Source organism: Marinobacter salsuginis (genome assembly GCF_009617755.1).
GTDB lineage: Bacteria > Pseudomonadota > Gammaproteobacteria > Pseudomonadales > Oleiphilaceae > Marinobacter > Marinobacter salsuginis.
In genome coordinates this window covers 345,246-401,391 of the sequence record NZ_BGZH01000002.1, presented here as the reverse complement: position 1 = coordinate 401,391, position 56,146 = coordinate 345,246, and the positions used below count along the sequence as shown (strand labels likewise).

Annotated in this window: 55 protein-coding genes (2 of these 55 only partly in view); 34 read left to right on the top strand and 21 right to left on the bottom strand. The window is 57.3% G+C overall.

What is annotated here, in order from left to right; genetic code table 11:
- Both GJU83_RS13140 and GJU83_RS13135 read left to right on the top strand, forming a co-directional pair.
- Nucleotides 1–229 carry the 3' portion of a UDP pyrophosphate phosphatase gene (locus tag GJU83_RS13140; protein WP_069184134.1) on the top strand. 134 nt of this gene lie to the left of the window's left edge, so only the last 229 of its 363 coding nucleotides appear in the window; the start codon falls outside the window, past its left edge; its stop codon occupies nt 227–229.
- Nucleotides 229–1,056: a class I SAM-dependent methyltransferase gene (locus GJU83_RS13135; RefSeq protein ID WP_069184135.1), complete on the top strand. Its 828-nt coding sequence runs from the start codon at nt 229–231 to the stop codon at nt 1,054–1,056. Before GJU83_RS13140 ends, GJU83_RS13135 begins: the two co-directional genes overlap by 1 nt.
- 6 nt (nt 1,057–1,062) lie before the next feature.
- Here the strand turns inward: GJU83_RS13135 and plsB are convergent, their stop codons facing one another.
- On the bottom strand, nt 1,063–3,531 hold the full coding sequence (gene plsB / locus GJU83_RS13130) for a glycerol-3-phosphate 1-O-acyltransferase PlsB (RefSeq protein WP_069184136.1): 2,469 nt from the start codon (nt 3,529–3,531) through the stop codon (nt 1,063–1,065).
- A gap of 152 nt (nt 3,532–3,683) precedes the next feature.
- Here plsB and nudC point away from each other — a divergent pair, with 152 nt between their 5' ends.
- Nucleotides 3,684–4,499: an NAD(+) diphosphatase gene (gene nudC, locus GJU83_RS13125; RefSeq protein ID WP_069184137.1), complete on the top strand. Its 816-nt coding sequence runs from the start codon at nt 3,684–3,686 to the stop codon at nt 4,497–4,499.
- On the top strand, nt 4,496–5,359 hold the full coding sequence (gene murI, locus GJU83_RS13120; protein ID WP_069184138.1) for a glutamate racemase: 864 nt from the start codon (nt 4,496–4,498) through the stop codon (nt 5,357–5,359). The genes nudC and murI overlap by 4 nt, the downstream gene beginning before the upstream one ends.
- On the opposite strand, the gene GJU83_RS13115 is transcribed toward murI, so the two are convergent.
- The 4 genes from GJU83_RS13115 to GJU83_RS13100 form a co-directional block, all read right to left on the bottom strand.
- Entirely contained in the window at nt 5,337–6,344 is a 1,008-nt protein-coding gene (locus GJU83_RS13115) for a DUF2156 domain-containing protein (protein WP_069184139.1), read from the bottom strand. The two genes, murI and GJU83_RS13115, sit on opposite strands and share 23 nt — an antisense overlap.
- Before the next feature lie 49 nt (nt 6,345–6,393).
- A complete protein-coding gene (locus GJU83_RS13110; protein WP_069184140.1) occupies nt 6,394–7,047 on the bottom strand; it encodes a class I SAM-dependent methyltransferase in 654 nt (217 codons plus the stop codon).
- A gap of 233 nt (nt 7,048–7,280) precedes the next feature.
- Complete coding sequence (locus tag GJU83_RS13105) at nt 7,281–9,455, bottom strand: putative bifunctional diguanylate cyclase/phosphodiesterase (protein WP_069184141.1); 2,175 nt, start codon at nt 9,453–9,455, stop codon at nt 7,281–7,283.
- A gap of 24 nt (nt 9,456–9,479) precedes the next feature.
- A complete protein-coding gene (locus GJU83_RS13100; RefSeq protein ID WP_069184142.1) occupies nt 9,480–11,465 on the bottom strand; it encodes an HDOD domain-containing protein in 1,986 nt (661 codons plus the stop codon).
- A gap of 206 nt (nt 11,466–11,671) precedes the next feature.
- On the opposite strand from GJU83_RS13100, the gene GJU83_RS13095 reads away from it, so the two are divergent.
- The 5 genes from GJU83_RS13095 to GJU83_RS13075 all read left to right on the top strand — a co-directional run bounded on the left by GJU83_RS13095 (nt 11,672) and on the right by GJU83_RS13075 (nt 19,270).
- Nucleotides 11,672–12,994, top strand: coding sequence for a MinD/ParA family protein (locus tag GJU83_RS13095; protein ID WP_069184143.1), 1,323 nt, complete (start codon nt 11,672–11,674; stop codon nt 12,992–12,994).
- Nucleotides 12,995–13,216: 222 nt separating this feature from the next.
- Nucleotides 13,217–14,752 carry a fatty acyl-CoA reductase gene (locus tag GJU83_RS13090; protein ID WP_069184144.1) on the top strand — a complete coding sequence of 512 codons (1,536 nt, stop codon included), beginning with the start codon at nt 13,217–13,219 and terminating at the stop codon, nt 14,750–14,752.
- Between the two features lie 303 nt (nt 14,753–15,055).
- Nucleotides 15,056–17,005, top strand: a complete 1,950-nt coding sequence (gene acs / locus GJU83_RS13085; protein ID WP_069184145.1) for an acetate--CoA ligase — start codon at nt 15,056–15,058, stop codon at nt 17,003–17,005.
- Nucleotides 17,006–17,049: 44 nt separating this feature from the next.
- On the top strand, nt 17,050–17,715 hold the full coding sequence (locus GJU83_RS13080) for a LuxR C-terminal-related transcriptional regulator (protein WP_069184146.1): 666 nt from the start codon (nt 17,050–17,052) through the stop codon (nt 17,713–17,715).
- Nucleotides 17,716–18,181: 466 nt separating this feature from the next.
- Nucleotides 18,182–19,270 (top strand): fatty acid desaturase family protein, encoded by a 1,089-nt coding sequence (locus GJU83_RS13075; protein ID WP_069184148.1) that lies wholly within the window; start codon nt 18,182–18,184, stop codon nt 19,268–19,270.
- A 71-nt stretch (nt 19,271–19,341) separates the two neighbouring features.
- Here the strand turns inward: GJU83_RS13075 and GJU83_RS13070 are convergent, their stop codons facing one another.
- Complete coding sequence (locus GJU83_RS13070; protein ID WP_174805047.1) at nt 19,342–20,325, bottom strand: D-2-hydroxyacid dehydrogenase; 984 nt, start codon at nt 20,323–20,325, stop codon at nt 19,342–19,344.
- A gap of 239 nt (nt 20,326–20,564) precedes the next feature.
- Between GJU83_RS13070 and GJU83_RS13065 the strand changes: the two genes are divergently transcribed.
- Genes GJU83_RS13065 through GJU83_RS13055 form a run of 3 tightly spaced genes read left to right on the top strand, consistent with a single transcriptional unit; the run spans nt 20,565 to nt 22,557 of the window.
- On the top strand, nt 20,565–21,791 hold the full coding sequence (locus tag GJU83_RS13065) for a pyridoxal phosphate-dependent aminotransferase (protein WP_069184150.1): 1,227 nt from the start codon (nt 20,565–20,567) through the stop codon (nt 21,789–21,791).
- A gap of 9 nt (nt 21,792–21,800) precedes the next feature.
- Nucleotides 21,801–21,992 carry a CPXCG motif-containing cysteine-rich protein gene (locus GJU83_RS13060; RefSeq protein WP_069184151.1) on the top strand — a complete coding sequence of 64 codons (192 nt, stop codon included), beginning with the start codon at nt 21,801–21,803 and terminating at the stop codon, nt 21,990–21,992.
- Entirely contained in the window at nt 21,985–22,557 is a 573-nt protein-coding gene (locus tag GJU83_RS13055) for a YceB family lipoprotein (RefSeq protein WP_069184152.1), read from the top strand. The genes GJU83_RS13060 and GJU83_RS13055 overlap by 8 nt, the downstream gene beginning before the upstream one ends.
- A gap of 7 nt (nt 22,558–22,564) precedes the next feature.
- Here GJU83_RS13055 and GJU83_RS13050 read toward each other — a convergent pair whose 3' ends face one another.
- The gene (locus GJU83_RS13050; protein WP_153634523.1) at nt 22,565–23,719 is read right to left on the bottom strand and encodes an isocitrate/isopropylmalate dehydrogenase family protein; all 1,155 of its coding nucleotides are present in this window, start codon (nt 23,717–23,719) and stop codon (nt 22,565–22,567) included.
- 189 nt (nt 23,720–23,908) lie between these two features.
- Between GJU83_RS13050 and GJU83_RS13045 the strand changes: the two genes are divergently transcribed.
- Both GJU83_RS13045 and GJU83_RS13040 read left to right on the top strand, forming a co-directional pair.
- Nucleotides 23,909–24,679: an EAL domain-containing protein gene (locus GJU83_RS13045; RefSeq protein WP_174805046.1), complete on the top strand. Its 771-nt coding sequence runs from the start codon at nt 23,909–23,911 to the stop codon at nt 24,677–24,679.
- A 29-nt stretch (nt 24,680–24,708) separates the two neighbouring features.
- Nucleotides 24,709–25,065 (top strand): hypothetical protein, encoded by a 357-nt coding sequence (locus GJU83_RS13040; protein WP_227514557.1) that lies wholly within the window; start codon nt 24,709–24,711, stop codon nt 25,063–25,065.
- A 3-nt stretch (nt 25,066–25,068) separates the two neighbouring features.
- On the opposite strand, the gene GJU83_RS13035 is transcribed toward GJU83_RS13040, so the two are convergent.
- Nucleotides 25,069–25,962, bottom strand: a complete 894-nt coding sequence (locus GJU83_RS13035; RefSeq protein ID WP_069184155.1) for a LysR family transcriptional regulator — start codon at nt 25,960–25,962, stop codon at nt 25,069–25,071.
- A 154-nt stretch (nt 25,963–26,116) separates the two neighbouring features.
- On the opposite strand from GJU83_RS13035, the gene GJU83_RS13030 reads away from it, so the two are divergent.
- The 5 genes from GJU83_RS13030 to GJU83_RS13010 all read left to right on the top strand — a co-directional run bounded on the left by GJU83_RS13030 (nt 26,117) and on the right by GJU83_RS13010 (nt 30,998).
- Complete coding sequence (locus GJU83_RS13030) at nt 26,117–27,328, top strand: acyl-CoA dehydrogenase family protein (RefSeq protein WP_069184156.1); 1,212 nt, start codon at nt 26,117–26,119, stop codon at nt 27,326–27,328.
- Between the two features lie 258 nt (nt 27,329–27,586).
- Nucleotides 27,587–28,405: an SDR family oxidoreductase gene (locus GJU83_RS13025; RefSeq protein ID WP_069184157.1), complete on the top strand. Its 819-nt coding sequence runs from the start codon at nt 27,587–27,589 to the stop codon at nt 28,403–28,405.
- A gap of 51 nt (nt 28,406–28,456) precedes the next feature.
- A complete protein-coding gene (locus GJU83_RS13020; protein WP_069184158.1) occupies nt 28,457–29,521 on the top strand; it encodes a phosphotransferase family protein in 1,065 nt (354 codons plus the stop codon).
- Nucleotides 29,521–30,210, top strand: a complete 690-nt coding sequence (locus GJU83_RS13015) for a histidine phosphatase family protein (RefSeq protein ID WP_069184159.1) — start codon at nt 29,521–29,523, stop codon at nt 30,208–30,210. The genes GJU83_RS13020 and GJU83_RS13015 overlap by 1 nt, the downstream gene beginning before the upstream one ends.
- A 17-nt stretch (nt 30,211–30,227) precedes the next feature.
- Complete coding sequence (locus GJU83_RS13010; RefSeq protein WP_069184160.1) at nt 30,228–30,998, top strand: SDR family oxidoreductase; 771 nt, start codon at nt 30,228–30,230, stop codon at nt 30,996–30,998.
- A gap of 70 nt (nt 30,999–31,068) precedes the next feature.
- On the opposite strand, the gene GJU83_RS13005 is transcribed toward GJU83_RS13010, so the two are convergent.
- Nucleotides 31,069–31,947 (bottom strand): DUF6279 family lipoprotein, encoded by an 879-nt coding sequence (locus GJU83_RS13005; RefSeq protein WP_069184161.1) that lies wholly within the window; start codon nt 31,945–31,947, stop codon nt 31,069–31,071.
- Nucleotides 31,948–32,091: 144 nt separating this feature from the next.
- Between GJU83_RS13005 and GJU83_RS13000 the strand changes: the two genes are divergently transcribed.
- Nucleotides 32,092–32,331 (top strand): DUF2798 domain-containing protein, encoded by a 240-nt coding sequence (locus tag GJU83_RS13000; protein WP_069184162.1) that lies wholly within the window; start codon nt 32,092–32,094, stop codon nt 32,329–32,331.
- A gap of 154 nt (nt 32,332–32,485) precedes the next feature.
- On the top strand, nt 32,486–33,901 hold the full coding sequence (locus GJU83_RS12995; protein WP_069184163.1) for a DUF4397 domain-containing protein: 1,416 nt from the start codon (nt 32,486–32,488) through the stop codon (nt 33,899–33,901).
- A gap of 48 nt (nt 33,902–33,949) precedes the next feature.
- Here the strand turns inward: GJU83_RS12995 and dacB are convergent, their stop codons facing one another.
- Nucleotides 33,950–35,455: a D-alanyl-D-alanine carboxypeptidase/D-alanyl-D-alanine endopeptidase gene (dacB, locus tag GJU83_RS12990; RefSeq protein ID WP_153634522.1), complete on the bottom strand. Its 1,506-nt coding sequence runs from the start codon at nt 35,453–35,455 to the stop codon at nt 33,950–33,952.
- Nucleotides 35,456–35,841: 386 nt separating this feature from the next.
- Between dacB and GJU83_RS12985 the strand changes: the two genes are divergently transcribed.
- The 4 genes from GJU83_RS12985 to GJU83_RS12970 all read left to right on the top strand — a co-directional run bounded on the left by GJU83_RS12985 (nt 35,842) and on the right by GJU83_RS12970 (nt 38,923).
- On the top strand, nt 35,842–36,315 hold the full coding sequence (locus GJU83_RS12985) for a sterol desaturase family protein (protein WP_153634521.1): 474 nt from the start codon (nt 35,842–35,844) through the stop codon (nt 36,313–36,315).
- 32 nt (nt 36,316–36,347) lie between these two features.
- Nucleotides 36,348–37,118, top strand: coding sequence for a glutathione S-transferase N-terminal domain-containing protein (locus tag GJU83_RS12980; RefSeq protein ID WP_153634520.1), 771 nt, complete (start codon nt 36,348–36,350; stop codon nt 37,116–37,118).
- Between the two features lie 195 nt (nt 37,119–37,313).
- A complete protein-coding gene (locus GJU83_RS12975; protein ID WP_153634519.1) occupies nt 37,314–38,249 on the top strand; it encodes an aldo/keto reductase in 936 nt (311 codons plus the stop codon).
- A 41-nt stretch (nt 38,250–38,290) separates the two neighbouring features.
- On the top strand, nt 38,291–38,923 hold the full coding sequence (locus tag GJU83_RS12970) for a DUF6064 family protein (protein ID WP_217352250.1): 633 nt from the start codon (nt 38,291–38,293) through the stop codon (nt 38,921–38,923).
- On the opposite strand, the gene dkgB is transcribed toward GJU83_RS12970, so the two are convergent.
- On the bottom strand, nt 38,892–39,701 hold the full coding sequence (dkgB, locus tag GJU83_RS12965; protein ID WP_153634517.1) for a 2,5-didehydrogluconate reductase DkgB: 810 nt from the start codon (nt 39,699–39,701) through the stop codon (nt 38,892–38,894). The genes GJU83_RS12970 and dkgB overlap by 32 nt on opposite strands.
- 121 nt (nt 39,702–39,822) lie before the next feature.
- Here dkgB and GJU83_RS12960 point away from each other — a divergent pair, with 121 nt between their 5' ends.
- Nucleotides 39,823–40,236: a GFA family protein gene (locus tag GJU83_RS12960; protein WP_069184169.1), complete on the top strand. Its 414-nt coding sequence runs from the start codon at nt 39,823–39,825 to the stop codon at nt 40,234–40,236.
- On the opposite strand, the gene GJU83_RS12955 is transcribed toward GJU83_RS12960, so the two are convergent.
- The 7 genes from GJU83_RS12955 to GJU83_RS12925 form a co-directional block, all read right to left on the bottom strand.
- Entirely contained in the window at nt 40,230–41,351 is a 1,122-nt protein-coding gene (locus tag GJU83_RS12955) for a PQQ-dependent sugar dehydrogenase (RefSeq protein WP_153634516.1), read from the bottom strand. The two genes, GJU83_RS12960 and GJU83_RS12955, sit on opposite strands and share 7 nt — an antisense overlap.
- A gap of 253 nt (nt 41,352–41,604) precedes the next feature.
- Nucleotides 41,605–42,426: a (2Fe-2S)-binding protein gene (locus GJU83_RS12950; RefSeq protein WP_153634515.1), complete on the bottom strand. Its 822-nt coding sequence runs from the start codon at nt 42,424–42,426 to the stop codon at nt 41,605–41,607.
- Entirely contained in the window at nt 42,413–44,443 is a 2,031-nt protein-coding gene (gene fhuB, locus GJU83_RS12945; protein ID WP_153634514.1) for a Fe(3+)-hydroxamate ABC transporter permease FhuB, read from the bottom strand. Before fhuB ends, GJU83_RS12950 begins: the two co-directional genes overlap by 14 nt.
- On the bottom strand, nt 44,433–45,368 hold the full coding sequence (locus GJU83_RS12940) for an ABC transporter substrate-binding protein (RefSeq protein ID WP_153634513.1): 936 nt from the start codon (nt 45,366–45,368) through the stop codon (nt 44,433–44,435). Before GJU83_RS12940 ends, fhuB begins: the two co-directional genes overlap by 11 nt.
- Nucleotides 45,358–46,131, bottom strand: a complete 774-nt coding sequence (locus GJU83_RS12935) for an ABC transporter ATP-binding protein (protein ID WP_153634512.1) — start codon at nt 46,129–46,131, stop codon at nt 45,358–45,360. Before GJU83_RS12935 ends, GJU83_RS12940 begins: the two co-directional genes overlap by 11 nt.
- A 68-nt stretch (nt 46,132–46,199) precedes the next feature.
- Entirely contained in the window at nt 46,200–48,002 is a 1,803-nt protein-coding gene (locus GJU83_RS12930; protein ID WP_153634511.1) for an ABC transporter ATP-binding protein, read from the bottom strand.
- Between the two features lie 102 nt (nt 48,003–48,104).
- A complete protein-coding gene (locus GJU83_RS12925) occupies nt 48,105–48,557 on the bottom strand; it encodes a YaiI/YqxD family protein (RefSeq protein WP_069184176.1) in 453 nt (150 codons plus the stop codon).
- A 271-nt stretch (nt 48,558–48,828) separates the two neighbouring features.
- Here GJU83_RS12925 and GJU83_RS12920 point away from each other — a divergent pair, with 271 nt between their 5' ends.
- The 3 genes from GJU83_RS12920 (at nt 48,829) to GJU83_RS12910 (ending at nt 50,436) form a co-directional block, all read left to right on the top strand.
- Nucleotides 48,829–49,401, top strand: coding sequence for a histidine phosphatase family protein (locus GJU83_RS12920; RefSeq protein WP_069184278.1), 573 nt, complete (start codon nt 48,829–48,831; stop codon nt 49,399–49,401).
- Nucleotides 49,402–49,441: 40 nt separating this feature from the next.
- Nucleotides 49,442–49,780, top strand: a complete 339-nt coding sequence (locus GJU83_RS12915) for a zinc ribbon domain-containing protein YjdM (protein WP_069184177.1) — start codon at nt 49,442–49,444, stop codon at nt 49,778–49,780.
- A gap of 146 nt (nt 49,781–49,926) precedes the next feature.
- On the top strand, nt 49,927–50,436 hold the full coding sequence (locus GJU83_RS12910; protein ID WP_069184178.1) for a copper chaperone PCu(A)C: 510 nt from the start codon (nt 49,927–49,929) through the stop codon (nt 50,434–50,436).
- Between the two features lie 36 nt (nt 50,437–50,472).
- Here GJU83_RS12910 and GJU83_RS12905 read toward each other — a convergent pair whose 3' ends face one another.
- The gene (locus GJU83_RS12905; protein ID WP_069184179.1) at nt 50,473–50,649 is read right to left on the bottom strand and encodes a DUF2897 family protein; all 177 of its coding nucleotides are present in this window, start codon (nt 50,647–50,649) and stop codon (nt 50,473–50,475) included.
- A gap of 64 nt (nt 50,650–50,713) precedes the next feature.
- Nucleotides 50,714–51,544, bottom strand: coding sequence for a M90 family metallopeptidase (locus GJU83_RS12900; protein ID WP_069184180.1), 831 nt, complete (start codon nt 51,542–51,544; stop codon nt 50,714–50,716).
- 144 nt (nt 51,545–51,688) lie between these two features.
- On the opposite strand from GJU83_RS12900, the gene GJU83_RS12895 reads away from it, so the two are divergent.
- From GJU83_RS12895 to GJU83_RS12880, 4 genes are all read left to right on the top strand, one after another.
- The gene (locus GJU83_RS12895; RefSeq protein WP_069184181.1) at nt 51,689–52,360 is read left to right on the top strand and encodes an SDR family oxidoreductase; all 672 of its coding nucleotides are present in this window, start codon (nt 51,689–51,691) and stop codon (nt 52,358–52,360) included.
- 93 nt (nt 52,361–52,453) lie between these two features.
- Complete coding sequence (locus tag GJU83_RS12890) at nt 52,454–53,515, top strand: GGDEF domain-containing protein (protein WP_069184182.1); 1,062 nt, start codon at nt 52,454–52,456, stop codon at nt 53,513–53,515.
- A gap of 21 nt (nt 53,516–53,536) precedes the next feature.
- Complete coding sequence (locus GJU83_RS12885; protein ID WP_069184183.1) at nt 53,537–53,992, top strand: CopD family protein; 456 nt, start codon at nt 53,537–53,539, stop codon at nt 53,990–53,992.
- Nucleotides 53,993–54,019: 27 nt separating this feature from the next.
- Complete coding sequence (locus tag GJU83_RS12880) at nt 54,020–54,490, top strand: MaoC family dehydratase (protein ID WP_069184184.1); 471 nt, start codon at nt 54,020–54,022, stop codon at nt 54,488–54,490.
- Between the two features lie 18 nt (nt 54,491–54,508).
- On the opposite strand, the gene GJU83_RS12875 is transcribed toward GJU83_RS12880, so the two are convergent.
- Entirely contained in the window at nt 54,509–55,363 is an 855-nt protein-coding gene (locus GJU83_RS12875; protein ID WP_069184185.1) for a PA4780 family RIO1-like protein kinase, read from the bottom strand.
- A 106-nt stretch (nt 55,364–55,469) separates the two neighbouring features.
- Between GJU83_RS12875 and GJU83_RS12870 the strand changes: the two genes are divergently transcribed.
- Nucleotides 55,470–56,146: the 5' portion of a DUF6544 family protein gene (locus GJU83_RS12870; protein ID WP_069184186.1), read on the top strand. 184 nt of this gene lie beyond the right edge of the window; the window shows 677 of its 861 coding nt (coding positions 1–677); the start codon lies at nt 55,470–55,472; its stop codon lies beyond the right edge, outside the window.

Sequence of the window (56,146 nt, the reverse complement as noted above, 5' to 3'; positions counted from 1 at the left end):
CCTCGCCGATGGTCGCCAGGGCATTGTCAGCGAACGCAATGCGACCGAAAGCCTCGAGCGCCGTGTTGAGGCCCGTCGTGCCGCCGAAGACGCCCGTCTGGAGCGTTTCCGTGCCGACGAGGTCTCGCTGCCAGCCGCCAGGGCTCTCTCCACATTTGCCTCTGTAGCCGCTGCCGGTCAGGAAGCTGGCGGCGATGGTAGTCTGGCCGGGATTGATATTCTGGTCTGATGCCTGAGTCCTCCTCGCCCGAACCCTCTGCCCTTTGCAGCACCATCGCTGTTGCCCACAGTGCACTTGGCGACCGAGTCCAGGCCGAAAGTCTGGCCCAATCGCTTGAGCTGGCTAACCTGGGTGTTGTTCGCCCAAGAGATGTCACGGACTTCCCGGTTTTACTATTTCTTGACGAGCTGGGCCTTGGCCTGCAGGTCACCGGCAAAGGTGCGCCAGGGCCAGTTCGTGCAGAGTTCGTTACCGGAAAAATGGGGTACCGGCGTGAGCATGGTGGTGGCGCGGGCCAACTGGTGGCCAAGGCGGTTGGTCTGCAGAAAACCCGAGCCACCCTGGATGTGGTTGATGCAACGGCGGGACTGGGCCAGGATGCCTTTGTTCTCGCCAGCCTTGGCTGCAGGGTCACATTGTTCGAACGCAATCCGGTTATTCATGCGCTGTTGGCTGACGGTTTGGCGCGGGCAGCTATGAACGTGGATTGCGCCGCCATTGTCGAGCGCATGCGGCTGCTGGAAGGCAGCAGTATTGAGTGGCTGGCACAAAGTGAAATCGAAGCCGCGGACGTTGTCTATCTGGATCCGATGTTTCCCCATCGAGACAAGTCGGCCCTGGTAAAAAAAGAAATGCAGGTGTTTCGCACCATCGTGGGTGACGACGAAGATTCCGGACAATTGCTGGCGAGCGCGCTCGAGCATGCTCGTTACCGGGTGGTGGTGAAGCGGCCCCGTAAGGCGTCGGCGATTGAAGGACCGGAGCCGACCACCCGCGTGGAAGGCAAAAGTAGCCGCTACGATGTGTATTCGATTCGGGCGCTGCCGGCCCGGTGAGCGCCGTCAGGCGCCCATCATGGTAACCTGCTGGATTGCCTGTCGCTTCTCGACGCTCAGCACCAGGCGGGCATCATCAGCCACCTCATCCAGCCCTTCCCCGTAGCACAGCAAGCCATTATCGTCGGTGGTGATCACACCATTGTTCTGCATATTGGCAATGAAGTTCCGGAACAGGCTCTTGTCAAAGAATTCCGGTGCATTGAGACCGAACAGGATGGACATGCGTTCGGCGAGCAGGGCGCTCTGCTCTTCCAGTTCGGCGGCGCTGATCTTGCCCGAACCGTACTTGCGCAGAATGCCCAGGGCAATGTGGTAGCGCTCGACCGTCTGGATGATAAAGCGGGACAGCACCCTGAGCCTGAGCATGGCTTCGGTGCCTTCCTCCGGCCGTCCGATCCGGTCATCGTCCAGGGGCTTCAGCAGGCCCTGTTCAATAAGAACATCAATCCACTGATTGATCACGTTTCTGGCTTCATCCGGCTGGTACTTCAGGAAAAGCTCGGATTGCAGGTAGGGGTAGGCCACGCTGGCAAGGAAGACGATCTTGTCGCGCCCCAGTGAATCCTTGTTTTCAAACAGGCTGGCAATCAGTGAGGGCAGTGCGAACAGGTGCTGGATGTTGTTCCTGTAGTAGGTCATCAGGATCGCGTTGCTGCCCTCCAGGGCAATGATATCGCCGAGCTTTTGCGGCTGCCGGCTGATCAGACCCATACCCTCGCAGTATGCGACCCAGTCTTTGCCCGAGCCCTCGGGCAGGGTCACCGTTTCCGCGTAGGGGAAGGCCTTGAGCAGGGCTGCGTATTGATCCATCAGGCGGATCAACTGGCCCTCATCCATCGCCAGTCGTTCGGTACCCAGCAGCACCGTTGCGGTCATGCCGATCGGGTTGACGGCAACAGAGGCGTTAATGCTGGACGCCACCCGGAACGACAGTTCTGAAACCGCGCTGTTGAGCCACTTGGGACGATACTCGGCGTCGTAGGCCTCGTCTCGCCAGCTGCTGCTTACGTCGTCGAGAACCTCGGACAGATGGATGGCCTCGCCGAAGTTTACCGCGACGCGACCAAAGGAGTTGCTGAGTTTGCGGACGGTCTTGGCCAGGCCGAAGACGCTCTCTTTCTCTTTTTTCTTGCCGCGAAGTTCGCCTAGGTAGGAGCGCCCTTCCATAACCTTTTCATAGCCAATGTAAACGGGCACGAACACAATGGGTTTGCGATGGTCGCGCAGGAAGCTGCGAACGGTCATTGCCAGCATGCCTGGCCGGGGTTGAAGCATCCGACCCGTGCGGCTGCGACCACCCTCGACAAAATACTCCACGGAATAGCCCCGGGAGAACATCACATGCATATATTCATTGAAAACGGTAGCGTACAGGGGATTGTCCTTGAAGCTGCGGCGCATGAAGAAGGCCCCGCCGCGGCGCAGGATCGGTCCGACAATGGGCATGTTGAGATTGATACCTGCTGCGATGTGCGGCGGCATCAGGCCATTCTTGTAAAGCACGTAGGACAGCAGCAGGTAGTCGATGTGTGACCGGTGGCAAGGCACGTATACCACCGCGTTGTCCTGGGCGACTTCTTTCACCACCCGGATATTGTTGATGGCAATACCGTTGTAGATCCGGTTCCACAGCCATGACAGCACCACCTCAAGGAAGCGGATGGTGACGATGGACATGCTGGCGGCGATTTCGTCCGCGTATTTGTAAGCCTTGGCACGTACTTTTTCCGGCGGGATGTCGTCTTTGGCTGCGGTCTCCCTGATGGCCTCCTTGACTGCCTGAGTGCGCACCAACCCTGCCACCAGAGTACGGCGATGGGAGAGATCTGGGCCCAGAACGGCCTGGCGAACGCGGCGGAAGTGGGTTCTCAGAATCCGTGCCAGCTTGCGGTTGGCGCGCTCCTCGCTGTGTCGGTATTCATCGATAACCTGCTTTAGCGAAAGCGGCTGGTTGAATTGCACGTAGGTATTGCGGCCGTGAACCATGATGATCAGGAACTTCTGAAGCCGGCCGGCAATGGACCAGGTATCAGACAGCAGTAGTTTGACCAGGGATTTCTCCTTGTCAGGGGAGCGGCCCCAGAACAGGGAGACAGGCACAATCTGGACATCCTGGTCCGGGTGTTCCAGACCATAGCGCACCAGTGCCTGGAATTCGTTCGTAGGTGCCGGCGCCTGGCGACCTCGGAAAAAACCACCAATCCGGCGATAGAGAAAAAAGAAGGAGTGGGATGGGCCATTTTTCACTGGGAGTGCTTCGGAGGCGCCCGGCAGTCCCGCCCGGATGACTTCCTGCTCGAGAACCAGACGGCTGGAAAGGGAGCTGTATTGCAGCACGTAGCAGACCGGTTTGTCGGGATCCAGGGCGAGGGCGTCAACGCTGTTGCCGCTGACATCGGTCCGGACCCAGATGAACAGTATCTTGCGGAAAAGGGTCAGGATCAGGCTGCGAATGCCCTGGTAAAGACGCATAAAGTGCAACTCCGTTGAATAAACAGGTGCCAAGTTTACTTGGTTGAGTTCAGGGCGGAAAGTCGAGCTTTCATTCTTGGCCGGTGCAGCAATGTGGTACATTTCGGACTCATCTTTTTATCACCCAGTTGATTCATCGAATGGTGGTCGCAATGACTCAGTGGATACCCGGCTGGACGACCCGGCGGCCAGAAAAAAGCGATCTGATCCTCGCCTTGTCGGGGTCTGGAGTGGTCAAGGCTGAAAACGGCTGGCTGCATTCCGGCGACAGCGATCTTTTCGAGGGCGGGTTGCCCGAGTCAGTGTCACTGGGCAGCTACGACGGCCGGGACCTGTTTGTTACCGAATTACCGGCGTCTGGCCTTGGTGACCAGGAGGTGATTCCGCTTCGGGATGCTTTGCTGATGCTGAGCGACGCGCCTGCGGATATGCTCAGTACCGGCTTCCAGGTCTGGCAGTGGTGGCGAGACCATCGGTATTGCGGCCGCTGTGGACAGGAAACCGGTTTTCATCCCCGGGAACGGGCCAAATGGTGCGACCCCTGCGGCATTCCCTGGTATCCGAGATTGGCGCCTTGCGTGATCGTGGTCATACGCAGGGAGGATCGGTTTCTGCTCGCAAAGTCCTCAAGGATCAAGCGGCACTTCTACAGCCTGATTGCCGGATTTGTCGAACCGGGGGAAAGCCTTGAGGGCGCTGTGCACCGTGAAGTGAAAGAGGAGACCGGGTTGGATGTCACCAACATCCGCTATCACGCCTCGCAACCCTGGCCATTCCCCCATCAGCTGATGGTCGGCTTCTTTGCCGATTACGCGGGAGGTGAACTGGTACTCCAGGAAGACGAACTCGCCGATGCTGACTGGTTCCTGCCGGGTGATACGCCACCGGTGCCGCCGGAGACCACGATTTCCGGTCGCCTGATCCGGGCCATGGAAAATGAGATTTCCCGGGGAGGCATTCCGGTTTGAACGAGCAGGCGCCTCCAAGGGTACTGGTGTTCGACTCCGGCGTGGGCGGGCTGAGCGTCGCAGCCTGTATTCACCGGCATTTGCCCGGGCTGGAGCTCGTCTACCTGGCGGATAACGCAGGTTTCCCCTACGGCGACAAATCCGAAACGGTCGTGATTGATCGCTGTTGCACGCTGATCAATACAGCCCTGGCGCTTTACCCGTCGGACGTTATTGTGGTGGCCTGTAACACGGCCAGCACGGTGGTTTTACCCCATTTGAGGGCCATGACAAAGGTGCCGGTTGTGGGTGTAGTGCCCGCCATCAAGCCGGCGGCGGCGAAGACGATTAACCGGCGGCTGGGGTTGTTGGCAACACCGGCAACAGTTCGCAGACCATACCTCGACAGGCTGGTCGAGGAATTTGCCGGCGATTGCCGGGTAGAACGTATTGGCCATCCGGGGTTGGTGCGCTGGGCGGAAGACCTGGTTTCTGGTATCGAGGTCCCTCTTGAGGGGCTAAAAGAGGCAATGAAGCCTTTCCGGGAAGCGGATGTGGACACGGTGGTTCTAGGCTGCACTCATTATCCACTGTTGCTGGAGAGCCTGAAGCAGAGTTTGCCATCGGTGCGTTTCTGGGTGGACTCGGGAGAGGCTATTGCACGGCGAGTGGCCTGGCTGCTGGATCAGGCGGGGCAACTTGCGTTGGCTGAAGACCAGATGTGCAGGGAAGGGGAGCGTCCCGTGATCGCAGCTTTGTTTTCAGGGTTGGCGCCTGACGGAATCACAGCCTTCATGACGGGGCTTGGACTGGCGCCCAAAGAGCTCAATGAAGACTGGCCCGGCGGAGCGCCGGGAGCTACAGCAACCGGGTCAGCTTGAACATAGCGAAGAATTCCAGCGCCGGGATCGATCGTTTGTGACAACAGTAGGTTTTGAAATTCTCGCCCCGGAAACGCGACTTGGTGAACTCCAGGCCCTTGAAGTTGTAAAGGAAATTACCCTTCTCATAGACCCCGTGGAGAAGGCGCTTCAGCAGCCGGCTCTCCTGATGTTCCGTCGCCGAATCCAGTGACAGGGGAATCAGACCCAGATCCAGATAGGGCACGCCCTCGGCCCTGAACACTTCCATCGCATGAGCCATAAGGGTATAGAAAATGCCCTGGCGGAAATCGGCATTAGCCCGGGAGATATTGGGCACATAGCTGATGATCTCGTTATTCCGATAGATCGGGTCGAAATAGATGAACCCGACGGCTTTGCCGTCCTGATAGGCGTAGAAATGCCGTTCGTTTTCCCGATAGTCCATTTCCATGGGACGGATCAGAAAACGGATTTCATTGCTTTTGCATTTCCGGGTTCGAATCCAGGCTTCGGAGATCTCACGGGTGTGGTCGTCGCTGAACCTTTCCTTGACGGTGATGCCGTTTTTCTCAGCCTGGTTCAGTGCGGTCCTGAGAATCTGTTTCTTCTTTCCGCTCAGAGACCACTTGCTCAAATCAATGCGGGACTCGCTGCCGAACTGTGTGCCGTAAAGGCCGAAGCGCAGATGGAGAAAATCGACCACAGGCTTGGATACCTGTATGTAGCTGGCATTGGGAAATTTCTGGTGAAAGCTCTCCAGCAGACTGCCAAAGTCTTCCGGGGCACAGACCGGATCAGAGAGCACGAAGGTCGCACCCCATTTGCGCATGTAGGCGATGTAGCCCATGCCCGGTACATCGAAATACTGCATGCCCGGCTGCAGCGTCGAGAACGACTGGGAGTGGGTTCCATACTTCTTCAGGAATCCGACCCGCTCGGTAAACGTGAATGAGCCGCTTTCCAGTGTGCCAACCCTGTCCAGTGCGAGGATCTGATCCGACATGCTGCTGCTCCCTGTTTGTTTTTGTTGGGTGACTCTCTAGCGAAGGTAATCAGGCCTGTTTGCGTCCGAGAATGGACCAGTAGCAGTTCATGTTCAGAAGCTTGAAGTGCTTCTTGTCGGTGACCTGAAGGCCCAGGCGCTGCATGTGCTCGGGATAGTTATAGATTTTGTGGAAGGCGTTGTTGGCGAACAGCCAGAAAATGAAGACTGCCATGTACCAGTAGAGCTTTTTGAACATTCGGGAAAGCAGGTTGCCCATGGGGTAGGAAAAGTCGCCAACAACCACCCGGGCGTCTGCTTTGCCCAGACGTATCAGATGCTCCAGGACCCGGACCATCATGTCTTCGTCGAATACGTTGAGGAAAAAGTTGGCCACCACCATGTCGTACTGTTCGAACTCATCCACCTTCATTATGTCGCTGTGGATGCGACGGATAGTAAGGTGCGGGGCTTCCTTTTTCTGAGCCTCGGCAAACTTTCTCAGCATGGTTTCGGAAAGGTCCACCACGGTTACATCGGCGCCCAGTTCGGCGGCCCGAATGGCATCCCGGCCGTGGCCGACCCCGGCGAACAATATTTTGTCCCCTGGCTGCACGGTTTCAACGTCCAGCATCGCTGTCTTGCAGCGGTGAATGTTTTTACCGCTGTAGAGGTTGCTCAGGAAATCGTAGACGGGACCAATGTACCTGTACTTGTCGCGCATGATGACTGCTGCCTGTTCTTGTTCCTTGGATGCCGTCACCGTTTTTATCGTTATTGGTCCGAGAATGTCGGACATTCCGGTGATCAGCGCCTATGGATTCGAGCTTAGAGAACAGGATGGGAGAAATATGTGCAGTAATGCGCATTTCCGGATACACAAAGTAACGTACTGCAATGCTTTGCAAACCAGATCGCGGTTTTATATCTGAGTGTCAGACAATCAATAATCGTCTATCAGAATGATGCGGCTTTGGCTCGTATGGTGCCCAGGGTTCTGGAAATTTCGACGGCTGGCCTGGCAGGGCCATAGAAAAAGCCCTGAACCTGATGGCAGCCAAGGCCTCGAAGGTATTCCAGTTGCTCGTCGGTTTCCACGCCTTCGGCAACAATCTCCAGCTTCAGTCCGTGAGCCATGGCGACGATGGCATTCACGATACACGCGCCGTCGTCGCCGCTGCGGATGGCCTTTACGAAGGATTGGTCGACCTTCAGGGTATGGATAGGGAGGCGGTGTAGGTAATTCAATGACGAATAGCCGGTGCCAAAATCGTCAATTGCTATGCGGACACCCAGAGCCGCCAGTTCCCGGAGTTTTTGGGAAATCTGCTCAAGGTCGTTCATGATCACGTTTTCGGTGATCTCGATTTCCAGGTTGCCTGCCGGGAAATTGTGGGCTTTTACCTGCTGCATCAGGGTTTCCACAAATCGCGGGTGTTCCACCTGGATAGGGGACAGGTTCACGGCCAGCCTGAGATCGTCGTGGCCGGCCCGGATCCAGCGGCCAACGTCCTGGCAGGCCTGATCCAGAACCCGTTCACTGAGCTGGCCGATCAGTTTGGTCTCCTCCGCCAGGGGCAGAAAATCTCTGGGGTAGAGCAGTCCCCGTTCGGGGTGCTGCCAGCGGACCAAGGCCTCGAGGCCGACGATCCGGTTGGTTTTGGAACACACCTGGGGTTGGTAAAACACCCTCAACTCGTCCCGCTCCAGAGCCAGGCGCAAATCCCGCTCCAGGTTAAGACGGTTGGCCGTATCGATACTCATGCTGTCGGAATAGAATCGGTACCCGTCCTTACCCTTGCCCTTGACGTGATACATGGCGATGTCTGCGTTCTGGATCAACTGATCCATGAATTCGCCGGCTTCCGGGAAGATGGCGATACCGATACTCACACCCACGAACACCTCGTGATCACCCAGTTGAAAAGGCGCCCTGAGGGCATCGATCAGCTTCTTGGCGATCTGTCTGGCATCTTCGTGATTGTGGATCGAGGGCAGTAGCAGGGTGAATTCGTCGCCACCGAAGCGGGACAGGGTATCGCCCTTGCGCAGACATTTTTCAAGACGGTGGGTTACCGCCTGCAGCAATCGATCACCCATGGCGTGGCCGAGGGTATCGTTGATGACCTTGAAACGGTCCAGATCCAGGAACATCACGGCGAGTTTCTGACCGCCACGTTTGGCGTGGGTGATCGCAAGCTCGAGACGGTCCTTGAAAAGGGCCCGGTTTGGCAGGCGCGTCAGCAGGTCGTGATAGGCCTGGAAATTGATGAATGCTTCGGCTTCCTTTCGCTCGGTGACATCACGGGCGGTGCCGTAATAGCGCGCGCCATTGCCATTTCCGCCGCCCTGGGTGGATCCGGAATGGGGCCAGGTCTGCGGATCGATTGGAAAGGCTGTTATCTCGAAGTGTCGGGTTGCCCGGCGGCTGCCCCGGGTCTTCAGGCGAACCTCGAGGGTCCTGGGGTTGTCCGCGGTGATGTTGGGGCCCTTGAGCGCCAGGGTTCCCCGGGTCACGTCACGATCATCAAGGATGTGTCGGAAGTGTTGGCCACAGAGTTCCGCAGGCTGGTATCCGAGCAGGCTCTCGACCTTGCTGTTCACAAAGCAGAAGTGGCCGTCCTGATCGAGCATGAAAACGATGTCGGGGGAGCTGTTTACGATGTAGCGATGCAGGGCCTCGGATTTCTCGAGCCGCATCTGTATGTGCTCGTGGGCCTCGAGCAGAGACTTCTTTCCGATAACGCTCTCAACGGTGGCCAGCAGCTCTTCAGGGTCGAAGGGTTTGCGGATGTAGTCCAGGGCACCCCGGCGAAGGGCTCGGCTTACGGCGCTGAAAGAGCTTTCGCCGCTGACCACAATCACTCCGCAATCCGGTTGCCCATTGGCAAGGTGGGCCATGACATCGAAGCCGTTGACCTCTGGCATCCGGAGGTCCAATAGCGCCAAATCGAATGGTTCCTGATCAATCAGGTCACAGGCTTTTCGACCACCGTGTGCTTCTGCAACCTCGTAGCCCCGGTTGCGCAACAGCGAAGCCAGCGTATGCAGCAGACGAGGTTCATCGTCCGCTACCAGTATCCGTGCCGTTAACCCGTGACTGAAAGGCTGATCAGTTTGTTCAGGTACCATCGGTCTGTATCCGTCGTTTGTGCGTCAGTCTGTCTCGTTCTTTTTATGGCTGGCCGCCGGAAGCAGAATCCTGAAGGTGGTGCCTTCCTGCCCCGTCCGACAAGCTATGATGCCCTCCATGTCATCGACTAGCTGCTTCACAATACTCAGGCCCAAACCGCTGTGGCCTTCTCCCTTTGTGGTTTTTACCGGTGAGAACAGGGTGTCCCGTATTTCACCGGGTATTCCTCTACCTGTATCTTTGATTTCCAGCTCAACCCAGGTGCGATGATTCTGCCACACTGGAGAAGCGGTATGAATTTCAACAGTGCCACTATCCTCGGGTAGGCTTTCCGCAGCGTTACGAACCAGGTTGATCACTACTTGGCGAATTCTGGTGGTGCTGGCCGCAACCCGTGTTGGTTCGCTGCACAGTGATAGCTTCAGATTTCGGTTCCCGGAGCTGAACAGGCTATCTTCAAGGATACGTGCGAGACTTTCCAGCTCAGTATTGAGCTCAACTCCTTCATCACCCGGTCCTACGGCGTCAGTATGACTCATTTGCAGTAAAAGGTTACCGGCCCGGTCCAGCTCATCCCGAATGACGTCCAGTTCCTGCTGGACGCCGGCATCCTCGAGCCTGCCGCGGAGCTGATAAATGTATTGTCTGATGATGGTAAGCGGGTTGCTGACCTCGTGCACCTGTTTGCGCAGCCGTTCGCGGGCTATTTCCTGATCCAGCCCTTCTGATCCGGCCTCTGCGCTGGCGGTCGCAAGATTTCGGTTTGCCAGCACGGAGGACAGCTGGCGGGTAAAGATATCAGCCAGTTCCAGAGTCGTCGGTAGATGGTCGTTGTCGGTTCCCAGGGCGAAGACGCCCGGGCAATCGTCGCCGCCCTTCACCGGCACGGCCAGCAGTGACGGTGTGTGTAATAGCGAGAGTAACTGACGGTCCAGTACCGTGGGTGAACGTTCCCCAAGGCTGACTGGCAGCCCGGAAATAAAAGCTTCCGTGAGAACACTCCCGCCTGGCTTGGCAGTTACCGCAAGTTCGGGGATGTCGCCAATGGTGCCGGACAGGAGCACGAGATTGTCTCCCGTGTGTCCAAAGCACAGTGCCGGAAGGCCTGTGATCAGGGTGAGGCTGTTGACGGTTTCGGCGAGAATATCTTCGGTTTCACCGGTCAGGTCGGCCAGGTTGATGGCCTGGTTCGCCATGGCCTGACGAAGAATGGTCTGTTTCAGCTGCCTAGAGGCACTTTCGCCACAGTAATCCTCGTCCAGCGGGATTCCCATGGAGGCCGCCATGCCGGAGACTTCATGACCGATGCGGCGGTTGATTTCACGGGTCAGTTCTTCGTTGAGCCCGAATACCGTGCCTGCCGCTGCAATGCCGGCGGCATCGGACAGAGCCAGGCGGGTTGCGAGACTGATCAGCTTCACCAGGTGGCCGGCGTCCCTCAGTTCCGAGGGCAGCGCCTGCTGATAGCGCATAGCATCGGCTGCCATGGGGCCCAGGCCCCAGGAAGCCACGAGTTCGGCGGCAATGTCTGACTGGTGATCAAGATAGTGTTGCTTCGCCTCGGTGGCTGGCGTTTTAATAGCGATCAGTTCGCCGATGTTGTGAAGCATGCCCAGCATGAAGGCTTCGTCTGGCTCCGGATACCGGGTAAGCGTTGCCAACGCCCGTGCGGTTAGTGCGGTAGTCAGCGAGTGGCGCCAGAAGTCTCTGAGTTGCTGCCATTCCTCGCCGCCCAGCTCGAACAGCAGCTGTCTCAGGGCTGCGGTCAGAACCAGGGTGTGAAAACGGCGGGTGCCGAGTCTGAGGAGTGCCTGGTCAACCGATCGAATGGGGGTAGAGGGGCCGTAAAGGGCGGAATTGGCCAGTGCCAGTATGCGAGCCACCAGCGCCGTATCGGCAGAGACAATTTCGCTGATTTTTCGGTAGCTCTCGTCCTGATGGCATGCATCGAGCGCCCGCAGGGTCACCTCCGGTAGACTCGGTAGCTGTAGATCAGGCGCGATGTGCATAGGCTTACCTGCCGTGCGACGAAAAAGTCAGTATCTGACGGAGCGTTCATTCTTATTGTCCGAAAAGAGCTTAGACAATAATCCGTCGTTATTAAATACTTATTGCTCTTTTTTTAAGCAATATATTATCTGATTCGTGATATGTGTAGAATTTTTACAGGTTAAAATACTGAAAACCGAAAAATCAGGGACCTAGATTACCGGTGATGAACGCCAGAGAACCTGTCAAGCACAATCCGAACCAACCCCGCACCATCGCAATTGCTGGCGGTAAAGGTGGGGTGGGTAAGACCTCGGTCGCCCTGAATCTTGCGCTCACCCTGGCAAGGCAGGATAACCGGGTTTTGTTGCTGGATGGCGACACCGACCTTGCCAATGTCAGCATCATGGTTGGCCTGTACCCGAGAAAAACCCTTGCCAATGTGATGGCCGGAGAGTGTCGTCTGGAGGACGTCATCCTTGAGACCGATTACGGGCTGCACATTGTACCAGGGGCCTCCGGTGTCCAGGAGTGCATGGACATGGGGCCGACCGAGAGCCTTCGAATCCTGCGGGCACTCTATAACCTGGAAAATCGTTACGATTACGTCATTACCGATACCGCTGCCGGCCTGCAGGCTGCCGGGCTCCATATGATTGCCGCAACAGAACTGGCTTGTATGGTGGTGACCCCGGATCCCGCGTCCCTGACGGACGCCTTCTCGCTGATCAAGGTGCTCAGGCGCAGGGGCTACAATCGGATACCTAGCATTCTTGTGAATATGGCCCAGGGGGCCAGCCAGGCCAGGTCCGTCTTCCAGCGTCTGGATGCCGCTGCCCAGCGCCACCTGGGGATCTCGCTCCACTACATGGGTGGCATCTGGCGCGACGAGACCCTTCGCCAGTCGGTTCTCAACCAGAAGCCTGTCGCGCTTCTGCCTGTGTCGGACCCCTCATGCCGACAGTTCCACACCCTTGCCGACATGCTGGACGTGAGGCTTTCCCAGCTGCCCAGGCGAAAGGCAGGCATTGCGGCTTACTGGCATAAGGTGTCAAAAAGGGAATCGGCAAATCCGAAAGCGTTGGGCAAGCCCGAACCTCAAACCGGGAACGAGACGCCATCGCTGAAGCATCGGTGCCTGAAGGCCGTGGATGAGATTGAGGCGGTGTTCAGTGAAGCACCGATCGACCCACTGCTGCGTTATGAAGCATTCACTCGGCTTTTTGCACTGCTTGGGAGCACGCTGGATAGTGATGTCATCGAGATTATCCAGACCGGACTGGGAGCGTTCCAGTGGGAGAATCTCAGCCCCGAGCGCAAGAGTCATCTGGCGATCCACCTCCGTGACCTGGCGGACCAGATTTCGCCCCCCGCACAGGAACCGCAAAGCCGTGAGTTGATCCACCCGGTACTGCGCGAGCCTTTCTACGACCGAATCAGCTTTGGCGAGCAGGATCGCCTGGTGCGGGTGCTGAAGGAGCAGCCGGCGGATATCTCCCTGGATCAGCTCCTGCGGTCTCTTTCAGGTAATGATCAGGGACGCTCCTGACCGGTAAAAATACCTGCCTCCTTTTCCGTCATTTTATTAGCACTTTTTGTAGCGTAACTTTGCTGTGTGTCACCGCTCTGTAAATAAAGTTGTGCAAGGATTGAGCATAAATCCGAATCGTGGCCCGCAATATGCACTGAGTCTTCCGTACCTGATTCACAAACTTTTCTTTGGTTGGCAGGTGTGCGCCGACAACGAATCGAAATGAGAAGGAGTTCTCCCATGGCAACACAGCAGTTGAATCCCGAAGCGTCGTCCAAAGTACTTGAGCGGCTAAGGGGCAAGCATGTTCTGATTACCGGCACCACCGGTTTTCTCGGCAAGGTGGTACTGGAAAAGCTGATTCGCGCCGTCCCTGACATCGGCGGCATTCACCTGCTGATCCGTGGTAACAAGCGCCATCCCAATGCCCGGGAGCGGTTTTTTGACGAGATCGCGACCTCGTCAGTCTTTGATCGGCTGCGCCAGGATGACAACGAAGCGTTCGAAACCTTTATCGATGAGCGCGTGCACTGCGTGACCGGGGAAGTGACCGAGCCATTGTTTGGCCTGTCCGCAGACCGTTTCCGCAAACTGGCCGGAGGTATTGATGTGGTCATCAATTCCGCCGCCAGTGTGAATTTCCGTGAAGAGCTCGACAAGGCGCTTGCGATCAATACGCAGTGCCTTGAAAACGTCGCCGAACTTGCCCGACAGAACAAGTCCCTGGCGGTTCTTCAGGTTTCCACCTGTTATGTGAACGGCATGAATTCGGGGCAGATCACTGAGACGGTAATCAAGCCGGCCGGTGAGCCTATCCCCCGGAGTACGGAAGGCTATTACGAGATCGAGGAACTGGTTCGGCTGCTGGAAGACAAGATTGCGGACGTTCGTTCTCGCTATTCGGGAAAAATGCTTGAAAAGAAGCTGGTGGACCTTGGCATCCGTGAAGCCAACCATTACGGCTGGAGCGATACCTACACCTTTACCAAGTGGTTGGGTGAGCAGCTTTTGCTCAAGGCCCTGGCAGGGCGTGCCCTGACCATTGTCCGTCCATCGATTATCGAGAGCGCACTCGAGGAGCCCGCGCCGGGCTGGATTGAGGGCGTGAAGGTGGCCGACGCGATCATCCTTGCCTACGCTCGAGAGAAGGTTACGCTATTCCCGGGCAAGCGGTCCGGCATTATCGATGTGATCCCCGTGGATCTGGTGGCCAATGCAATCATCCTGGCCGCTGCCGAAGCCATTGCTGATACTCCCTGTCACCGGATATACCAATGTTGCAGTGGCAGCTCTAACCCGGTTTCCCTGGGGCAATTCATTGATCACCTGATGGCGGAATCCAAAACCAACTTCGCAGAATACGATCAGCTGTTCTATCGCCAGCCGACCAAGCCCTTTATTGCGGTGAACCGCCGGTTGTTCGACGCCGTTGTCGGCGGGGTGCGCATTCCCCTGAGCATTACCGGGAAAGTCTTGCGTATGCTGGGCCAGAACCGCGAGCTGAAAGTGCTTCGCAACCTGGATACCACCCGCTCCCTGGCAACCATCTTTGGTTTCTATACCGCGCCGGACTATATCTTCCGCAATGACGACCTGCTGGCCCTGGCCGCCAGGATGGGGGAGCTGGACAAGGTGCTGTTTCCGGTAGACGCACGTCAGATTGACTGGGCGGTATACCTGCGCAAGATTCACCTTGCGGGTCTTAACCGCTATGCCCTCAAGGAGCGCAAGGTATATAGCCTGCGCTCAGCCAAGGCCCGTAAAAAGGCAGCATGAATCCAAAGCCCGGTCTCGCAGACCGGGCTTTTTTTAGCGGCCGCTATCCTTCCCGGTTTGCCATCGGCTCCAACCGAACTATCCTTTTAAAAGCTTCTCGTTCGGCGCAATTTACCGTTGTTTTCTTGCGGTTTATCGACTGTTTTGGGCTAAAAGTTCAGGCGGATTAGGACGTTAGTCTAATTCATTGTGTAGTGGCTAGCATGGTGAACTACTTCTATCCGTCTAAAGGGCCGGAGAGGCCTTAACGTCTGAATTCCAAAACCGACAATGACAACAGACTCTGACTAAAGGGGGAGCACAATGACTGATAAACAGGTATATCCGGTAAGTCCGGAAGTTGCCAAGCAGGCGCTTCTTAACCGGGAACAGTACGAAAAAATGTATCGCCAGTCAGTCGATGACCCGGATACCTTCTGGGGTGAGCACGGCAAGCGCCTTGAGTGGATCAAGCCCTACACCAAGGTGAAAAACACGACCTACGATTACAACAATCTGTCCATCAAATGGTTCGAAGATGGCCAGCTGAATGCCTCTGCCAACTGCCTGGATCGTCACCTTGAGAAGCGTGGCGACCAGACCGCCATCATCTTTGAAGGTGATGATCCTGCCGATTCGCGTCACGTGACCTATCGCGAACTGCACGAAGAAACAAGCAAATTCGCCAACGTCCTGAAAGGGCTGGGGGTGAAAAAGGGTGATGTAGTTACCATCTACATGCCAATGATTGTCGAGACAGCCGTCGCCATGCTGGCCTGCGCCCGGATCGGCGCAATCCACTCTGTGGTTTTTGGTGGTTTCTCTCCCGAAGCTCTGGGTGCGCGCATTGTAAACGGCAAATCCCGTTTCGTGGTGACTGCCGATGAGGGTGTTCGCGGCGGCCGCAAGATTCCGTTGAAGAAGAACGTGGATGCGGCCCTCAAGAACGAAGACACGGCCAATGTAGAGAAAGTCGTGGTTGTCACCCGCACCGGTAATTCCGAAGTGCCCTGGAATGACGCCCGCGACGAGCGTTACGAAGATCTGATGAAGTCTGCCTCTGCAGACTGCCCGCCAGAGCCCATGAACGCCGAAGATCCGTTGTTCATGCTTTACACTTCCGGCTCCACTGGCGCACCGAAGGGTGTGCTCCACACCACCGGCGGGTACATGGTCTATGCCTCCATGACCCACGAGTATGTGTTCGATTATCACCCGGGTGACGTGTACTGGTGCACGGCCGATTTTGGTTGGGTCACCGGCCATAGCTACATCCTTTATGGCCCGTTGGCCAACGGTGCCATCACCGTTCTGTTCGAAGGTGTGCCTAACTACCCGGACAGCTCGCGCATGGGGCAGGTGGTCGACAAACACAAGGTCAATATTCTCTACACCGCACCGACCGCGATCCGTGCCCTGATGGCTGAAGGCGAGTCCTGCATGAACGGCACGACCCGTGAAAGCCTGAAATTGCTGGGCTCCGTGGGTGAACCCATCAACCCTGAAGCCTGGGAGTGGTACCACCGGGTTATCGGCAACAGCAAGTGCCCGATCGTGGACACCTGGTGGCAGACCGAGACCGGCGGCATCCTGATATCGCCTCTGCCCGGCGCCATTGATCTGAAACCCGGCTCCGCAACCGTTCCTTTCTTCGGTGTCCAGCCGGCACTGGTGGATAACGACGGCAATATTCTTGAGGGCAAGACCGAGGGTAACCTGGTCATCCTGGACAGCTGGCCGGGCCAGATGCGCACAATCTATGGCGATCATGAACGTTTCGCCCAGACCTATTTCAGCACCTACAAGGGCATGTACTTTACCGGTGATGGCGCCCGTCGCGATGAGGACGGCTACTACTGGATCACCGGCCGAGTGGACGACGTTCTGAACGTGTCCGGTCACCGCTTGGGTACAGCGGAAGTAGAGAGCGCGCTGGTTGCTCATGATAAAGTCGCCGAAGCGGCCGTCGTTGGCTATCCCCATGAAATCAAGGGGCAGGGCATTTACGTCTACGTAACCCTGGTTCATGGCGAAGAGCCTTCTGATGAGTTGAAGAAAGAGCTGGTGCAGTGGGTCCGCAAGGAAATCGGCCCGATTGCCTCGCCGGATGTGATCCAGTGGGCGCCTGGACTGCCGAAAACCCGTTCTGGCAAGATTATGCGCCGGATTTTGCGTAAGATTGCCTCTAACGAGCACGACCAGTTGGGTGATACGTCGACGCTGGCAGATCCGGGTGTAGTCGATGACCTGATCAGCGGTCGTGCGAACCAGTAACGCCTGTGTGTTACCAGGCCACGTACCTGTAAGGAATTTGTTGAATGGCACAAACAATTATCGTCGCTGATGATCACCCGCTGTTTCGCGCAGCATTGAAGCAGGCGGTCAGTCAGGCGGTGCCCGATGCCGAGACGGTGGAAGTCGACAGCATCAAGGCACTGCAGGCGGCGGTAGAGTCGCATCCGGATGCGGATCTGGTTCTGCTGGATCTCAATATGCCGGGTGCCCACGGCTTCTCCGGGCTTGTGTTCATGCGCGGGCAATACCCGGGGCTGCCGGTGGTGGTTGTGTCAGGTTCCGAGGAATTACAGGTGATGCGCCGCTCGATTGACTACGGCGCTTCCGGCTTTATTCCGAAGTCGGCGCCATTGCCCACCATCACGGAGGCGATTCAGGCGGTCCTGGAAGGGGATGTCTGGTTGCCGGCGGGAGTGGCTGAGAAGATCGAGCGGATGCATTCGGATGCCACGGACTTTTCCGAGAAGTTGGCGTCGCTTACGCCACAGCAGTTCCGGGTGCTGGGTATGCTGGCCGAGGGGCTTCTGAACAAGCAGATTGCCTATGATCTGGATGTTTCCGAAGCAACCATCAAGGCGCATATCACGGCGGTGTTCCGGAAGCTTGGGGTTCGGAATCGGACCCAGGCTGTGATTGCGATTCAGCAGATGGAGATCGATCCTTCGGATCAGTCGTTGTCTGGTAGCTGATTTGGTTTTACTGGTTTGAATTGATAGCGAGCGGGAGCCTACGGGCTCCCGTTTTTGTTTCTTTTATTGTGGTCCTCGTCCTTGGGGGTGGTGCCGAATGAAAAGGGCCTCCTCAGGACCGCTACGAGCACCCGCAAGCGGGTCCAGCCAGCAATCACAGATTGCTGTCGTTCGGCTGTCGCATGAAGCTTCGCTTTATAAACGCTCGGCCTCACCCATGTGCGCTTGGCTTTGGCCATCCATGGCCAAAGACATCCTGTGGAGGCCCTATCCATGCGGCACTCCAAATTCTCAGAACGACTCTTCTGCTTGATGAAATCGGTACGAGTGTTCCAGTTTTTGTGGTCTTTACCTCTGTTTCCGATTATGGGTGTTGCCACTGTTCGCTTTGTCAGTTAAATTCAGCGCACATTTGTACTCTGAAATATTCTTGTGACTGATTTAACCGATTAGCCAAAGGTGACAAATGAACGCTGCCGTACAACCCGACTCGCTGGGCCAGACCGTTTTTGGCAAGCCGGACGAGCGGGAACTCAGGGATAGAATGAAGAAGGAACTGCCGGCGGATACGTTCAAGCCGCAAACCTGGCGGGTCATCTGGTTCCTGCCGTTGCAACTGATGATCTGGGGAGGCATTTTCACCATTTTGCTGGCGGGACTGCCGTGGTATGCGAATCTGGGGCTGGGTCTGCTGGTGGGCCACACCATTGGTTGTCAGGCGTTGCTGGCCCATGAGGTTCTACACGGGGCGCTGGGTATGAGCCGGCGCTGGCAGAACTTTTTCGGCTGGCTGGGGTTCGGGCCGTTGATCGTGCCGCCTGAGTTCTGGCGCCGTTGGCATAATGTGGTTCATCACGGCAATACCAATGCCGGCGATGTAGACCCGGATAGTTTTGGTACCTTGCGTCGCTACAACGCGGACCCGAAGCAGAAGAAGTTCACCAAGCTGGCTCCCGGTTCAGGGACCTGGTACAGCTACCTGTTTCTGACATATTCCTTTACCTTTCACGCCCAGTTGGTGCTGTGGTTCCAGGCCAAACGGCGGAAGCAATTCAAAGGGTTTGATCGCCGCAAGGCTATCCGGCAATCGTTCGCTTGTGTAGCAGCGTGGGCCGTGCTGGCAATCGTGTCCGGACCGCTGGCGGTATTTACGGTTTTGATTCCATTTATGGCCGCCAACGCTTTGGGGCAGGGCTATATCCTCACCAATCATTTCCTGCGCCCGCAAACGGCAACCAACAACCCGCTGGATAACTCCATGAGTCTGCGCAGCCACCCGCTGCTGGACCGGCTGCATTTCCGGTTCAGTCACCACGTTGAACATCACTTCTTTCCGAAAATGGGCCACAACATGGCGCCGCGGGTGCGTCGGTGGCTGGAGGAGAATCATGCTGAGCGGTATGTGGCCATGCCGCATGGTACGGCGCTGAAGCTGCTTTACAGCACGCCTCGGGTTTACAAGTCACCGACGGAGCTGGTGGATCCGAATAATCCGGAACGTGTGTTTGATTTGTTGCCTTTGCAGCAGAGGTTTTCCGCAAGTAATCGTGTGTAGGCGAGTATAGTCGGATTACGCCTAAGGCCAATCCGACCTACGGTCGCCCACACCCCTGGCTCCGGACTCAACTACTTGCTACCGGCGTACCCCAGTTCCTTGTCCACCAGGTTGAACAACTCCTCGCCCTTGTGCCAGCGGTCGAAGTTCTCCAGGAACTGGTCGGTCAGGGCCCGCTTCCAGCCGATGAAGTCGCCGGCCATATGGGCGGTCATCGTGACGTTCTCCATGTCCCAGAGCGGGTGATCTTCTGCTAGCGGCTCTTCCTCGAAGACATCCAGTCCGGCGCCGGCGATTTCGCCATTTTTCAGGGCTGTTATCAGATCATCGGTTTTGACGATCGGGCCGCGGCCGATGTTGATCAGTCGGGCGGACTTTTTCATGGCCTTGAAGGCTTTCTCGTCAAACAGACCCTCGGTCTGGGGTGTCAGCGGTGCTGCAATTACCACGAAGTCCGCGTGCCCCAGCTGCTCGTATAGGTCGTCGTTGCCGTGCACCGCGACAAAATCCGGATCCTCTTTTCTCGGTTTGCGGGCAATGCCGTGGGCCTTCAATCCGGCAGCGCCAACCAGCCGGCCGATCTGGCGGCCGATAGAGCCTGCTCCAACAACCAGAACCTGCTTGCCTTCTGCGCGCTCGGTGTCCCGGTGCTTCCACTGGTGCTTCATCTGCAGCCGGATGGAGTTCGGGAAATCCTTGGCGAACATCAGGATGGTGCAGAGCACGTACTCGGCAATGGTACGGTCGAAAATGCCGCGGGCGTTGGTCACGGTGACATCGCCTTTGATCAGGTCCGGGAACATCAGTGCATCAACGCCAGCACTGGTGGCGTGGATCCATTTCAGCTTGTCTGCCGTGTGCCAGGCGGCCGCCAGGGCCTCTGTGCGAAAGTCCGTCACCATCATGATGTCGGTGCCGGGCAAGGTGTCGCGAAGGGTCGGCTCGTCACAGGCAAAGCGCACATCTGCGCGGGCCCTGACGGCGTCCATTCCTGGCGGTTCCTGTTCCCCGGGTGCGGTGAGAACGGTAACAACAGGTTTGCTGTGCTGAGTCATTGAGCCTCCGCCTATGATGATGAGTGACTGTCTGTGCCTAGTGTTCGTCCATGGCCAATTTACAGTCTGGTCGGCAGGTACTGTCGGGTCAACTTGCGGGGCAACAGATTTTGCTCTGACCGCGGTGATGGCGGTACTTTCACGTACATCATCTATATGATTTTTTGTCTTGTAGAGGCTTGCCATACTGACTAACCTGCAGGAGTGGATTCTATTTGCCCCGTTTGCAGGAGGTGTTTATGGCAGAAGCCGCCAACAAAGAAACCGGCCAGACCAAACCGCGTCGAGTGAAGTACCGGAAGAACAAGGCCAGTTGGAACCCTGCCATGCAGGCGATTCCGGTGCCCGGCATCAGGCGCATGGTGAATATGGCGGCCACCATGAAGGATGTCATTCATCTTTCCATCGGTCAGCCGGATCTGCCCACCCCCAAGCATGTCATTGATGCCTATATCGATGCGCTCAATGCGGGCCAGACAGGCTACACCATGGATGCCGGACTCCCGGAGCTGCTGGTGGCCCTGCGTGACTACTACGGCAAGCGTTACAACCGCAAACTTACCCGGGACAACATCCTGATTACCAGCGGCGCTACAGAGGCCATGTACCTGGCCATTTCCGCCACCTCTGCGCCAGGGCGGCAGTTTATCGTAACGGACCCGTCCTTCCTGCTGTATGCGCCCCTGATCCGGATGAATGGTGGCGAGGTAAAATTCGTCCAGACCCGGGCGGAGAACAACCACCAGCTGGATCCGGATGAGGTAATCCGGGCGATGGGGCCCCGCACCTTCGCGCTGATCCTGAACAACCCGAACAACCCGACCGGGGCGGTTTATCCGCGCAGCACTGTTGAAACCATCCTTGAGGAGTGTGCCTACCGGGGTATCCAGGTTTATGCGGACGAAGTCTACGACCATCTGATCTTTGATGATGACGACTTCGCCAGTGTGCTGAACTGCTCGATGGATCTGGACAACATCATGTGCATCAGCAGCTTTTCCAAAACCTACAGTATGGCGGGGCTGCGTGTTGGCTGGGTGATTTCCAGCCAGGCCGCCATAAAATCGCTGCGGCGCTACCATATGTTCACCACGTCGGTGGCCAATACGCCCTCCCAGTTTGCCGGTGTGGCAGCGCTCACGGGGGACCAGCAGTGCGTTCGCGATATGGTCGACATTTACCGGGAACGTCGGGACAAGGTGGTTGAACTGGTTGATCAGACCCCCTACATGACCGGGTACAAGCCGGGCGGTGCTTTTTTTGCGTTTCCTGACCTTCCACCCCATGTGGACGGTTCGGATCTGGCCCTGCGGATGCTGAAGGAAACCGGTGTCTGCATGGTGCCCGGTGATGCCTTCGGTGAAGGGTGTACCAATGCCGTCAGGATCAGTTTCTCCACAACCTGCGAGAAACTGGAAGAGGCGTTTGATCGCGTCATTCCGTGGATGGCCAAACAACAGTTCTGAGGTGATGCCATGTCGGCCCTGGACTCGGTATTGATTCAGTGCCCGTACTGCTGGGAGACGCTGGATATCAGCGTCGACCCGTCAGTGCCGGAACAGGAGTATGTCGAGGATTGCCAGGTCTGCTGCAGGCCCATACTGTTGCGCGTGGTTTTTGACGACAATCTGACGCCTCATGTAGAGGCCCGGGCTGAGAATGAATAGAACGTCGCTGTATGTTTGCCGCACGCTTCTGGTCCTGGTGGTGGTGCTTGCCAGCGGCTGCGCCAGTCTGTCGCCTTATTCGATTTCCGAAGGCGAGCTGGAGAGGCATCTCCAGGATGTTGTGAGCGAATTTGATCGAAACCAGTTGAACAGCGGCTCCCCGCTGAGCCTGAGTCTCGATGACGCCAACATCACCCTGGGGCCTGATGGCCGGGACGTGGCAGTAATCGATGTGAGGGGGCAGGTTGCCCTGAATGCGTTGATGGCGAAGCTACCGGTGGATATTGCCCTGAAGGTTGAGGGTGCACCGGTTTACGACAGTTCGGAGAAAGCCATCTTCATACGGCGATTGCAACTTCTTGAAAGCAGTATCGACTCTCCGTTCTTCAAGGGGGATCTGAAGCCGGTAACCGATACGGTCATGCGGCTGGTGGCACAGATGCTGGAGACCATGCCGGTATACCGGCTGGACGAAACCGATTTCGCCCAGCGTATGTTCGGTATGATGCCGGTGGATGTGCGGGTGGCGCCTGGCCGGCTGGAATTCGTCATGGCCGACCAGTAGCCCTGGTTTACTGGGACAGTCTCTCGCAGATTGCAGAACCGATTTCGCGGGTGCCACGCCGACGACCTGAGTTTTCGGCCAGGTCTGCAGCCACAGCATCGAACAGTTCCTTCCCTGCGGCGGCAATGGCGGGATCCTTGCGCCCCAGCCATTCGAGCATGCGGGCGGCAGTGAAAAGCATGGCGGTGGGGTCTGCGAGGCCCTGCCCGGCGATATCCGGAGCGCTGCCGTGGGTGGGCTCGAACATAGAGGGCATATCCGGATCGGTGGGATTCAGGTTGCAGGAAGGTGCAACGCCCATGCCTCCTGAAAGCACTGCGGCAAGATCCGTCAGAATGTCACCCTGGAGGTTGCTGGCCACCACGACATCGAAAGCCCAGGGGCTTTGGACAAACTTCATGCAGGCCGCGTCCACCAGTTCATGGTGCGTCGCCACATCCGGGTATTCTTTGCTGATTTCGTCAAAGGCTTCGGTGTACATATCACCCCAGTACCGCAGGGCATTCCGCTTGGTAATCAGGCAAACCTGGCTTTCGCAGGTGCGGCCATCCAGTGTCCGGAAGGTCCGCGTCCGGCCTTCCTTGACCCGATCAGCAGCACGGTTTCGCGCCTGTTCGAACCCATAGCGGATGATCCGGTCGGTTGCTTTGCGTGTAAATACCTCCATCTGCGTGGCCACTTCGTCCGGCGTGCCTTTGCGCAACCGCCCGCCCTGGCTGACATATTCACCCTCGGAGTTTTCCCGAATCACAAGCATGTCGATGTCTTTGGCGCGTTCGTCCGCCAGATACTGCCGGGCGCCCGGCAAAAGCCGGGCCGGACGCTCGCAGACCCACTGGTCGAACCCCTTGCGCATGTCCAGCAACGGGGCCAGGGAGATGCTGTCTGGTAACAGGTAGCGGTCCGGATCGTCCATAGGGCCCGGATCGCCAAGGGCGCCCAAAAGAATGGCGTCGTATTTCTGAAGCTGGGCCAGGGCATCCGCCGGCATGGATTCACCATGTTCTTCGTGCCAGGCGTGGGAGGGCCAGGGGAATCGCGTCCACTCAAGGTCCAGGCCGTGTTTTGCACGCAGGGTTTCCAGGCAGCGCACAGCCTCGGCCACCACTTCGGGGCCTATGCCGTCGCCCGGGGTTACAGCGATACGGGTAGATTGGGCCATTCGGGAAACTCCTTTTGGGGACAGATACGTATAAACAAACCCCAGTTTAGTCATGTAATCCGGGGATGCCACCGTTTGACATGCTTTAACCACAAAGTGGTTTTACCAGGGAGGGGTTCGCAGCTATATTGGTCAAAAACATGTCTAATAAACACTGTAAAACCGCCAGAACTGCAGTCAGGAGTTGAAGTGAACCAACCCGCCGTACTTTTTGATGAGTCTCATTGTGAGCAATGTGCCTGTGGAGCGGGACTGGATTTTTCCTTCAGCTTCGCATTTCAGCCAATAGTCGATGTTATCAACAAATCTGTTTTTGCCTATGAAGCACTGGTGAGGGGCACGGAAGGTGAGGGCGCAATGAGCGTTCTCTCTAAGGTAAATGAGCACAATCGCTATGCGTTTGATCAGGTATGCCGGGTGAAGGCGGTAAAGCTGGCCGCCAGGCTGGGCATGGACACGATGCTCAGCATCAATTTCATGCCGAATGCGGTCTACCGGGCCGAATACTGTATTCGTACAACCCTGGCAGCGGCCAAGACCTACGATTTCGATACCCGTAAAATCATTTTCGAGCTGACCGAGGACGAGGCGCTTAACTCAACCTCGGTCGAACACCTCGTGTCCATCATCGAGGCTTACCAGGAAATGGGGTTCAGTACCGCCATTGATGACTTTGGCGCCGGCTTTTCGCGCTACAACATTATGATGGCGAGCCCGCCCAATCTCCTTAAACTGGATATGGCTTTGGTTCGTAATATTCATAACGAACCGAACAAGCAGGCGGTGGTGGCTGGAATCATCACGATGATGAAACAGCTGGGCGGTGAGATTATTGCCGAGGGCGTCGAAACGAAGGAAGAGTATTTCTGGCTTCGCTCCCAGGGCATCAATCTCTACCAGGGCTATCTATTTGCCAAACCGGGTTTTGAATGCCTTCCGGAGCCCGTGTTCCCGGCTTAAATCGCCTTTGAACTGACAGGAACAATATCTTGCTATACAGAATGATTACCTTTGTGGGCGGGTTGGTTTTCGTCGTCATCCTGTTCGCATTGATCTGGTTTTTCTGCAAGAAATTTCTCGAACACCATGGCGTGACTGACCAGGTCAAAGACCGCGCTATGGTTCTGGCAACTTGGACCTTCGCCGGGATCAGCGTCGGGCTGGTTTTCGCAGTAGTCGGTGCCTTTGTCCTGGGTCCCTGGGCCTTCTACCGAACCCTCCGTGGCCACGGTGTGGACATATCCGATGGCGCTGCTGTCTGGTGGGGGCTGGGCATTGTAGTGGCCTCCCTGGGGATCACGGCCATCGGATTTTTCGGTTTTCTGATGTTGGTTGGCGCCTACTGATCGTCAACTGATCGCTTTCAGCTGCTCCCGGAACCAGATCAGAGCTGGCTCTCTTTCATAAGCCTTATGCCAATACAGGTGCACGTCGATGGACGGCAGGTCCGCCGGCGGGTCCATGATCCGGATGTTGGCCCGCTCGGCAATAATGCGGGCATAGGCCTCCGGCATTGTCAGGAGAAGATCGGTTTCCTCCACCACTCGGCAAGCGGCGTAGTAATGCTGGCACCTTAGCCGGATGTTGCGCTGAACCCCCAGTCTGGATAGTTCGAAGTCTTCTATTCCGGGTCCCTCGGTCCGTGACGACACCAGCACGTGCTTTGCGGACAGGTATCCTTCCATGTCCAAAGCCGCCTCTGTCAGCGGGTGATCCTCTCGGGCCAGCACTACCAGGCGGTCACGCCGCAGTAGTTCATGGGAGGTCTGGTTGCTGACCGGAAGCAGCACATCCACCGCAAAATCCAGTTTGCCCGCGGCCAGCTGCGTCTCCATGTCGCGCCGCGCGACACGCTGGCTCACAATCTCCAACTCCGGATAGGCTTCAAGACGTTTCATCAAGCGGGGCAGGAAAGTGGATTCCAGGATGTCCCGCAGTCCCAGGGAATAGGTTTTGCGCTGAGTCGCCGGATCAAAAGCATGAAACTGGTTCACCGCGCCCTGGATCTGGGTGAGACCTGGGCGCATGGATTCGAGGAACCGGCGGGCCAAAGGTGTTGGCACCATCTGATTGCCCTGGCGGGTAAACAGTAGGTCATCAAAATGATCCCTCAGCCTGGATAGTGAATGACTGACGGCCGGCTGGGTCAGATGCAGCGCCCTGGCCGCGCGGGTCAGGCTTCCTTCCCGATAGATGGTGTCGAAGACGTGCAGCAGGTTCAGGTCCAGGCGGTTAAGGGCCATGAGTGGGGTCCGTTCTTTGGAAATTAACAATAAGTATGGTTAATAATAAACGATAAGAAAAATTCAGTCGCGTAATAGTTTGGTCATCCCTAGACTGGTCCTAACGTGATTATTCCGTGCACGCCACCGTGCACCCGTCAGCGAGGATACGGCGATGGATTTCAATATTTCCGAGAGAGGCCAGGATTATCTCAACCGCGTGAAGCAGTTCATGAAGGATGAGATTTTTCCCATTGAAGAGCAGTACCACAAGGAGCTTGCCTCCCTGGATAACCGCTGGGTGGTGCTCCCGATCATCCGGGAGCTGAAGGAAAAGGCCAAAGCCCAGGGCCTCTGGAACATGTTCTTTCCGGACGACAAATACGGCTGCGGCCTGCTGAACTCCGACTATGCCCTGATTGCCGAGGAAACCGGGCGCAGCTTTATTGCGCCGGAGATCTTCAACTGCAACGCGCCGGATACGGGCAATATGGAAGTACTGATCCACTACGGCTCTGAAGAGCAGAAAGCCGATTGGTTGCCGCGTTTGCTAAGTGGTGAGATTCGCTCCGCCTTCTGCATGACCGAGCCGGCGGTAGCCTCCTCCGATGCCACCAATATGGAAGCCACCGCCGTTATTGAAGGCGACGAAGTTGTTTTGAACGGTCGCAAATGGTGGAGTACCGGCATCGGACACCCTGATTGCAAGGTTGCCATCTTCATGGGGCTGACGGATCCCGATGCCCACAAGCACCGTCGCCACTCGATGGTGCTGGTGCCGCTGGACACCCCGGGCGTCAAGATTGAGCGCATGCTGCCGGTATTCGGTGAATACGATGAGCCCTATGGCCATGGCGAGGTACTGTTTGACAACGTCCGGCTGCCTAAGAGCGCATTCATTGCTGGCCCGGGACGCGGCTTCGAGATTGCCCAGGGTCGTCTGGGGCCAGGCCGCGTTCACCATTGCATGCGTGCGATCGGCGCGGCCGAGCGCACGCTGGAGATTCTGATCAAGCGGGCCACCAGTCGTGAGGCTTTCGGGCGTCCGATCGCCAAACTGGGTGGCAATCCGGATATCATCGCCAATGCCCGTATGGCCATTGAGCAGGCCCGCCTGCTGACGCTGAAATGCGCCTGGGCACTGGATACCAAGGGCATCATGGGGGCGCTTCAGGAAGTCTCCATGATCAAGGCCGTAATTCCGTCCATGCTGCAGACCATTGTCGATCAGGCCATTCAGATTCATGGTGGGGCCGGGGTCAGTGATGACGACTTCCCGCTGACGCAATTGTTCGCCTATGCTCGGGTTCTGCGGCTGGCCGATGGGCCCGACGAGGTGCATCGGGCTATGGTGGCTCGTCTGGAGCTTCGAAAGTACAAATCCTGAGTAGTATTCGACAGTTGGTGCCGGGACCGGGTGGGGACAGGCTTCTGAAACACGCTCCTTGCGGCACATCCCTGTGACGCTTGGGCTCCGCCATCCATGGCTCCGCACAGTTTCAGAAACCTGTCCCCACCCGATCCTGCAAACATTCGGATTGGATTCTGAACAGCTTGCACATGAGTCTGGGAGCTCTACCCGGTAGCAGCTCTTGCACCTAACATGACAAATAGCTAGCGCGAACGATAACGGAGAAAACCAAGCATGACACAACGAGTATTCATAACCGGCGGAGCCAGCGGCCTCGGCCGGGCGATTGCATTACGGTATGCCAAAGAAGGCGCGAAAGTCTGCATCGGCGACATCAATCCGGAGCAGGGCGTTGGTGTTGAGAAAGAGATCAACGCCGCCGGGGGCGAGGGCTACTTCGTTGAGTGTGATGTTCGACGGCTGACGGACTTTGAGAAGGTTCGGGATGATCTGGTGAAGAAATGGGGTGGCGTCGATGTGATGGTGAACAACGCCGGCGTGGCCTCGGCCGGTTCCATCGAGGACACCACCATGGCGGACTGGGAGTGGATTCTCGATATCAACGTGCTCGGCGTCGTTCGCGGCTGTAAGGCGTTTACACCGCAGTTCAAGCAGCAGGGCTCCGGGGCCTTTGTAAATGTGGCTTCGATGGCAGGGTTGATGCTCGCGCCATTGATGGATAGCTACAATGTGACCAAGGCTGGCGTGATCGCCCTGTCCGAGACACTCAGCCAGGAGCTTCGGGATGCCGGTATTCATGTGAGCTGCGTGTGCCCGGCGTTTTTCCAGACCAATCTGACCAGCAGCATGCGTTCAGATATTCCCGGCATTCAGCAGAACGTGAACAAGCTGATGAAGCGCTCCACGGTAACCGCCGAGGATGTGGCCGAGGATATTTTCCGTTCGGTGAACAACAAGAGCTTCTGGGTGCTGCCCCACGCCAAGGAGCGTCGCATGTGGATGCTCAAGCGCCATGCGCCCAAGGCGTTTGACTGGCTGATGCACCAGGAAAGCAAGCGCTGGATGAGCAAGATGGGTGGCAGCAAGGCCTGATGGCGCCGTTTTTAACTGTCTCAAAGTGAAGATTCAAAAGGAGAGTCCTGAATGACCCAGATCGACCAGGCCGTGGACATCCGGGAAGGTGAGGAACTGGACGCCGGCGCGGTAGACCGGTTCATGAAAGCGGCGATTCCGGACCTGCAAGGCGAGCCGGAGATTCGTCAATACCCGGGTGGCGCCTCCAATCTGACCTACCAGGTGGATTACGGTGATCGCTCTTATGTTCTGCGCCGGCCGCCGTTTGGCAAGATCGCCAAGTCCGCCCACGACATGCTGCGCGAGGCGAAGGTTATGCGGGCGCTCAAGCCGGTCTATCCCTACGTGCCCAACGTCATTGCCATCTGCGATGATCACGACGTGCTGGGTTGCGATTTCTACGTGATGGAGCGGTTGAAGGGCATTATCCTGCGCCAGGACTTTCCGAAGGATTTCGAGCTCAGTGAAGCCGATACCCGCAAGCTTTGCCTGAATGTGATCGACAAGCTGGTGGATCTTCACCGGGTTGATGCCAAAGCCGCAGGCCTGGACAAGCTGGGCAAAGGCGAGGGTTATGTGCAACGCCAGATTGGCGGCTGGAGTGACCGCTTCCGCAAGGCCCGCACCGACGATGTGGGCGACTTTGAGCAGGTCATGGGCTGGCTCAACGACAAGATGCCCGAAGACATTGCCCAGGTGGTGATCCACAACGATTTCCGCTTCGACAACGTGGTGCTGAATCCGGACAACCCTTTCGAGGTGATCGGCGTGCTGGACTGGGAGATGGCCACCATCGGTGATCCGCTGATGGATCTGGGTAATAGCCTGGCCTACTGGATCGAGGCCGACGACGAAGGCCCGTTCCAGATGCTGCGCCGGCAGCCGACCCATCGCCCGGGCATGCTCACCCGCAAGGAAGTGGTGGAGTATTACATGGAGCAGTCCGGCTTCAAGGTCGACAACTTCGACTTCTATGAGATCTACGGCTTGTTCCGGCTTGCGGTGATTATCCAGCAGATCTATTACCGGTTCTATCATGGCCAGACCAAAGACAAGCGGTTCGCGGCCTTTGGTCATGCAGCCAATTACCTTGAGAAGCGCTGCCAGCGACTGATTGCGGAGAGCACCCTGTAATGGCGACGATTTATCTGGTTCGCCACGGCCAGGCCAGTTTCGGCAAGGAGAACTACGACCAGCTGTCTTCCACCGGCTGGGAGCAGGGCAGGGTGCTTGGCCGCTGGCTGGCTGGCAAAGTGGAACCCGCAGCGATTTTCGGAGGCGATCTGGAACGCCACCGGGAAACGGTGGAAGCCATCGCCACCGGCTACGGCAGCGCACTGCCGGATATGCAGGTGGCCCCGGGCTTTAACGAGTTCGACCACGCGACGGTGGTTGCACGATACCGCCCGGAGTGGAGTGACCGTGCAGTGATGGCTCGGGATCTCAAGGCGTTCCCGAAACCGGCCAAAGCCTTCCAGGAGGCCTTCGTGCATGCGGTACATCGTTGGGCCTCGGGTGAGCATGACCATGAGTACGAGGAAAGCTGGCCCGAATTCAAGGCCCGGGTTCTCGCTGCGTTCGAGGACATGGTCGAGTACGCCGATGGGGGTGACGTACTGGTGGCCACCTCGGGCGGACCGATCTCAGTGATTGCGCAGCATTTGCTTGGCCTGGACGATGCCCGGGCACTTGGCCTGAATGAGGTGATCGCGAATACCAGTGTTTCGAGGGTCCTTTATTCCGGCCCCCGGCGCAGCCTGGCCGTTTTTAATAACTACAGCCACCTGGAAGCGGATGACCCCGCCCTGGTGACATTCCGATAGTGAATCGAGGTGAACGAATGAGCAGCAAGAACCTGTTTGATCTGACTGGCAAGGTTGCCCTGATTACCGGCGCCAGCCGTGGCATCGGCGAGAGCATTGCCCGGACCCTGGCCGAGTACGGCGCGCACGTGATCGTCAGCAGTCGCAAGATTGATGGTTGCGAAGCCGTTGCCAGCAGCATCCGGGATGCCGGCGGCAGCGCCGAAGCCTACGCCTGCCACATCGGTGAGATGGATCAGATCGACAGCATCTGGGCCCACATTGAGCAGACCCACGGCAAACTGGACATTCTGGTAAACAACGCTGCCGCCAATCCCTACTTTGGGCCGGTTGAAGATACCGATCTGGGTGCCTTCAACAAAACCGTGGATGTGAATATCCGGGGCTATTTCTTCATGTGTGCCCGGGGCGCCCAGATGATGAAGAAAGCCGGTGGCGGTTCCATCGTGAATGTTGCTTCCGTGAACGGGGTTAATCCGGGGCACTACCAGGGAATTTACTCGGTCACCAAGGCCGCTGTGATCTCCATGACCAAATCGTTTGCCATGGAGCTGGGGCAGCAGAAGATTCGCGTGAATGCGCTATTGCCAGGGCTGACCGATACCAAGTTCGCCAGCGCCCTCACTACCAATGAGGCGATCAAGAAGCAGGCCATGGCGCATATCCCGATGAAGCGTGTGGCTGATCCAAGCGAGATGGCCGGTACCGTGCTTTATCTGGTGTCTGATGCTTCGAGCTATACCACGGGCGCCTGCATTAATGCGGATGGTGGTTACCTGACAGTCTGAAGCTTATCTGAGGTTGAGGCGGGGTCGGATGATTGCTTTCATCTGACCTCGTTTCGATCAACCTGAATGCTCAGGCTGGTGAGCAGGTAAGCGCTGCAAAGTCACTGTTGAGCTCTACCGCCCGGTTCTGAAGGTGGGCAAGCGTTGCAGCGTCACCTGCCGTTATCATGTCATGCATCAGCGAGGCCATGGCCGCCCGACTTTCTGCCATCATGGCTTTGTAATCCTCGCCCCGCACTTCCTCGGAATTGAGAATCAGGTATTCCAGTTCTGCCCCAAACGTCGGCTCGTTTCTTCTTTCAAGTGCCTCAAGTAAGGCCAATTGCCAGTTCCTTCGGCCCTGCAGCCAGATTTCAGTCTGGGCGCCCCGGTTGGCAGACCATTGCCGCACGATGTCGCGCTGCTTGTTGTTCAGATTCCCCAACCAACGCTCAACCCGCTCTGCTGTCCTTTCGGCCCGGGCCTCGGCAGTCGCTTCCGGGGAATCGGCCAGAAACTCCTCTTCCATTTCCCGCTGACTCTGAGCCATGTTTTCCGCCAACTCGTTGACCTGCTCGTCGCTCAGACTTGAAAGCAGATTTGCCGCCACCGGTGTTGCCCGCTCCAAAAGACTGGGGAAGAAACCGAAAAGCTGTTGCTGGTGGTACTCGACAGTGGCCTGATCGGGCGGGCTACTGGCTACGTCCGACTCAAGCTCATCCAGCCATGCCTGGTAGCGGGGCAACTCGGCACTGCAATGCCATTGGCGCAGTTGCTCGATATCGTTGTTTAGCTGCTGTTTCTGGTCGGCCGTCAGTGTCACGTAGTCTTCTACCCACCACACGATGCCCCAGTCCGCGTATCGATAAGCGAGCTTGGTTGAACTGCAGGCAACCAGAGCAAACGCCAGTACCAGAATTAGGACAAACGGTTTGGAAAAGCCGGGTGCCCCGTGTTTGGCAGTATCCATGGCCCACCTGTCTTGGTAAAAAGGCTTATCGAAAAAAGATTGCAAGCTCACTATCATTTTAGGTTTGAGTTACAACAGTGTACGTCATATCACCCCTTTCAGATGCTGTTCCGGGGATCCTTGGAGCATTGTTCAGGAGAAGTCATGAGCAAAATGAGACTTTCACGTCTACGCCAGATGATTTTCGGTTTTTACATGTCCGGAATTATGTCGCTGCTGATGTCCGGGGTGATCACCTTCATCAACACGGGCATCGACGGTGAATTCCACTACCGGTGGGGGCCCGCTTTTCTCGTTGCCTGGGCCGTTGCTTTTCCGCTCGTGACCTTCATCGCGCCGCTTGCCGGGAAGATGACTGAGTTCACCATGCGCAGGTTTGATTGATTGCGTACATCTGTAAGCTTAAATGTTAAAAGTTGCAAATCCGTTCTTTCTGACTCCCCGTAAATGCAGTGACGCACGATTCATGGACGGAAAATGTGCAGGTTCGAACCACTCAAATCCTGGTAAACAACTTCAAAAGTGGGGAGTGTGAAAAATGAAGACAAAATACGCTTTACCGATGGTTTTGGCGGGCAGTGTCGCGCTGTCCGGGTGTTGGCTGGATGACGACGATGATCCGGCAACCACCAGTGTCCGAATCCTGCATGCGTCTTCGGATGCACCTGCGGTTAATGTTCTTGTGAATGGTGATGTCGTCGTTCCGGGAGCGGATTACAAGCAGGCCGCGGTTCTGGCGCCGAGTGCCGGTCTCGCTGATATCGCTGTCGATGGATTGCTGCCGGGCGGCGAAACGGTGACAGTGATTTCTGCCGATGGGGTTTCGCTGCGTTCCGATACCAGCTATGACGTGATTGCAGTCGGAAAAGTAGGTGACGAGACCATTGAGCCGCTGATTCTGACCGATGATGGCGCCCGTGAAGATGCCGATAGTGCGCGTTTGAGAGTTGTCCATCTGTCGCCTGAGGCCCAGACCGCCGCCGCTGGTCCTGTCGATGTTTATGTCACGGCTTCAGGCGACCCGCTTCCCGCCGAAGCTACCTTCAGCTTCTCCTTCAAGGAGAGTGTAGGCCCGTTGGAGCTTCCTGCCTCAAACGACTATCAGATTCGGGTTACCCCTGCAGGCTCCGATACTGTTGTCTTTGATAGTGGCCAAATCGGCTTGCCAGCAGGTTCTGATCTTCTGGTCGGCGCCGTTGACAATACTGGCGCCAATGGAGATGCAAGCCCTATCAGCTTGGTCGTGCTGAACGGCAGTAATGTTGCCGAAATTTTCGATGCAGGCCAGGACGCTGGCGTGCGCGTTGTGCATGCCTCTTCCAACGCACCCAACGTTGATGTTTTTGTTGGCGAAACAGGTCCGGCGGCCCTCTCTGACATTCCGTTCGGCGGTGTTTCTCCGTTCGCCTTCCTCGATGGTTATGCTGCTTTGCCGGCGGGCGATACCCGAGTTCGGGTTGCTGCCGCTGGAACCGGTCTCAGCGGTGGCCAGGTTGTCATTGACGAAACACTGCCACTCGTCAACGGCCAGGGCTACAGCGTTCTTGCGGTCGGACAGTTGGAAAACATCGAAGCGCTCGTCGCAGAGGATACTGCTCGCAGCATCGCGACCCAGGCCTCTTTGAGAATTGTTCACGCGTCTACTGCTGCCGGCAATGTCGACGTCTATCTGGTGCCGGGCACTCAGGACGGTATCGGTAACGCTGATCCGGCTCTGGCAGACGTGCCCTTCAAAGGGGTAACAGATTACCTGCCGATCGCGGATGGCACCTATAACGTCTACATCGCGCCAACCGGCACAGGCACACCGGCGATCACCGCAGAAGGTGTTGAGCTGAATGCAGGTGGCGTCTACACGGTGGTTGCGCGGGATGCGGATCCTGATAATGCAGATCCGGCGCTGCAAGCGTTGGGGCTTATTCTGTTCGATGACTTCGTAGGAGAGCCCCAGTAAAGTATTTCGTTAAAGCTTTGAATGAGCCCCGGCTACGGCCGGGGCTTTTTATTGAATGCTGGTCTCAGAAGTGCCGGAATCGGCATGCGAAATAGCCGTCCCTGTTGGCGGCCGGAAATGCAGCGAATACAGAATTCGGTCGAGCACGGCCTGGCCATTCCAGGCGGGATCGTTGTTGACCATTCCCACCACTGCCCAGGTGGTGTTGTTTGAATCCCGGGTGAACCCGGCGATCGATCTCACGTTTTCCAGATAGCCGGTCTTGATGCGACCTTCGCCGTCCATGCCGGTATTGCGCAGGCGGCGTGCCATGGTTCCATCCATCGCGATGATTGGCATTGAAGCCATGAGGTCAGCCGAGTATGCGCTGTTCCAGGCATGCTCGAGAATCTGTGCGCCTTGGCGGGCGGTAATGCGACCGTGCCGGGTGAGGCCGGCACCGTTGTCGATGACCATACCTGCGGTGTTGATGCCTTTGTCTTCGAGCCATTCATAGATCACCCGAATGCCGGCAACCCGGTCGTCGTTCTCATCTTCCAGGCGGTTCTCGGCGCCAATGGTAAGCAGCAGCTGGCGCGCCATCACGTTGCTGCTCCACTTGTTGATATCCCTCACCATAGTGACCAGATCCGGCGAGGTGGTTTTCATGACCAGCCGTGCGTCTTCTGGAGTGACGCCATCGAGGTCTCCGCCTGAAATAACTACTCCCAGGTCGGCCAGCAAAGAACGGATCAACGAGGCGCTGTACTGCTCATGGGGCAGCAGCGACAGGTAGGTGGTGCTCCGGCAGCCCTGGGGCAGCTCACCGGTAACCCGAACAGTCACCCGATGGTCTTCATGAATAATGGGTTCCCATTCGAAGTTTCTTCGGGACGGGCAGGGGCCCTCGGCAGTGGCCACTACTCGGTTATCGATGACGACTTCGCCCAGAGACGGTGTGCTCCATGCCTGGGTGCCGCGCTCATCGGCTCGCACCTGGAAGTGCATCAGGTTCAGGTTCGTCAGGTAGGCAGAAGGTTCTACCAGAAATGGCGCGTGGGGGTTGTCGCCGTTGTCTTCAAACGCAGGAAAACCACCATCGACTTCAAAGTAACTGCCATCAAGAACCAGGTCGCCCTCGATTTTGTTAATCCCCATGCTGCGCAGCTCGCTCAGCGTTGTCCAGAGTCGTTCGATGGTGAGCTTGGGGTCGCCGCCAAAGCGGACGTAGAGATTACCTTCAAGAGTGTCGCCCGCCATCACTCCATCGGTCAGGAAATCGGTATCCCAGTGGTGATTGGGGCCGAGTACCTCCAGTGCTGCAAAGGTGGTTACCAGCTTCATGATGGAGCCGGGGCTCATCAGGGCATCAGCATTGATGTACTGGTTGATGCCGGGGCCATTCAGCGGAATGGCCGCCATACTCATGGCATCTTCATTCTGCAGGGACTGAGCCGCGTAATCTTTCAGCTCATTGGTCCAGAGGCGATTCCCGGAGAAACCGGTGGCGTCGCTCTCGGCAAAGGCAAGAGGAGCAGCCGCGATCACAGAGAGAGCCACAAGGGGTGCCAGCATGGGGCGTCTGAATCGAGGACACAGTTTTTCGGCTCTCAAAGAGCCAGAGCGTCGCATACCCGGGATTACCATGGTCACCATCCAATGAGTTCTTATACTTCCACAATAGCCCATCCTGGCGGTTTGTACTATGCAGAAAAGCTCTACATGACGTTAAAAAATGGCAGTAGTGTCGTTGTTTGTATTGAAGTTTTGTGACGCGATGTAAGTGCCCTTGCGAATCATGGGGTTAGGTGGACAAAAATTAACCCCCGGGTTGTCAATGACCTTGCGTTCAGATTTATGGGTGCTTTTTTCGGCGGTTCAGTCATGGAATCCGCATCCAAAAGGGCGTTTCCTAGGGAGTGTGTAACCAAGTGTTCCGAAAACAACAAAAGGAGGGCACCATGATTGGTATTCCATTGGGTCTTTTGACCGCCAATGCCGTGGAATGGGTATTCCATAAACACGTTCTTCATGAACTGGGCCGAAACCGGGAGAGTTTCTGGTCGTTTCATTGGCACGATCATCATCGCAATGTGCGCCGGAACGGCTTTCTTGATCACGATTACCGTCATCCGCCCTTGACCTGGAACGCCCAGACCAAGGAAGTGGCTGCCCTGGTTGCCGGGGCAGTAGCAGTCACTCCGCTACTGCCTTTAGCTCCATTCTTTGTTGGCACGCTCTACTACAGCGCCTGGAATTACTACCGGGTACATAAGCGCTCACATCTGGATCCGGATTGGGCGCGGGAGAATCTGCCCTGGCACTATGATCACCATATGGGGCCGAACCCCAATGCCAACTGGTGTGTGACCAAACCCTGGTTTGATCACATCATGGGTACCCGGGAGCCAATGGAAAATCGTCAGATTGCGTGATAATGGCGCGGTCTCCAACAGAAGGTTTGTTTATGTCGAATATGCTGTCTCATAACGTCCACATACTGGGTTCGGTCGCCACGTCGTCCCTCACTGCCTGGCGCGGTTGCCTGGTGGTTAAAAACGTCCCGCAGCCGGAAAAGCCCATTGTGCTCTACGACATGGAGGGCTGTCCCTACTGCCGGCGGGTTCGTGAGGCCCTGACGGCCCTGAATCTCGATGTGGAAATCCGGCCATGTCCGCAGGGTGGTTCGGTTTTCCGGGCCCAGGCGGAGGCATTGGGAGGCAAGCAACAGTTCCCATTACTGGCGGACCAGAACACCGGCACGGTCATGCACGAATCCGAGGAAATCATCGAGTACCTGTTCAGGCAATACGCGGACCGGCCGGTGCCATCCTACTATCGCGGCCGGGTGTGGCAGCCGGTTCTGGGTTCTGTGGCTTCGGTGACCAGTGCCATGCGGGGGCTGAGGGTCAGCCCCGGCAAGCGTCCGGAGCAGCCATTACACCTGTGGAGTTTCGAGGGCAGTCCGTTCTCGCGTTTGGTGCGGGAACGGCTTTGTGAGCTGGAAATTCCCTATACCTTGCACAACCTGGGCAAGGAGCACTGGAGTGAGATCGGGCCGGCGAAGCAGCGTATCAAGCCGGGGCCCTATACGCCGATTCCCGGTGGCAAGCGGGATGCGTTTTTCCAGGTGCACAAGCGGGTTCAGGTGCCTTACCTGGAGGATCCCAACACCGGGGAAGGCCTGTTCGAGTCTGCCCGTATTCTGAAATATCTCGATGCTCATTACGGGAACTGATGTGTTGGTAAGACTGTCAGCCATGTAGCTGTCGCCCGGGTGGGTCATCCCTTCTCCAGACACGCCGTAAATACTTCCATGTAGGCTCGGTCGGGCCATCCATGGCCCTCCACGGTCTGGCGAAGGGATGACCCACCCGGGCTGTTTGCGCTTTGTGCTATTCGCACTGAAATTTATGTCAGTGGGAGAGCTGATATGGCGAATTGGATTACTCGAAGGAAGTTTCTTATCACTTCCGGCCTTGCGGGAATTGCTCTCAAGTCCCCGATGTTGTTTGCAAATGCATCGGGAATTCCCACTTCATCTCCGATTACCCGCCGGATCCCGGGAGCGAACGAAAGCATCCCGGCGATCGGCATGGGCACCTGGATTACCTTTAACGTTGGTGGTGACGAGCAACTGGTCGCGCAGCGCACCAGAGTCCTCAAAACCTTCTTCGATCTGGGCGGAACCGTTGTGGACGGTTCGCCGATGTATGGCAGTGCCGCGGATGTTATGGGTGAGGCGCTGGATTCTCTGGACGCCCACGACCGGATTTTTGCGGCCACCAAGATCTGGACCGGCGACGAATCAGAAACCCGGTCGGAGGCAGCCCGTTCGAGCAGGCGCTGGGGTGTTGATCAGTTCGATCTGTTGCAGGTCCACAATCTGTTGGGCTGGCAGGGGCATCTTGAAACCCTCAAGGAAATGAAAGCCAACGGTGAGGTCCGGTATATCGGTATCACTACGTCCCATGGTCGCCGGCATCGGGAATTCGCGCAGATCATGGAGCGGGAGCCGCTGGATTTTGTGCAACTGACCTACAACGTTCTGGATCGGGATGTTGAAGATCGGTTGCTGCCACTGGCCCGGGAACGGGGTATCGGGGTGATCGTTAACCGGCCTTTCCAGGGTGGTTCGCTGTTCCGCAGGTTCCAGTCAAAGCCGCTGCCGGATTGGGCCGGGGAGGCCGGCGTCAATAACTGGGCGGAGTTTTTCCTCAAGTACATTATTTCCCATCCGGCCGTGACCTGTGCCATTCCGGCCACGAGCAAAGTTGAGCATATGAAAGAGAACATGGGTGCGCTGTACGGCAAATTGCCGGATGACGATCTGCGCCAGCGGATGGCGGATTATGTGAGGTCTCTGTGAGTGGCGCGGACTGGCTGAGCTACTCGCTGCAGGATTTCGTGATGTTCGGACCGCAGGTGTTTCTGCGGTTGTTTGTCCGGATCAACCAAGATCTCTGGCCCTGGCAATTGCTGGCGGTGGTTGCTGCTATCGGTATTCCTGCGCTGCTTCTGCGGCAGGGAGACGCGGCAAGGCGTTTGGCTCTTGGGCTGATGGCAATTGCCTGGGTAACCAGTGGTTACGGGTTTCTGGTGGGCTATTTCGGCCCCATTAACTGGCCGGCGACGTGGTTTGGTTGGGCTTTTGTCGCTCAGGGGGCGTTGCTCGGGGCCGCCCTGTTTTGCGGTGGAGTCCATAAGGGCCGGCTTCCGATCAGGCAATTTGTCGTACTCTGGCTGGTTGCCGTTTGTGGATTGCCCTTCCTCGCGGTGGCGGATTCCGGTCAGTGGCAGTCGGTCGCGCTGTTCGGCATCGCTCCCGGCACCACCGCTGCGGCAGGAGCCCTGGTCGTTGCGCTGGTAACAGGTCCCTGGCGTTGGCTTTACCTGCCGCTGCTGGTGCTGTGGAGTCTTTTCAGCGCAGCCATGTTCTGGGTGCTGCAAACCTGGTGGTTGCTGATCGCTCCGCTGGCTACGCTGCTGCTGGTTGGAGCCGGCTTCTGGCTCAGTCCCAGGCCGGCGCGAAGTCAGGATTAGCAATTCGCTCGTTGCGATCGAGCGCATCAATGGCTCGGATCTCTTCCTCGCTTAACTGAACGTCCAGAGCTTCCAGGTTGGCCTTTTGGTGAGCCGGACGTGTGGAGGAGGGGATGGGTACAACGCCCCTGGAGGCTACCCAGGCGATTGCTACTTGGGCGGGGGTAAGATTTCTTTCACGGGCGATTCGCTGCAGGGTTTCATCTTCCATCACTTTACCAACGGCCAGGGGCATGTAGCCGGTCACGGTGATACCAAGCTTCTGCGCATGCTCCACAACCGTGCGGTTGGCCAGGAAGGGGTGCACTTCAACCTGGTTGGTGAAAATGGGCGTGTCGCCCAGAATCTTTTTCGCCTCATCCATCTGGGCACAGGTAAAGTTGGAAATGCCGATGTGCTCTGCAAGACCCTCGCGTTGGGCGTCTCTCAGGGCACCGAGATATTCTTCCATCGGTACTTCGTCGCCGGGTGATGGCCAGTGAATCAACGCCAGATCTACATGGTCGGTTTTCAGCCTTGCGAGACTGTCGTGGAGGCTGTTGATCAGGTCGCTGGCGTGCAGCTGGTCATGCCAGATCTTGGTGGTCAGGAAAATTTCCCGGCGCGGAATGCCGCTGGAGGTGATGCCATCGCCAACTTCCGCTTCGTTCTCGTACATCTGGGCGGTATCGATATGACGGTAGCCCAGAGACAGGGCACTCTTGACGGCCTCTCGGGCATCATTGCCTTTTAGACGGAATGTTCCCATGCCGATTTTCGGAAGTGCGCTGAATGACATAGTGTCCTCCTTAGCGAATCGTGTGTTTCTAAAGTGGTGCCGGCACACTGGTTCTTCAAGTGGCTCGCGGGTATCATCGCCCGTGAATTAACCCGTGAACCGAAGCATTGAGGCCCGGACGATGTACACCGGTCGTTGCCTGTGTGGCGATATTAGTTTTCAGTATGATGGCCCGCTCGGCCCGGTTGCCCTGTGCCATTGCAGCCAGTGCCGGCGTGCCCATGGCAGCGCGTTTTCAGCCAGCGCACCGGTACAAAAGGTGCGGTTCCGGTTCGTGTCCGGGGAAGACAGAATTACCGAGTTCGAATCACGCCCGGGAAAGTACCGGGGATTCTGCAGTCGCTGTGGCAGCCAGCTCTATAGCCGTGTTGATGCGATTCCCGGGATCCTCAGGCTGAGAGTCGGTTGCATCAACGAGCCTTTGGAAAAAGGGCCTTCCCAGCATGTTTTTGTTGGCTCAAAGTCGGACTGGTTCGAGATAACCGACCAACTCCCGCAGTTCGAAAAGACTGAAAGAACCAACGACCCTCACTGAACCGAAACCATCCGGTAAACCTGTCCTCTTGGTGAATCCGTGAGTAGCCAGAGAGCGCCGTCCGGGCCCATGCGCACATCGCGGATCCGTTCGCCGAGATCGGTCAAAAGATCTTCCTCTTCGGTCACTTTGCCGTCCTGAATGCGCAGGCGAACCAGCTTGCGCATTTTTAGCGCCCCGACGAACAGATCCCCCTGCCATTCCGGGAACAGATCCCCGGTATAGAACGCCATGCCTGAGGGCGCGATGGATGGGTCCCAGTAATGCAGTGGCTGGGCCATGCCTTCCTGGCTGGTTTTACTGCTGATGGGCAGGCCAGAGTAGTCGATGCCGTAGGTGATTGTTGGCCAGCCATAGTCCGTTCCGGCACGGATAATATTGATTTCGTCACCACCCCGGGGGCCATGCTCGTGGCTCCAGATCTCGCCCGTTTCCGGATGGATGGTCATGCCCTGGATATTTCGGTTGCCGGTTGTGTAAAAGGTGTCGTTGACGCCGGCGGTGTCGAGGAACGGATTGCCCGGAGCAGGAGAGCCGTCGGTCGTAATCCGGTGAACGCCTCCGGCATCGTCTGCGTTGTCCTGAGCGCGATCCATGTCGCCACGGTCGCCGACCGCCACGTACAGGTTGCCCTCCCGGTCGAATTCCATCCGGCCGGCGAAGTGGCGGCCGCCGTTGGAGCGAGGCAGGGCTTCAAAAATCACTTCAACGTCGCTGAGGCGATCACCATTTAAACGCGCGCGAGCTACCCGGGTAGTCATACCCTCCCGGTTTCTGTGGGCGTAGCTCAGGAACAGCACCTGATTCTGCTTGAAGTCCGGATGCAGAATAATGTCCAGCAATCCTCCCTGCCCGGATACAACGAGCTCCGGTACGCCACTGATGGGCGCCTCCACCAACGAACCGTTCCGGATCATCCGCAGCCGACCTTCCCGTTCTGTGACCAGCATGGCGCCATCCGGTAAAAATGCCAGGCTCCAGGGGTGTTCCAGGTTCTGTGCCACGGTTTCGAGGCGAAAATCCGCTCTATCTGAGGAGAAGGTCTGATTTGCCTGGCTCGAGACAGCGACCAGTAACAGGGTGCCGGTCAGGAGAAGGTGCTTGAGAATACCCATTGGAGCCTCCGTTTTTAACGGTGTCATCAGAACATTCAGAGTAGCAGTTGAAGCCGGCGTCGCCGAGGCATACCCCAGACAGAGAATGTATAGGGCGCCGGGTCAATTACGGATCATTGATCCAGCATTGCAAATAACAATTATTCGCATTAAAGTTGCATAGAGTTGGTTCAGTTCAGAGCGGGAGAAAAGGGAATGGCACCCGAACAGGAAATGATTGAGGGTTTGAAGTTGGCGGCAGGCGCAGGTGTGCTTATTGGCCTTGCGGCCATTGGGCTGGCTTTGTCGACCGCTCTTGGGGCATGAGTGTGGCCAGTCGTTCCTTACGATGCACGCCGCAGGTGCCGCAATAACCGCCTTCCGGCAAGAGATATTTCAGGCAACACCCTCTGCGCTGGGGGATTGCCGTGGCCTGCTCACCGAACACGGCCGGAATCCAGTCGATAAACCGGTTCGCATCGTTCTGAAACTGCTCCAGCCAGCCCTGCGCCAATTGGCACAGCGCATGGGGCTCTGCCAGGTTCCACACGGCTGAAAAAGGTGCTCCCAATCCCAATCCGATGCTGCTCCAGTAAGCGCCAGGGCTGACGCCCAGCTGGCGTCTGAAAACCGGGTACCATTGTGCGGTTATTTCTCCTACCGACTGGACGAAAGTCCTCTCACCAGCCATTTCCCCGCCTGGCATCTGAAACCAACGGGACGTTGTTTGCGACTGTTGGTCCATGGGGGCCAGGAAGATTCGTTTGGCGTCCGGCAAAGGCGTCTGGCCATCGCGGAACAGTCTGAGGGTCAGCGGCGCAATTACGCTGAGCGCCAGATCCTGCTGCAGCACAGAAACCAACGCACGTGCGGCCCGGGTGCCGGTGTTGTCCGGATAGTCGGTGCCAACCTGGTCAAGTAGTAGCGACGGTTGCTCCAGGCACTGGGCCAAAGACAATACGCTGCTGCGCTCGTCTTCGGCAGGTCTCAGCGCCTCATTCAGGACCAATTCCCTGTTCAGTTCTGACTGGCTCAGAAGGTGGTTGTAAAGCCGGGCCCATGGGCCGATCCCGGAGTTGTGGTCAGGCTCTGCCATGGCGACTCAACCCCCAGAGGAAGTACAGGCCGCCGACCAGGGCTGCCAGAAGCCCCGCCGGAAGCTGGTTTGGGTAAACCACAATTCGTGACAGGTAGTCGGCTACTCCCAACAACAGGCCACCGGCAAGGGCTGCGACAACGAGCTGCCGTCCAACGATCTGCTGGCCCAGTACCCGGGCGAGGTGAGGAGCTATGAGGCCCACGAAACTCAGCGGGCCGATCACGACCGTTGCCGACGCAGTCAGTAATGCGGCCAACAGAAGTAAAAGCAGACGCACTTTTGTCACCGGCAAACCCAGTGAGCTGGCCGATGTCTCTCCCAGGGGAAGAATGCTCAGGGGCCGGATAATCACCAGCAGGCTGGCCGAGATCAACACGATGAGCGCCAACAGGCCGAGAGCCTCGGCTTCCGAGACCAGCCAGGTGGAACCGTACATCCAGTTGAGAAGCTGCGAGGCCACGGTGCCACCGGAAGCCATCACCAGGCGAAGGCCAGCGTCCATAAAGACATACAGAGCGAGCCCGCCAAGTAAAAGCTGGTTACCGGCAAATCGGTGCTTGCGAGCCAGCAAGATCAGTAAACCCAGAGCCGCTCCAGCGCCGAGGGTGGCTGCACCCAGCTGTCCGCCCCGGCCGACGTCGGCGCCGAACAGGACAATCATGACCATGACCACCGCCGCGCCGCCGCTGATGCCCAGCAGTTCCGGGCTGGCCATGGGGTTGCCTGTCATGCGCTGGATCAATGTTCCAGCAAGGCCGAGGGCCATGCCAGCAAGAATTGCAGCCATGAGCCTGGGGCCGCGCCAGACCCAGGCCTCGTGCCACTGGGTGATCGGAGTCCAGCTCCACTCGGTCAGCCCGGGGGACCAGGCCATGGAGATGCAGATGGTGATCAGAAGGAGCATGGCTAAGGCCCCACCGATCACAAGGCTGGAACGTCGCTTCGGCAGGAAGCCGGCGGGGCTGTCGTCCTGCCCGGGCATATGATGGGTATTCTTCAAGCCTTGCAGAGCCAGCAGAATGATCGGCCCGCCGATCAGGGCGGTGGTGGTGCCGGTTGGCACCAGAGACCCGTCACCCCAGGTGGATGCCCAGTGGGCGAGGGTATCGGCCAGCAACAGTAGACCCGCGCCCAGAACACTGCTCCAGATAAGCCGTTCAGACAGGGTGCGGGCCCCCAGCAGTCTCGCCAGTACCGGTGCCGCAAGACCGATAAACGCCACGACGCCGACCCGGCTCACCACAGTGGCACTCATCATTACAACCAGAAACAGGGCCAGGACGCGGATCAGGCCAACCTTGGCGCCAAGAGAGCGGGCGGAGGTTTGCCCCAGTTGCATAACCTGAAGCGGGCGCATCAACAGAATCATGAATACACCCAGCACCAGCACCCGGGGCCAGAGATCCGTGAACGGTTGCCAGTTGTTCTGGACCAGGGAACCGGCGCCCCAGATAAACAGGTTTCCTAGCCACTCTCCCTTGAGCAGCAGGAACGCCATGTTTACTGCGCCCAGGAAAAAGGTGACAACAAGACCGGCCAGGATCACGGTGACTGGTGAAAAGCCCAGGCGCCAGGTGAGTGCGATAACCAGCCCGATGGCCAGAAAGCCACCGGAGACTGCCGCCAGATCCGGGCTAAGAGCCAGCAAGCCGGGGAAGAACAGGGTCGCGACCGTTATGCCGAACTGACCACCGGCTTCAACACCCAGCGTTGTGGGTGAGGCCAGGGGGTTGCCCAGGATCTGCTGGGTAACCGCGCCCGCAAGGCCAAGGCCACAACCAATCAGGACGGCCATGGCGACCCGCGGTGCCCAGCTGAAGTGGGCGAGTACCGACGCGTAATCATCGGCTTCGAACGTCCAGAAGGCGGCGATCAGATCGGCGGCATTGAGTTGGTCAAACCAGGGTACAGCGCTCGCGAGAAAGGCGCCAAACCAGATCAGCGCCGCAGCCACCGGTAACCTTGCTGGCAGGGAGGGGCGACCGACAGGGCTGTTTGCGGATTCAGCGTACATTGTCTGAACCTCCTGCTATCAGGCTGTCGGCCAGTAACGTCGCCAGCCGCTTGACTGGGAAGACGCCTCCGAACGGCCAGACCGGATCGATCTGGTACACCTGATCGCGTTGAACAGGCGGCAGATAGGTCCAGAAAGGGCTGTCTGCCAGGGTGTCGGACAACCCGGGCAGGGTCGGAGCAATGACAACAATCCGGGTGTCCTGATAGGGCGCGAGCGCCTCAAGCCCAGCGACCGAGAAACCCCAATAATTACCGGGCTGGGACCAGGCGTTTTCAAGACCAAGGGCGTCGAGGGCACTCTGATAAAGACCGTTTGGCGCATAAACGCGAACGTGGCGGTCGTCCAGGAAATTCACCAGCGCCACCGGCCGCTCGGTGAGGTTGGCATTCTCAAGACGACGGCGCTGAGTCTGCAGAGTCCGGTTTATGTCGTTGAGAACAGCTGCGGCGCGTTCCTCTCGGTCCAGCATGTCGCCCAGAGTGGTGAGCATATCGCTGGCTTTTTCGTAGGGGTTGGAGCCTTTTTTGTAAACACTGACAACGTAGGTCGGCGCAATGCGTTCAAGGAGGTTAGCGGCGGGTGCCATTTCGGAGCTGGTGACGATCAGGTCTGGCTTGAGTTCGGCGATGGCTTCCAGGCTCGGCGCCACCCGGGTACCGATGTTGGCCACGCCCTCGGGAAGTTCCGGTTCCTTGACCCAGACACTGTAGCCGTCGCGATCGGCAACGCCAACTGGAGTCACCCCGAGTAACAAAAGCGCCTCTGTCGCTGCCCAGTTCAGGGCAATAACACGTTGCGGGGTTTTATCCAGGCTGAGCGTGCCTTGCTCATGCTGCCATGTCTCCGCGCCGGCAAACACTGGCAGCAAACCCACAAGAAGTATGAAGCAGAATCGAAATCCCGGGACACGACTAGTGAACATAGGACACCCACTGGCCGGGCGCCCGCTCCATCACCCCCATGGGTACGCCATAAATGGATTCCAGGATGCCGGAATCCATGATTTCACGGGGGCTGCCATCGGCCACAAGCTGCCCGGATTTCAGGGCCACCAGGCGGTCGCAGAATCGTGCCGCAAGATCCACATCGTGCAACACAACGACAACCGTGAGGTCCCTTTGTTCGGCAAGACGATGTACCAGGCGCAGGGTTTCAACCTGATGTTTTACATCCAGGGCCGATATGGGTTCATCAAGAAGCAGGCATCGGGTTTGCTGGGCCAGCAGCATGGCAATCCAGGCGCGCTGGCGTTCACCACCAGAGAGTGTGTCCACGGAGCGATGCTGGAAGGCTCCGAGCCCGGTGTCGTCGATAGCCCCGGTAATCAGTTGGTGGTCTTCGTCGTTATAGCGGCCCAGCGGGCCGCGCCAGGGATAGCGGCCCAGGGCAACCAGCTCGCGCACCGTCAAACCATCAGTGCCCGGGGGATGCTGGGGGAGGTAGCCTACATTGCGGGCAAACTCCCGGGCCCCTGTGTTCCGGAAAGATTTTCCCAGAAGCTGTACTTCGCCAGAAGACGGTACATGCTGACGGGCAAGCACCTTGAGCAGGGTGGACTTGCCGGAGCCGTTATGCCCGAGCAGGGCGGTCACCTCACCCTCAACGAAACCGAGGTTGAGGTTTTGCAGTATGGTGGTGTCGCCAATACGAACACCGAGATTGGAAACGTCAAAAAAAACAGGCATGCAGGCTCCCGGAATTCTGAGGGCCTGCAGGATAATTTAAATGCGAATCACTATCAATATTCATATCGTTAAATGGCGGCCTGGATCTGGCCGGTCTGGACCCGCCACTGATTGGCGTAAGCGCCATCCTGGTCCAACAGTTCCCGGTGAGTTCCCTGTTCCAGCACTTTGCCGCCTTCAATGACCGCAATGGAGTCCGCGTCAACGATCGTGGAGAGTCGATGGGCGATCATGATGACGGTACGGTTATGGCCGATGCGCTTCAGGGACCGCTGGATGGCGGCCTCTGTTTCGTTGTCCACGGCGCTGGTAGCTTCATCGAGTACCAGTATTGGCGGGTTCTTCAGTAGTGCCCGCGCCAGCGAGAGGCGTTGCCGCTGTCCTCCCGACAGACGAACACCGCGTTCACCTACAGGCGTATCCAGACCCTCAGGCAGGGCTTCGATGAAGGACCAGGCTTCCGCGGTTTTCGCTGCATTGATGATGTCGGCATCGGTGGCAGCCGGATTTCCGTAAGCAAGGTTTTCCCGGATCGTGCCCTCGAATAGATAGACATCCTGGCTCACAAGCCCGATCGAGCCGCGCAGGGAATTCAGGCTGAGGTCCCGAATGGGTTGGCCATCGATGCGGATTTCGCCGTTGCTCGGGTCGTAGAACCGGAGCAGCAACTTGATCAGGGTGGATTTGCCGGAGCCGGTAGCGCCCACCAGCGCAAGGGTGTTGCCCGCTGGCACGGTCAGGCTGATATCCCGGATACCGGCGCCGCTGGAGGGATAGTGAAAGCTTACTTTGTCCAGCTCAACGTTGCCTTTTACCGGTGCCTCGAGGGCCTTCCCGCCCTCATCACGAACGTGCACGGGTTCGGCCAGAAGATCCAGAATCCGGCGTGTGCTTGCCATCGCACGCTCGAACAGGTCAATCACCTCGGCAAGGCCTGTCAGTGGCCAGAGCAGGCGCTGGGTCAGGAATACCAGCACGCCATAGGCCCCCACGTTCAGGCTGCCTTCGAGGGCCATCATGCCGCCCACCGTAAAGGTGGCGAGGAAGCCGGCGAGGATAGCCATCCGGATGACGGGAATAAACGCGGAGCTGATACGGATGGCACGGCGATTGGCCTCTACGTACGCTTCGCTGCTCTCCTTGAGGCGTTTGGCTTCCCGCTGTTCGGCGGTAAAACTCTTGATGGTGGCAATGCCGCCCAGGTTGTTCGCCAGACGGCTGGACAGGTCGCCCACTTTTTCCCGAACGTCCGCATACAGCGGCCCGGCTTTGCGCTGGAAATAGAAGGCACCCCAGATAATCAGGGGAATGGGAGTGAAGGCCAGCAGCGCAATGAGTGGTGAGAGCACGAAGAAGACGGCGCCCACGGCAACGACGGTCACCAGAACCTGAATCATTGCGTTGGCGCCACCATCAAGGAAGCGCTCTAGCTGGTTGACGTCGTCGTTCATGGTGGCCACCAGCTGACCAGAGCTGCGGGCCTCGAAGAAGCTCATGTCGAGGCGCTGGGCATGCTCGTAGGCGTCCTGACGCAGATCCGATTGCAGTCGCTGGGCCAGATTGCGCCAGAGGATCTGGAACAGGTATTCGAACAGGGATTCACCGGCCCAGATAAAGAAGGTGAGTACCGCCAGAATGGTGATCTGTTCCTGAGCGGTTTCAAAGCCCAGGCCTGCCACAAAGCTTTCTTCCTGGTTGACGACCACATCAATGGCGACGCCGATCAGGATTTCAGGGGCAATATCGAACAGTTTGTTGATGATCGAGCAGGTTGTAGCGGCGATGATCTGCCGGCGATATCCCCGGGCGTATCTGAGCAGGCGAGCCAGGGCAGCAAAACTGCTGGTGGTTTTGTGGCTGTGTGAGGACATACTCCGCTTCTCTCCCGTGTATCAGGCAGGCCAGAGGTAAGCCTGCAAATAGTAAGGCGGGAAGGGTAGCGGATCTGTCTTGGTTTTAAAATAGAATCATTATCACCTGCGGGCGTTTCTTTGGAGCCAGCGGTCGAGTTTGTCGGCGAATTCCTTGCGGTCGGTCTGGCTGAACGGGGCTGGCCCGCCGGTGACCTGACCGGCGTTGCGCATTTCTTCCATGAAGTTGCGCATGGCAAGGCGCTGGCGGATGTTCTCTTTGGTGAAGGCCTGGCCCCTCGGGTTGAAGACATCGGCCCCTTTTTCGATGGCCTCTGCGGCCAGTGGTATGTCCTGGGTGATCACCAGGTCGCCCTCCTGCATCTGGTCCATGATTTCGTTGTCGGCGACATCAAAACCGTGGGGGACCTGGCGTCGCTTGATGTAGGGGCTCGGGGGCAGGTTGATGGCGTGGTTGGCGATGAAGGTGGTGTCGATTTGCCAGCGGGTGGCGGCGCGGCAGAGGATTTCCCGGATTGGGACGGGGCAGGCGTCGGCGTCGACCCAGATTGGCATGGTGGTTCCTTCTTTTGGCTTGGTTCTGGTGAAAGTTTACCTTTTGTTGTTGTGAGCTTGGTAGTTGGTATCCGCGTATTCAAGACTGTGGTTCGGCTTGAGTGTTTGAGGCGTTGGAGCCGTTGTTCCAAAAACCGCTACGAGCACATCCATGTGCGCTTGTTTCGGGCCATCCATGGCCCTCTACATTTTTGGAACAACGGCCCCAACGCCTCTCTCGGACATCGGCGGTTTACCCGCGTTCACTGCAACAAAAGAAGAGGTGTTGGAGATGATTAATCGAATTCTGCTTTCAGGTTTTTTAACTCTTCTGTTTTCTTTACCGGCCGTTGCTGCTGATAGCAACGAAGAAGCCTGGGACGCTCTGAGAGACGGGCGGGCTGTTCTGATGCTGCGTCATGCATTGGCACCAGGGACTGGGGACCCGGGTAACTTTGACCTTAACGATTGCAGCACCCAGCGGAATCTGAACGACGTCGGTCGGGAACAGGCCCGGGCGTGGAAGCCGTTTCTGGCGGACCATGGGATTACCGAAGCGCGGGTGTTCAGCAGTCAGTGGTGTCGCTGTATGGATACCGCTACCGGAATGAACATGGGGGACGTGACGGAGTGGCCGTCGTTGAATTCGTTTTTCCGGAATCGTGGCGACGGGCCGACTCAGACGCGGCAGACGATTTCTCTGGTGAACCAGCTCGAAGAAGGCGCGCCGGTTATTCTTGTGTCCCATCAGGTGAACATCACGGGGCTGACCGGGATCTTCCCCTCGTCGAACGAGGGGGCCATTATCGCCTTGCCTTTGTCGGAAGATCCCACGGTGCTGGCGCGCGTCTCGCCCGGACGTTGATGGTATAATGCTGCGCTCATTTAATTAACAGGAAATGATAATGTCGCAGCTTCCCCCATGCCCGCAGTGCAGTTCCGAGTACACCTATGAGGACGGCGTTCAACTGGTTTGTCCCGAGTGTGGACACGAGTGGTCTGAGGCGGAGGCTGCGGCTGCGGACGCCGCGAAGGTGATTCGGGACGCGAACGGCAATGAGCTTCAGGATGGTGATACGGTTACGGTCATTAAGGATCTGAAGGTAAAGGGCTCCAGTTCCGTGGTTAAAGTTGGCACCAAGGTGAAGAATATCCGCCTGGTGGACGGTGATCACGACATCGACTGCAAGATCGATGGGATTGGTGCCATGAAACTGAAGTCGGAATTTGTCAAGAAGGCCTGATTCCCAGCGTTGCGTCCGGATTCTGTCTCTGTCTCCGTTGGTGATTCTCCGGATTATCTGCGGCTATTTGTCGCACTGAAAAACTTGGATGCATGGGACTGACTTTCTATTCTGTACCCCGACATCATCGACAAGGAATACCGGAAATGAAGTACTGCCTGAGTGTGTTTGTGCTGGCATTGGCTCTGGTGGCGCCTGCAGCCATGACCCATGATTACAGCCAGGGTCCTGTGACGGTCGATCATCCCTGGAGCCGGCCCACACCGCCCGGAATCCCGATGGGAGTCGGATATATGAGTATCTCCAATAATGGCAGCAGTGATATCTCCCTGGTAGGTGCTGCGACCCCGCGGGCAGGCAACGTCTCGATTCATGAAACCAGCATGCACGATGGTGTGATGCGTATGGCGCCGGTAAAAGATGGGCTACCCATACCTGCGGGCACTACGGTTGAGTTGAAGCCCCACAGTTTTCACCTGATGCTGGAAAAACTGGAAAGCCCGTTGCGCGAGGGAGAGAGCATTCCGCTGACCCTGCGTTTTGAGGGTGCGCAAGAAATGCAGGTTGAGCTCAATGTTGAACCGCTGGATGGCGAGGTGATGAAGAAACAGAGCATGGACCACTCCGGCAAGGAAATGGACCACAGCGGGCACTGACGTATCTGCCCGGCTTGGTTCTGTAGACTGACCGGGCTACCACTCCCTGTCTTCGGCGCTTTCCTCAGCTTCGATCTCGGCCTTCCTGGCTTGAATCTTCTTCATTTTTTCATCGGAGATTTTCATGCTGTGTGCACTGTCACGCAGTATCAGCAGGCTGCCGACGATCAAGGCCAGGGCGAGAATTATGAAGACCCATCCTATGGCTGGCATGTCTACCTCCCTCAATTGATCCCGTTTACTACATAGTGGACCACGCGTTCATCTGTCACAACCGTCAGGCATCTTGCCAGAGGGTTGTCGGGTCCAGCCGGTAGTACCCTTGCAGTGCCGCATAAACCTCGGGCTGCTCGTGTTTGAGATGACTCGGTTGCTGGAAAAACGCCTCAGTCAGTACTGCAAAGAATTCGGCCGGTTCAGTGGCACCGTAGGGGTCAAGCCATGGCTTCTGGTGGTGATGCAGGGTGTGCCTGAGATGTTCGTAGGCGTGGGTCATCGACGTTTGCCAGTGCCTGGCCTGTTCACCGCTGAGGGGTGGCGCACCGTCCGCGGTGCCGTCGAGATAATCCAGCTGGTGGGCGAATTCATGGAGTATCACGTTGTGGCTGCTGTGCCGATTCCTGGCGGCTTCCTCACACTCTTTCCAGGCCAGAACCACCTGACCCCGGCTTGAAGCCTCGCCGGCACGTATTTCGTGGCTTTCGCTGACAACCAGTCCGTCGCTTTCAATGTCTCTGACATGATAGGCGTCGGGATAGACCAGAATGCTGCTTACCTCGTCAAAGTCCGAGTATGGGCGGGCAAGAATGAGCAAGCAGGCGTGGCCGGCAATGGTCACTCTAACCCTGTCGTCCACTTCAAAGCCGTCACAGCCATAGAATTCTTTTTCGGCGAGAAAAAGCTGTACCCGCTGCTCCAACGTCTGCTTCATGGTTTCAGGAAGCTGCCGGTAAAGCGGCACGCTCTCCTCAAGATGATGGCGCCACGGGGCTGGAAAGGGGGCTCTCAGTTCCCTCTCTCTCCGCCAGGTACGGTAAAAAAAGAGGTAAAAAGTGGTGGCCGCGATCAGGGTCACTGCAAAGACTGCGAAAACAAGTGCTGCTGACATGGCGCTCCCGGCGACCGTTGATGGGTTAGCCCTATCTTACAGAAAAATCCCATCTGCAAGGGGCGAGGTTGCATATTGCTGGTTGTTCTCGAGCGCAGGGGATGTAAAGCTGATTGGGCTGCACTCATCGTCAAGGAGGTTGATATGTCGGAGAATTCCATTGTTGTGATCACCGGAGCAAACCGGGGCATTGGTCTGGAACTTGCCCGGCTGTACGCAAGCCGCGGCTGCTCGGTGATCGGTGTGTGTCGGGAAGCTTCGCCGGAGTTGAAAGAGGTCGCGGCGCGGATCATTGACAGAGTTGATGTGACGACTGATGAGGGCATGGCAAGACTCGTGGCCGGACTGGAAGGCGAGCACATCGACCTGCTGATCAATAATGCCGGTCTGCTTAAGGATGAGAAGCTGGGCAGCATCGACTTTGATTCCATTCGAACGCAGATGGAAATAAACGCCTATGCCCCGCTTAGGGTGGCTGAAGCGCTGGTTGACCAGATTCCCTCGGGAGGCAAAATCGCCAACATTACCAGCCGCATGGGCTCTATCGCAGACAATGACTCAGGCGGCCGCTACGGGTACCGCGCCTCCAAGGCAGCGCTCAATGCCTTCGGCAAGTCCCTGGCGATGGATCTGAAGCCCCGGGGTATCGCCGTGGCACAATTGCATCCGGGCTACGTTAAAACCCGCATGGTGAATTTTGGCGGGTTGATCACTCCTGAGGAATCGGCGAGAGGGCTAGCTGAACGCATCGATGGCCTGAGCATCGAGAACACCGGGTCATTCTGGCATAGCAACGGCGAAGAACTGCCCTGGTGATACTGAAACAATTTCCAATTGTTGACAGTTCCAACAAGCAGAATTTCGGGTTTAAGAGTAATCTTGTGTCAAATCAAAGGAATTCTGCAGTTTATGGAACGGGTAAACCATCTCGCGAATTATGAGCCTGCGCAGGAGCGCAGACCCCAGTTCTGGCGTCTGGCCATGCGGTGTGCCCAGATTGCCGGAACTGTGGACGTTATCTTTTTCTTTCTTTTCCATGCCTTGGGGTCGCCGATTCTGGCGTGGGTTAATGTGGTCAGTGTGGCCATGTACGCCGGTGCCTATTACGCACTCAAATACCAAAGGAACAAGATTGCGGTCGTACTTATCTGGGCAGAAGTGTTGGGCCATGCTGGACTCGGTATTGTCCTGATCGGTTGGGAGAGCGGATTCCACTACTACCTTCTGATGTTCATACCTGCGATTTGTGTGTCCGCGTCCCGAAGATGGGCGGTCTATGCACTGTTGGCCCTGTGGGGGTATTACATCGCCCTGGATGTCCTGATGTGGTACGTGGAGCCATTGCAGCCGATTCCGCAAACGGCTCTGCACATCGTCCATTTGTTCAACCTGAGTGTGGTCTTTGCCATGTTCAGTTACCTGGCTTCCTACTACCTCAGGATGGTAGTGACGGCCCAGCGCAAACTTCGGGAAATGGCGACAACGGATTCCCTGACCGGACTTTTCAACCGGCGTCATATGACTTATCTGGCTGAGAAGGAAGTGGCTCGATTCCGGCGCAGTGGTCACCCGGTTGGATTTCTGCTGCTGGATGTCGATCATTTCAAGTCAATCAACGATGCCTATGGCCATGAAGCCGGCGACCGGGTATTGGGCTTTGTTGCCGATGTGATTAGAGAGGAGCTTCGGGCCCAGGATCTGATCGGTAGATGGGGTGGTGAGGAGTTCCTGGTGATACTCCCTGACACGGATTCCATCAACGCGCGCGCAAGTGCGGAGCGGATACGAAATGCGTTTTTGGCCAAGGACTGGAGCGCAATTACTGGCGGTGATGCCGATGTTACGATCAGTGTCGGCGTGAGCGAGTTGCGATCCGGCGAGGACCTGAGTGCGGCAGTCAGCCGGGCAGATGAAGCGCTTTACCGGGGTAAGACTGCCGGTCGGAATCGGGTCGAGCTGGAAACCATCTGACAAGACACAGGGGTAGCGTTAATGAGTCTGGCAATTGCACTGCACGTTCTGTCCGCGGTTATCTGGGTTGGCGGTATGTTCTTCGCCTACATGGCGATGCGTCCGGCCGTGGTTGAGGTGGTGGAAGCTTCTCAGCGTGGTGTTCTATGGTCACGGACGCTTGAGCGGTTCTTTCGATGGGTGTGGCTCGCCGTTGCGCTGCTCCTGGTTACCGGCTATTGGATGATTTTCAGTGTTTTTGGCGGTATGGCTGGTGCTGGATGGCATATCCACGTCATGCAGACGCTCGGTTTGGTGATGATGTTGCTCTATTTTCACGTTTATTTCGCGCCGTTCAGGCGGCTCAAGCAGGCGGTCGCAAACAAGGATCCGCAGGCTGGGGGCGTTCAGGTGGGCAAGATTCGCCGGCTTGTGGGGATCAACCTGATCCTTGGCCTGATTGTGGTCGCCATTGGGTCTGGCGGGCGGTACCTTTAACCGGCTGAGCGATCGGGGACCAATACCATGTCTGATATTCGAAAGAGAGCCATTGCCGGCCTGAAAGCCGGCGATTCGTTTACCCTGGCACGAACGTTCACCGAAGATGAAACCCTTTCCTTCGGCGACATCAGCCGCGATCAGAACCCGGTTCACTATAGCGATGAATTCGCGCAAGCCAAGAACCTCAAGGGCAAAATCTGCCATGGCCTGCTAGTTGGAGGAATGATCACGGAAGTGGGCGGGCAGATCGGCTGGCTGGCGTCCGGCATGAATTTTCGCTTCCGCCGGCCGGTGTATTTTGGCGATACCATCACCTGTGTGTTCACCATCACCGAGGTGGATGAGCGTAACCGGGCCCGGGCCGAAGCGATACTCTCGAATCAACACGGAGAGCCGGTCATCGATGCCTGGTTGACGGGGGTTCTTCCGGGGCCCAGAGAACAGCAGGTGATGTCGGCACTTGTCAGCGAACAGAAAACGGAGCCTTCCGACTAACCCGCACCGTTCAATGCATCAGTCCTCCTCGGCGTCCCTCATGCGTTCCTGTCGCTCCCATTCTTCCTCTTTTGCCGCATCGATGATTTCCATCAGTTCGTCAACGTTGGCAGCGGTATCATCGTGCTGGAAGCAGCCGGTGAGCTTGCTGTCCGGGTGCAGGTCGCCTGACTCGTAGAGCGCCCAGATCTCCTTGCCGTAATCGGTATTCAAAAGTTCCGGCGCGAAGCGGCCAAAATACCGGCGCATATTGTCCACGTCGCGCTCCAGCATGCGCTCCGCGTTATTATTCCCGGCTGCATTGACTGCCTGGGGGAGATCAATGATGACCGGCCCGTTGGCATCGATCAGAACGTTGAATTCCGAGAGATCCCCATGGATCAGACCGGCACTCAACATGCGGACGACCTCGCGGATAATCTGGCCGTGGAAGTCGCGGGCCTGTTCTGGGGAGAGCGTAACATCATCCAGCCTGGGCGCGGCCCGGCCATCTTCATCCGTCACCAGTTCCATCAGCAGTACACCGTCCACGAAGCCCAGGGGTTCGGGAACCCGGACACCGGCGGCGGCAAGCCGGTAGAGGGCGTCTACCTCGGCGTTGAGCCATGCATCTTCCTGCTCCTTCTGGCCGTACCTGGTTTTCTTGCTCATGGCCCGGGCCCGGCGGCTGTTCCGGACCTTTCGACCTTCCTGGTACTTCACCGCCTGCTTGAAGCTTCGCTTGGCGGCTTCCTTGAAAACCTTGGCGCAGCGGGTCTGATCGCCACAGCGCACTACATAAACCTGCGCTTCTTTACCGCTCATCAGCTGGTAGAGCACCTCATCCACCATGCCGTCATCGACAAGCGGTTGCAATCTCTTCGGTACTTTCATAAAACCTTTCAGGCGGAAAGTGAGTCGGCCAGCCGCGTTGATTGATCTGGAACAAGGCTGGATCTGGGCAGGGCAGGGACAATGACTGCTACGGAGCATAGCTTACATGAAAATCTTTTTCCTGATCCTGTTGATTGTGCTGGTCGCGACTGCCTTGGCCCTCTGGTTCTGGCGCCAGACCGACCACGCTTCGGATCATGCCGCCATGGCCAGGTTGGCGGCTCTGCAACCAACTGCACCAGAGCGCTTTGATGTTTCTCTTCTGGAGGGACTGCCGGAGCCTGCCCAGCGCTATTTCCGGTACACCATTCAGCCTGGTACACCTCTGTATACCGTGGCGCGGATATCGATGACCGGGAAGTTTGGCATGGGCAATCGGGAGTCGCCCGACTACATGGATATGCAGGCCTCACAGGTTCTGGCCATGCCCGAAGGCTTTGTGTGGAAGATGGGTGCCAGCCGTGGCGCCCTGAGGGTTTCTGGCTCAGACACCGAAAAGTGGACGCGGTTCTGGCTGATGGGTTTGTTGCCAGTGGCCAGGATGGGCGGAGATGCGGATCACACCCGTTCGGCTTTCGGTCGCTATGTGGCAGAGTCGGTGTTCTGGACACCCGCAGCCCTGCTGCCGGGCCAGGGGGTCAAGTGGGAGCTTGTTGATGTCAATACGGCGCGTGTGATTGTCCGCCATAACGGTATGGAGCAGGCAGTGGATGTTGTGGTGGCCGAGGACGGCCGGCCGCTCCAGGTGAATTTTGACAGGTGGACCAACGCGAATTCGGAAAA

Coding starts and splice junctions, on each gene's coding strand:
- GJU83_RS12915 (WP_069184177.1), top strand. CDS start 49,442: ATGTCGCAGCTTCCCCCATGCCCGCAGTGCAGTTCCGAGTACACCTAT.
- GJU83_RS13100 (WP_069184142.1), bottom strand. CDS start 11,465: ATGCACATCGCGCCTGATCTACAGCTACCGAGTCTACCGGAGGTGACC.
- fhuB (WP_153634514.1), bottom strand. CDS start 44,443: ATGTACGCTGAATCCGCAAACAGCCCTGTCGGTCGCCCCTCCCTGCCA.
- GJU83_RS12995 (WP_069184163.1), top strand. CDS start 32,486: ATGAAGACAAAATACGCTTTACCGATGGTTTTGGCGGGCAGTGTCGCG.
- GJU83_RS13030 (WP_069184156.1), top strand. CDS start 26,117: ATGGATTTCAATATTTCCGAGAGAGGCCAGGATTATCTCAACCGCGTG.
- GJU83_RS12880 (WP_069184184.1), top strand. CDS start 54,020: ATGTCTGATATTCGAAAGAGAGCCATTGCCGGCCTGAAAGCCGGCGAT.
- GJU83_RS13005 (WP_069184161.1), bottom strand. CDS start 31,947: ATGGATACTGCCAAACACGGGGCACCCGGCTTTTCCAAACCGTTTGTC.
- GJU83_RS12955 (WP_153634516.1), bottom strand. CDS start 41,351: ATGGGTATTCTCAAGCACCTTCTCCTGACCGGCACCCTGTTACTGGTC.
- GJU83_RS13115 (WP_069184139.1), bottom strand. CDS start 6,344: ATGTCGGATCAGATCCTCGCACTGGACAGGGTTGGCACACTGGAAAGC.
- GJU83_RS12975 (WP_153634519.1), top strand. CDS start 37,314: ATGGCGAATTGGATTACTCGAAGGAAGTTTCTTATCACTTCCGGCCTT.
- GJU83_RS12940 (WP_153634513.1), bottom strand. CDS start 45,368: ATGTTCACTAGTCGTGTCCCGGGATTTCGATTCTGCTTCATACTTCTT.
- GJU83_RS12970 (WP_217352250.1), top strand. CDS start 38,291: ATGTTCGGACCGCAGGTGTTTCTGCGGTTGTTTGTCCGGATCAACCAA.
- GJU83_RS13105 (WP_069184141.1), bottom strand. CDS start 9,455: ATGGTACCTGAACAAACTGATCAGCCTTTCAGTCACGGGTTAACGGCA.
- GJU83_RS13095 (WP_069184143.1), top strand. CDS start 11,672: ATGAACGCCAGAGAACCTGTCAAGCACAATCCGAACCAACCCCGCACC.
- acs (WP_069184145.1), top strand. CDS start 15,056: ATGACTGATAAACAGGTATATCCGGTAAGTCCGGAAGTTGCCAAGCAG.
- GJU83_RS13065 (WP_069184150.1), top strand. CDS start 20,565: ATGGCAGAAGCCGCCAACAAAGAAACCGGCCAGACCAAACCGCGTCGA.
- GJU83_RS13110 (WP_069184140.1), bottom strand. CDS start 7,047: ATGCGCGACAAGTACAGGTACATTGGTCCCGTCTACGATTTCCTGAGC.
- GJU83_RS12910 (WP_069184178.1), top strand. CDS start 49,927: ATGAAGTACTGCCTGAGTGTGTTTGTGCTGGCATTGGCTCTGGTGGCG.
- GJU83_RS12980 (WP_153634520.1), top strand. CDS start 36,348: ATGTCGAATATGCTGTCTCATAACGTCCACATACTGGGTTCGGTCGCC.
- GJU83_RS12900 (WP_069184180.1), bottom strand. CDS start 51,544: ATGTCAGCAGCACTTGTTTTCGCAGTCTTTGCAGTGACCCTGATCGCG.
- GJU83_RS13035 (WP_069184155.1), bottom strand. CDS start 25,962: ATGGCCCTTAACCGCCTGGACCTGAACCTGCTGCACGTCTTCGACACC.
- GJU83_RS12920 (WP_069184278.1), top strand. CDS start 48,829: ATGATTAATCGAATTCTGCTTTCAGGTTTTTTAACTCTTCTGTTTTCT.
- GJU83_RS12890 (WP_069184182.1), top strand. CDS start 52,454: ATGGAACGGGTAAACCATCTCGCGAATTATGAGCCTGCGCAGGAGCGC.
- GJU83_RS13010 (WP_069184160.1), top strand. CDS start 30,228: ATGAGCAGCAAGAACCTGTTTGATCTGACTGGCAAGGTTGCCCTGATT.
- GJU83_RS12985 (WP_153634521.1), top strand. CDS start 35,842: ATGATTGGTATTCCATTGGGTCTTTTGACCGCCAATGCCGTGGAATGG.
- GJU83_RS13000 (WP_069184162.1), top strand. CDS start 32,092: ATGAGCAAAATGAGACTTTCACGTCTACGCCAGATGATTTTCGGTTTT.
- GJU83_RS12875 (WP_069184185.1), bottom strand. CDS start 55,363: ATGAAAGTACCGAAGAGATTGCAACCGCTTGTCGATGACGGCATGGTG.
- GJU83_RS12885 (WP_069184183.1), top strand. CDS start 53,537: ATGAGTCTGGCAATTGCACTGCACGTTCTGTCCGCGGTTATCTGGGTT.
- GJU83_RS12905 (WP_069184179.1), bottom strand. CDS start 50,649: ATGCCAGCCATAGGATGGGTCTTCATAATTCTCGCCCTGGCCTTGATC.
- GJU83_RS12960 (WP_069184169.1), top strand. CDS start 39,823: ATGTACACCGGTCGTTGCCTGTGTGGCGATATTAGTTTTCAGTATGAT.
- GJU83_RS12925 (WP_069184176.1), bottom strand. CDS start 48,557: ATGCCAATCTGGGTCGACGCCGACGCCTGCCCCGTCCCAATCCGGGAA.
- GJU83_RS13060 (WP_069184151.1), top strand. CDS start 21,801: ATGTCGGCCCTGGACTCGGTATTGATTCAGTGCCCGTACTGCTGGGAG.
- GJU83_RS13020 (WP_069184158.1), top strand. CDS start 28,457: ATGACCCAGATCGACCAGGCCGTGGACATCCGGGAAGGTGAGGAACTG.
- GJU83_RS12950 (WP_153634515.1), bottom strand. CDS start 42,426: ATGGCAGAGCCTGACCACAACTCCGGGATCGGCCCATGGGCCCGGCTT.
- GJU83_RS13075 (WP_069184148.1), top strand. CDS start 18,182: ATGAACGCTGCCGTACAACCCGACTCGCTGGGCCAGACCGTTTTTGGC.
- GJU83_RS13070 (WP_174805047.1), bottom strand. CDS start 20,325: ATGACTCAGCACAGCAAACCTGTTGTTACCGTTCTCACCGCACCCGGG.
- GJU83_RS12895 (WP_069184181.1), top strand. CDS start 51,689: ATGTCGGAGAATTCCATTGTTGTGATCACCGGAGCAAACCGGGGCATT.
- dacB (WP_153634522.1), bottom strand. CDS start 35,455: ATGCTGGCACCCCTTGTGGCTCTCTCTGTGATCGCGGCTGCTCCTCTT.
- GJU83_RS13015 (WP_069184159.1), top strand. CDS start 29,521: ATGGCGACGATTTATCTGGTTCGCCACGGCCAGGCCAGTTTCGGCAAG.
- GJU83_RS13050 (WP_153634523.1), bottom strand. CDS start 23,719: ATGGCCCAATCTACCCGTATCGCTGTAACCCCGGGCGACGGCATAGGC.
- GJU83_RS13090 (WP_069184144.1), top strand. CDS start 13,217: ATGGCAACACAGCAGTTGAATCCCGAAGCGTCGTCCAAAGTACTTGAG.
- GJU83_RS13080 (WP_069184146.1), top strand. CDS start 17,050: ATGGCACAAACAATTATCGTCGCTGATGATCACCCGCTGTTTCGCGCA.
- dkgB (WP_153634517.1), bottom strand. CDS start 39,701: ATGTCATTCAGCGCACTTCCGAAAATCGGCATGGGAACATTCCGTCTA.
- GJU83_RS13025 (WP_069184157.1), top strand. CDS start 27,587: ATGACACAACGAGTATTCATAACCGGCGGAGCCAGCGGCCTCGGCCGG.
- nudC (WP_069184137.1), top strand. CDS start 3,684: ATGACTCAGTGGATACCCGGCTGGACGACCCGGCGGCCAGAAAAAAGC.
- GJU83_RS13135 (WP_069184135.1), top strand. CDS start 229: ATGCCTGAGTCCTCCTCGCCCGAACCCTCTGCCCTTTGCAGCACCATC.
- GJU83_RS12935 (WP_153634512.1), bottom strand. CDS start 46,131: ATGCCTGTTTTTTTTGACGTTTCCAATCTCGGTGTTCGTATTGGCGAC.
- GJU83_RS12930 (WP_153634511.1), bottom strand. CDS start 48,002: ATGTCCTCACACAGCCACAAAACCACCAGCAGTTTTGCTGCCCTGGCT.
- GJU83_RS13055 (WP_069184152.1), top strand. CDS start 21,985: ATGAATAGAACGTCGCTGTATGTTTGCCGCACGCTTCTGGTCCTGGTG.
- plsB (WP_069184136.1), bottom strand. CDS start 3,531: ATGCGTCTTTACCAGGGCATTCGCAGCCTGATCCTGACCCTTTTCCGC.